The organism is Paenibacillus sp. LC231, from assembly GCF_001860525.1.
Lineage (GTDB): Bacteria > Bacillota > Bacilli > Paenibacillales > Paenibacillaceae > Paenibacillus_AQ.
This window is the reverse complement of sequence record NZ_JFOM01000037.1, coordinates 173,015-230,685: the sequence shown is the minus strand read 5'-3', so window position 1 is coordinate 230,685 and position 57,671 is coordinate 173,015. Positions and strand designations below refer to the sequence as shown.

General features: G+C 42.7%; 55 protein-coding genes and 1 pseudogene (2 of these 56 running past the window's edge). 47 read left to right on the top strand and 9 right to left on the bottom strand.

Annotated features, from left to right (window positions below; genetic code table 11):
- Positions 1-750: the 3' portion of a nucleobase:cation symporter-2 family protein gene (locus AK95_RS22205; protein ID WP_071222069.1), read on the top strand. It extends 615 nt beyond the left edge of the window; only the last 750 of its 1,365 coding nucleotides appear in the window; the start codon falls outside the window, past its left edge; it ends in the stop codon at positions 748-750.
- A 241-nt stretch (positions 751-991) separates the two neighbouring features.
- Here the strand turns inward: AK95_RS22205 and AK95_RS22200 are convergent, their stop codons facing one another.
- The 4 genes from AK95_RS22200 to AK95_RS22185 form a co-directional block, all read right to left on the bottom strand.
- Positions 992-1,330: a DUF4870 domain-containing protein gene (locus tag AK95_RS22200; protein WP_071222068.1), complete on the bottom strand. Its 339-nt coding sequence runs from the start codon at positions 1,328-1,330 to the stop codon at positions 992-994.
- A gap of 98 nt (positions 1,331-1,428) precedes the next feature.
- On the bottom strand, positions 1,429-3,387 hold the full coding sequence (locus AK95_RS22195) for an electron transport protein (protein ID WP_071222067.1): 1,959 nt from the start codon (positions 3,385-3,387) through the stop codon (positions 1,429-1,431).
- Between the two features lie 66 nt (positions 3,388-3,453).
- Entirely contained in the window at positions 3,454-3,732 is a 279-nt protein-coding gene (locus AK95_RS22190) for a transposase (RefSeq protein WP_071222066.1), read from the bottom strand.
- Positions 3,733-3,896: 164 nt separating this feature from the next.
- Positions 3,897-4,943 carry a serine hydrolase domain-containing protein gene (locus tag AK95_RS22185; RefSeq protein ID WP_071222065.1) on the bottom strand — a complete coding sequence of 349 codons (1,047 nt, stop codon included), beginning with the start codon at positions 4,941-4,943 and terminating at the stop codon, positions 3,897-3,899.
- Positions 4,944-5,327: 384 nt separating this feature from the next.
- Here AK95_RS22185 and AK95_RS22180 point away from each other — a divergent pair, with 384 nt between their 5' ends.
- From AK95_RS22180 to AK95_RS22100, 17 genes are all read left to right on the top strand, one after another.
- On the top strand, positions 5,328-5,516 hold the full coding sequence (locus AK95_RS22180; RefSeq protein ID WP_006208082.1) for a hypothetical protein: 189 nt from the start codon (positions 5,328-5,330) through the stop codon (positions 5,514-5,516).
- Positions 5,517-5,782: 266 nt separating this feature from the next.
- A complete protein-coding gene (gene map, locus AK95_RS22175; RefSeq protein ID WP_071222064.1) occupies positions 5,783-6,532 on the top strand; it encodes a type I methionyl aminopeptidase in 750 nt (249 codons plus the stop codon).
- Between the two features lie 435 nt (positions 6,533-6,967).
- The gene (gene coxB / locus AK95_RS22170; RefSeq protein ID WP_071222063.1) at positions 6,968-8,017 is read left to right on the top strand and encodes a cytochrome c oxidase subunit II; all 1,050 of its coding nucleotides are present in this window, start codon (positions 6,968-6,970) and stop codon (positions 8,015-8,017) included.
- A gap of 86 nt (positions 8,018-8,103) precedes the next feature.
- Positions 8,104-9,951, top strand: a complete 1,848-nt coding sequence (gene ctaD / locus AK95_RS22165; protein ID WP_481855862.1) for a cytochrome c oxidase subunit I — start codon at positions 8,104-8,106, stop codon at positions 9,949-9,951.
- Complete coding sequence (locus tag AK95_RS22160; protein ID WP_009590523.1) at positions 9,948-10,568, top strand: cytochrome (ubi)quinol oxidase subunit III; 621 nt, start codon at positions 9,948-9,950, stop codon at positions 10,566-10,568. Before ctaD ends, AK95_RS22160 begins: the two co-directional genes overlap by 4 nt.
- Positions 10,569-10,571: 3 nt before the next feature.
- Positions 10,572-10,895: a cytochrome C oxidase subunit IV family protein gene (locus AK95_RS22155; protein WP_071222061.1), complete on the top strand. Its 324-nt coding sequence runs from the start codon at positions 10,572-10,574 to the stop codon at positions 10,893-10,895.
- A gap of 99 nt (positions 10,896-10,994) precedes the next feature.
- The gene (gene ctaG, locus AK95_RS22150; protein ID WP_071222060.1) at positions 10,995-11,903 is read left to right on the top strand and encodes a cytochrome c oxidase assembly factor CtaG; all 909 of its coding nucleotides are present in this window, start codon (positions 10,995-10,997) and stop codon (positions 11,901-11,903) included.
- Positions 11,904-11,927: 24 nt separating this feature from the next.
- On the top strand, positions 11,928-12,392 hold the full coding sequence (locus AK95_RS22145) for a DUF420 domain-containing protein (protein WP_071222059.1): 465 nt from the start codon (positions 11,928-11,930) through the stop codon (positions 12,390-12,392).
- Between the two features lie 823 nt (positions 12,393-13,215).
- Positions 13,216-13,941 (top strand): hypothetical protein, encoded by a 726-nt coding sequence (locus AK95_RS22140; RefSeq protein ID WP_071222058.1) that lies wholly within the window; start codon positions 13,216-13,218, stop codon positions 13,939-13,941.
- A 75-nt stretch (positions 13,942-14,016) separates the two neighbouring features.
- Positions 14,017-14,418: a GntR family transcriptional regulator gene (locus AK95_RS22135; protein WP_071222057.1), complete on the top strand. Its 402-nt coding sequence runs from the start codon at positions 14,017-14,019 to the stop codon at positions 14,416-14,418.
- A gap of 6 nt (positions 14,419-14,424) precedes the next feature.
- Positions 14,425-15,327 carry an ABC transporter ATP-binding protein gene (locus AK95_RS22130; protein WP_071222056.1) on the top strand — a complete coding sequence of 301 codons (903 nt, stop codon included), beginning with the start codon at positions 14,425-14,427 and terminating at the stop codon, positions 15,325-15,327.
- Between the two features lie 22 nt (positions 15,328-15,349).
- Entirely contained in the window at positions 15,350-16,252 is a 903-nt protein-coding gene (locus AK95_RS22125) for an ABC transporter ATP-binding protein (protein ID WP_071222055.1), read from the top strand.
- Positions 16,245-17,549: an ABC transporter permease gene (locus tag AK95_RS22120; protein ID WP_071222054.1), complete on the top strand. Its 1,305-nt coding sequence runs from the start codon at positions 16,245-16,247 to the stop codon at positions 17,547-17,549. The genes AK95_RS22125 and AK95_RS22120 overlap by 8 nt, the downstream gene beginning before the upstream one ends.
- Before the next feature lie 286 nt (positions 17,550-17,835).
- A complete protein-coding gene (locus AK95_RS22115) occupies positions 17,836-18,591 on the top strand; it encodes a hypothetical protein (RefSeq protein WP_071222053.1) in 756 nt (251 codons plus the stop codon).
- A gap of 11 nt (positions 18,592-18,602) precedes the next feature.
- A complete protein-coding gene (locus AK95_RS22110) occupies positions 18,603-20,675 on the top strand; it encodes a Mu transposase C-terminal domain-containing protein (RefSeq protein ID WP_071222052.1) in 2,073 nt (690 codons plus the stop codon).
- Positions 20,675-21,616: a TniB family NTP-binding protein gene (locus AK95_RS22105; RefSeq protein ID WP_071222051.1), complete on the top strand. Its 942-nt coding sequence runs from the start codon at positions 20,675-20,677 to the stop codon at positions 21,614-21,616. The genes AK95_RS22110 and AK95_RS22105 overlap by 1 nt, the downstream gene beginning before the upstream one ends.
- Positions 21,606-23,684, top strand: coding sequence for a TniQ family protein (locus AK95_RS22100; protein WP_071222050.1), 2,079 nt, complete (start codon positions 21,606-21,608; stop codon positions 23,682-23,684). Before AK95_RS22105 ends, AK95_RS22100 begins: the two co-directional genes overlap by 11 nt.
- 187 nt (positions 23,685-23,871) lie before the next feature.
- Here AK95_RS22100 and AK95_RS22095 read toward each other — a convergent pair whose 3' ends face one another.
- Entirely contained in the window at positions 23,872-24,210 is a 339-nt protein-coding gene (locus AK95_RS22095; protein WP_071222049.1) for a helix-turn-helix domain-containing protein, read from the bottom strand.
- Between the two features lie 133 nt (positions 24,211-24,343).
- Between AK95_RS22095 and AK95_RS22090 the strand changes: the two genes are divergently transcribed.
- The 9 genes and pseudogenes from AK95_RS22090 (at position 24,344) to AK95_RS22055 (ending at position 34,261) form a co-directional block, all read left to right on the top strand.
- Positions 24,344-25,333, top strand: a complete 990-nt coding sequence (locus tag AK95_RS22090) for a DGQHR domain-containing protein (RefSeq protein WP_071222048.1) — start codon at positions 24,344-24,346, stop codon at positions 25,331-25,333.
- Positions 25,334-25,401: 68 nt separating this feature from the next.
- The gene (locus AK95_RS22085) at positions 25,402-27,165 is read left to right on the top strand and encodes a TniQ family protein (RefSeq protein ID WP_071222047.1); all 1,764 of its coding nucleotides are present in this window, start codon (positions 25,402-25,404) and stop codon (positions 27,163-27,165) included.
- 340 nt (positions 27,166-27,505) lie between these two features.
- A complete protein-coding gene (locus tag AK95_RS22080) occupies positions 27,506-27,802 on the top strand; it encodes a hypothetical protein (protein WP_071222046.1) in 297 nt (98 codons plus the stop codon).
- A gap of 39 nt (positions 27,803-27,841) precedes the next feature.
- The gene (locus AK95_RS33625; RefSeq protein ID WP_074961922.1) at positions 27,842-28,045 is read left to right on the top strand and encodes a DUF7695 domain-containing protein; all 204 of its coding nucleotides are present in this window, start codon (positions 27,842-27,844) and stop codon (positions 28,043-28,045) included.
- 784 nt (positions 28,046-28,829) lie between these two features.
- Positions 28,830-29,393, top strand: coding sequence for a DUF4367 domain-containing protein (locus AK95_RS22075; protein WP_162487628.1), 564 nt, complete (start codon positions 28,830-28,832; stop codon positions 29,391-29,393).
- A gap of 266 nt (positions 29,394-29,659) precedes the next feature.
- Positions 29,660-29,845, top strand: coding sequence for an NUDIX hydrolase (locus tag AK95_RS34960; protein ID WP_071222044.1), 186 nt, complete (start codon positions 29,660-29,662; stop codon positions 29,843-29,845).
- Between the two features lie 706 nt (positions 29,846-30,551).
- The gene (locus AK95_RS22065) at positions 30,552-31,313 is read left to right on the top strand and encodes a DUF2935 domain-containing protein (protein WP_071222315.1); all 762 of its coding nucleotides are present in this window, start codon (positions 30,552-30,554) and stop codon (positions 31,311-31,313) included.
- A gap of 20 nt (positions 31,314-31,333) precedes the next feature.
- Positions 31,334-31,726, top strand: a complete 393-nt coding sequence (locus AK95_RS33620) for a YmaF family protein (protein ID WP_074961918.1) — start codon at positions 31,334-31,336, stop codon at positions 31,724-31,726.
- Between the two features lie 1,633 nt (positions 31,727-33,359).
- Positions 33,360-34,261 (top strand): annotated as a pseudogene (locus AK95_RS22055) (cation diffusion facilitator family transporter).
- Positions 34,262-34,706: 445 nt separating this feature from the next.
- Here the strand turns inward: AK95_RS22055 and AK95_RS22050 are convergent.
- Together AK95_RS22050 and AK95_RS22045 are read right to left on the bottom strand one after the other, a co-directional pair.
- On the bottom strand, positions 34,707-35,201 hold the full coding sequence (locus AK95_RS22050) for an arsinothricin resistance N-acetyltransferase ArsN1 family A (protein ID WP_071222042.1): 495 nt from the start codon (positions 35,199-35,201) through the stop codon (positions 34,707-34,709).
- A 225-nt stretch (positions 35,202-35,426) separates the two neighbouring features.
- The gene (locus AK95_RS22045; protein WP_071222041.1) at positions 35,427-35,876 is read right to left on the bottom strand and encodes a MarR family winged helix-turn-helix transcriptional regulator; all 450 of its coding nucleotides are present in this window, start codon (positions 35,874-35,876) and stop codon (positions 35,427-35,429) included.
- Between the two features lie 431 nt (positions 35,877-36,307).
- Between AK95_RS22045 and AK95_RS22040 the strand changes: the two genes are divergently transcribed.
- From AK95_RS22040 to AK95_RS21985, 12 genes are all read left to right on the top strand, one after another.
- Complete coding sequence (locus AK95_RS22040) at positions 36,308-36,622, top strand: ArsR/SmtB family transcription factor (protein ID WP_162487640.1); 315 nt, start codon at positions 36,308-36,310, stop codon at positions 36,620-36,622.
- Between the two features lie 188 nt (positions 36,623-36,810).
- Positions 36,811-38,217: an NAD(P)-binding domain-containing protein gene (locus tag AK95_RS22035; protein WP_071222039.1), complete on the top strand. Its 1,407-nt coding sequence runs from the start codon at positions 36,811-36,813 to the stop codon at positions 38,215-38,217.
- Between the two features lie 68 nt (positions 38,218-38,285).
- Positions 38,286-39,248: a thioredoxin-disulfide reductase gene (gene trxB / locus AK95_RS22030; protein WP_071222038.1), complete on the top strand. Its 963-nt coding sequence runs from the start codon at positions 38,286-38,288 to the stop codon at positions 39,246-39,248.
- A gap of 163 nt (positions 39,249-39,411) precedes the next feature.
- Complete coding sequence (locus AK95_RS22025; RefSeq protein WP_071222037.1) at positions 39,412-40,755, top strand: MATE family efflux transporter; 1,344 nt, start codon at positions 39,412-39,414, stop codon at positions 40,753-40,755.
- A 28-nt stretch (positions 40,756-40,783) separates the two neighbouring features.
- A complete protein-coding gene (gshAB, locus tag AK95_RS22020) occupies positions 40,784-43,111 on the top strand; it encodes a bifunctional glutamate--cysteine ligase GshA/glutathione synthetase GshB (RefSeq protein ID WP_071222036.1) in 2,328 nt (775 codons plus the stop codon).
- A gap of 405 nt (positions 43,112-43,516) precedes the next feature.
- A complete protein-coding gene (locus AK95_RS22015; protein WP_071222035.1) occupies positions 43,517-43,840 on the top strand; it encodes an ArsR/SmtB family transcription factor in 324 nt (107 codons plus the stop codon).
- Between the two features lie 122 nt (positions 43,841-43,962).
- Positions 43,963-45,258: an arsenic transporter gene (locus AK95_RS22010; protein WP_071222034.1), complete on the top strand. Its 1,296-nt coding sequence runs from the start codon at positions 43,963-43,965 to the stop codon at positions 45,256-45,258.
- Positions 45,259-45,285: 27 nt separating this feature from the next.
- Positions 45,286-45,705 carry an arsenate reductase (thioredoxin) gene (gene arsC / locus AK95_RS22005; protein WP_071222314.1) on the top strand — a complete coding sequence of 140 codons (420 nt, stop codon included), beginning with the start codon at positions 45,286-45,288 and terminating at the stop codon, positions 45,703-45,705.
- A 63-nt stretch (positions 45,706-45,768) separates the two neighbouring features.
- The gene (arsD, locus tag AK95_RS22000; RefSeq protein ID WP_071222033.1) at positions 45,769-46,128 is read left to right on the top strand and encodes an arsenite efflux transporter metallochaperone ArsD; all 360 of its coding nucleotides are present in this window, start codon (positions 45,769-45,771) and stop codon (positions 46,126-46,128) included.
- A gap of 23 nt (positions 46,129-46,151) precedes the next feature.
- Entirely contained in the window at positions 46,152-47,915 is a 1,764-nt protein-coding gene (gene arsA, locus AK95_RS21995) for an arsenical pump-driving ATPase (RefSeq protein WP_071222313.1), read from the top strand.
- A gap of 42 nt (positions 47,916-47,957) precedes the next feature.
- A complete protein-coding gene (locus AK95_RS21990) occupies positions 47,958-48,230 on the top strand; it encodes a HesB/IscA family protein (protein ID WP_071222032.1) in 273 nt (90 codons plus the stop codon).
- 39 nt (positions 48,231-48,269) lie between these two features.
- Entirely contained in the window at positions 48,270-48,704 is a 435-nt protein-coding gene (locus AK95_RS21985; RefSeq protein ID WP_071222031.1) for a protein-tyrosine phosphatase family protein, read from the top strand.
- A 140-nt stretch (positions 48,705-48,844) separates the two neighbouring features.
- Here the strand turns inward: AK95_RS21985 and AK95_RS21980 are convergent, their stop codons facing one another.
- Complete coding sequence (locus AK95_RS21980) at positions 48,845-49,831, bottom strand: arsenic resistance protein (protein ID WP_071222030.1); 987 nt, start codon at positions 49,829-49,831, stop codon at positions 48,845-48,847.
- 150 nt (positions 49,832-49,981) lie between these two features.
- Positions 49,982-50,344, bottom strand: coding sequence for a hypothetical protein (locus AK95_RS21975; RefSeq protein WP_235613200.1), 363 nt, complete (start codon positions 50,342-50,344; stop codon positions 49,982-49,984).
- A 1,547-nt stretch (positions 50,345-51,891) separates the two neighbouring features.
- Here AK95_RS21975 and AK95_RS21965 point away from each other — a divergent pair.
- The 8 genes from AK95_RS21965 to AK95_RS21930 form a co-directional block, all read left to right on the top strand.
- The gene (locus AK95_RS21965; RefSeq protein WP_083397718.1) at positions 51,892-52,230 is read left to right on the top strand and encodes a metal-sensitive transcriptional regulator; all 339 of its coding nucleotides are present in this window, start codon (positions 51,892-51,894) and stop codon (positions 52,228-52,230) included.
- A 227-nt stretch (positions 52,231-52,457) separates the two neighbouring features.
- A complete protein-coding gene (locus tag AK95_RS21960) occupies positions 52,458-52,658 on the top strand; it encodes a copper ion binding protein (protein WP_071222310.1) in 201 nt (66 codons plus the stop codon).
- 33 nt (positions 52,659-52,691) lie between these two features.
- Positions 52,692-55,130: a heavy metal translocating P-type ATPase gene (locus tag AK95_RS21955; protein ID WP_071222028.1), complete on the top strand. Its 2,439-nt coding sequence runs from the start codon at positions 52,692-52,694 to the stop codon at positions 55,128-55,130.
- Positions 55,131-55,157: 27 nt separating this feature from the next.
- The gene (locus AK95_RS21950; RefSeq protein ID WP_071222027.1) at positions 55,158-55,775 is read left to right on the top strand and encodes a nitrite reductase; all 618 of its coding nucleotides are present in this window, start codon (positions 55,158-55,160) and stop codon (positions 55,773-55,775) included.
- A 26-nt stretch (positions 55,776-55,801) separates the two neighbouring features.
- Positions 55,802-56,005 carry a heavy-metal-associated domain-containing protein gene (locus AK95_RS21945; protein WP_071222026.1) on the top strand — a complete coding sequence of 68 codons (204 nt, stop codon included), beginning with the start codon at positions 55,802-55,804 and terminating at the stop codon, positions 56,003-56,005.
- 20 nt (positions 56,006-56,025) lie between these two features.
- Positions 56,026-56,265 carry a glutaredoxin family protein gene (locus tag AK95_RS21940; protein WP_071222025.1) on the top strand — a complete coding sequence of 80 codons (240 nt, stop codon included), beginning with the start codon at positions 56,026-56,028 and terminating at the stop codon, positions 56,263-56,265.
- A gap of 131 nt (positions 56,266-56,396) precedes the next feature.
- Positions 56,397-57,242, top strand: a complete 846-nt coding sequence (locus AK95_RS21935; RefSeq protein WP_071222024.1) for an N-acyl homoserine lactonase family protein — start codon at positions 56,397-56,399, stop codon at positions 57,240-57,242.
- 40 nt (positions 57,243-57,282) lie between these two features.
- Positions 57,283-57,671, top strand: the 5' portion of a protein-coding gene (locus tag AK95_RS21930) for a MarR family winged helix-turn-helix transcriptional regulator (protein ID WP_162487627.1). 79 nt of this gene lie beyond the right edge of the window; the window shows 389 of its 468 coding nt (coding positions 1-389); its start codon is at positions 57,283-57,285; the stop codon falls past the right edge of the window.

The window sequence follows — 57,671 nt, the reverse complement described above, 5'->3', positions numbered from 1 at the left end:
ATTCTAGGCACCGTGGTAGCCGCATTCTACGGTGGAGTGGATTTAACCCCGCTCCGCGAAGCCGGCTGGTTCCGTGCTCCGCAGCCATTCTTTTTTGGCACGCCGGAGTTTAAGATCGTTCCGATCATGACAATGATTCTGGTGGCGATTGTCAGCGTTGCCGAATCGACGGGCGTATTTATGGCGCTTGGCAAAATCGTGGATCGCGACATTACCTCCAAGGATCTGTCCCGCGGTTACCGTGCGGAAGGTCTTGCGATTGTTGTCGGCGGTATTTTCAACTCGTTCCCTTACACCACTTACTCTCAAAACGTTGGTTTGATTCAGATGAGCCGCGTAAAGACGCGCGACGTCGTCGTAGTCGCAGGCGGTTTGCTTGTATTGATCGGATTCGTTCCGAAGATTGCCGCCATGACGCAGCTTGTACCGACTTCGGTTCTCGGTGGGGCCATGGTAGCCCTGTTCGGCATGGTTGTATCTTCCGGTATTCGGATGTTAGGAGATCAAGTAGACCTTAACCGTCATGAGAACCTGTTCATTATTGCGTGTTCCGTCGGCATGGGCCTTGGTGTGACAACCGTACCGGGTCTGTTCGCAAGTCTGCCTGACAACCTGCGCATTCTTGCCGATAACGGCATCGTGGCTGGCAGCTTGACCGCGATTGTGCTGAACCTGATCTTTAACGGCTTGAAATATACGAAGCCCACTCATACAGAGCAAGGTGATACCGCAGAAGGGCATGCTGCATAACCAATGCCCACTGTAAGCAGCCGGATGACTTCCGGCTGTTTTTTTAGTTGATAAGAGAGCAACAATTTCAGAGGCTAACGCTCCTTATCTCGTAAGAAAAACTTCCTTAACTAGCGGTCTGGCTTCTGCAGACAGGACATCGATAGATGGTTTTCCTTTGATATTGGTCCCGCTCGGTCCAACCAAAAACGGCTTCCTCCATAGTAGAATGGAGGCAGCCGTTTTACTTGATGTATAAGCGTTAGACGCGCTGCATTTGTTTCTCTGCAATATTGCCGATCCAGGGCAGCTTGAACCATTTTCCCTGAATGGCGTTTGCCATAAGCACCAGCCACATCAAGACGCCGACCAGCGCCAGAAGGGCGGAGGCCAGAAGGCCGATGATGGGCACCGCGCTCGACAGCAGGTGAGCGACGGCCAGGATGCCGAAGGCCAGCAAGGACTGCAGCGCGTGGAATATGACGTAGCGGCTTCTCTTTTCTAATGAAAGAAACAGAATTCCTCCGACCATGGGAAAAAAATAGCACAGCGTAGCCGCCAGATTCTCGGGAAGTCCTGTGGACGATTTGAAAGGGGACATCTCATCAACTCCTTGTCTTAGACCGGTTCTGGGGTAGGGCAAGCTTTATACCTTACCTTATGAGCCGATGGGACAAAGTATGATGGTTAAATCCCGAACTATTTCATTTTCAATTGCAGCAGATATTTCACGAGAGCATCCTGCTGCTCCTGTGTGAACCCGCTGCTTTCGTCCACCCAAAACTCATGTCCCTGACCGGTGACATGGGTGTCTCTCAGTCTTGAATCCTTGCGATTCGCCTCGATGACCTGCAGTCTCAACTTACGGTCTATCAGGGCTTTCAGGCTGTTGTAAGGGTCAGGGTGAATCCCTTTCATAAGGGTCTGCGATACGCCGGTTTGCGTCAGCTTAGGCCCGACCGCTACGCCGCCGTCGTGCAAATACGGTGCGGACCAGCGAAGACCGATCAACCCTTTGACCTTATAACCGCCGCCCGATGTATGGCCGAAGCCCAACTTGATCTGCTCCGGGTCGATATTATCCAGCGGGATTTTGGTTATTTTGGCACCTGGAGGGATTGGGACAGGCGTGTCGGGCGGGTAGAACTCCGCATTGCCAAAAGCATTCTGCGTGCGCTGAAAAGCCTTTGCCCTTGCGGGCTCGGTACCGATTTCAGCCGCGCGCAAAACGCGGTTATTCGTATAGAAGTCACCAGCGTGGCAAGTGATGCATTGCGCTTTTTTGAATACTTCCGCTCCGAGGTTGATCGTCTTGGCGTCGGAAATATCCTTGGTATCCGTTTCCGGCGGACGGATCGTATTCTGATAGGCGGACATGGCGTTCACCTGCTCCCCGGCTTTGAAGCCCGGCGAGCTGATGTACAGCCCGTTCGGTGCGATGGCTGAAACCTTCGGGAAATTCGGAATCTTAACAACCTCATTCACGCCGGGAGTTCCGGGATTGGGATCCAGCCGGTTAAAAAATTCGGTGGGCTTCAGCCCGCTGCCCGGATCATAGCGAAACTTGCGATGGGCTGCATTTTGCAAAACGGTGCCCACATAAATCTCTTTGTCGATCCCCCACATCGGTTCACTAACCTCGGTTTGACTCAAGGTATCCGTGTTCTGGGCGTGAACATTGTTGCTGAAGGTGCTAAGTCCCTTGAAGGGACCCGCGGCAGCGAAGCCGCTCCAGCTGTATGGATGATCGCCCTTCGTAAACATATCGGGAATTTGGGTCAGGTCACTGACCAGATCCACGGTTGTATCAAACGTGCCGGGCATCCATTTGATCAGATTTTCGTCAACGGCTTTTTCCAGCAGGGCGGGATCCGGCAGCGCTTCGGTTTTTCCTTTGGAGTTTACAATCGTGCGCTGCTCGTTCTTTACATAATCCACCAGGCTGGTAATGTCCGTATGGGTAAAATATGCCGCGCTATTCGGGGCCAGTGCCAGCATCAAACCGAGGTTCAGATCGGAGTTGGGCGCGCCCTCGACGATCATTCCCGTTTCACGGTTGACGGTCGCATGGCAGGCCATGCAGCTAACGCCGATGCGAGCTTTGCCTTCGGCATATTTAAATGTGACGCCAACGGGGGCATAGGCGCCTTTGGCTACGTCAAAGCCGGTATCAATCTTATCCCCCTTGCGGTAGGTCCTGCCTCCGATCGTTACATCCTGATCGAGTTCTACGCGCAAATTGGTTGTTCCCCGTCCTTTTAACTCGGCGAGGGCTTCTGTAATTTTATTCAGTTTCATCGGCCCGCCGATGATTCCCACAATATCAGTTAAGAATACTTCATTGCCAAAAGACTCCTCATACAGTGTGCGACGCCCTAGGGCAAGCAGTTCTTTTGTCACCTCAACGGCGCCATGGGCGGCTGTTAAGCGGGGGTCCTGATCCTTCAGGGCGGTACCGGGAACCGTAAGCGTCTTGCCCCAGATATCATATTGGCGAATGAAACCCGTTTGCTGGGCTTGGATTTGCGTAGTATTCTCCAATTTATGTGCAGGCGGTATATAGGCATATTCCGGCTCCACAATATTAGCAGCAAGCCATAAGGCCCCTACGACGGTGATCGGGATCAGCCATAGCAGAAGCCGTTTCGATTTTCGCATGTCTTATCACCCTTTTTTATAAGCAGATCTGATGAATCATCTCTTCACTGCCGATATACAAAGGCTTTAGTCTACATGCACATCATGGCGCAGCGGTGATTCGGCATTAACTTGTTTATCAGGACCTTTCTCTTTTGGAACCAGGCGCTCGTCTGTCATGCCTCGATGGTGGTTTTCAAAATCATACTCCGCCAGCCGCCACTCTGTGGAGCCCTTCTGCGGATCGAACGGAAATTCCTCGCCGCGTTTTAAATATTCCTCCCGTCCCCATTCATTTGTGTATGTTCCGTCTACTTCAACCTCTTCTCGCGAAATAGGGTGGAGATCCTTGTCTTTTCCGGACATGTCGCATGCTCCTCTCAGGCTTGATTTTAGAAATGATTCATATCGCATAAAGTAACCAGAAAGAGGAGGTACTATCCGCTGAAATTTGTAAGTAAGTCAGATTACGGTTTCGGGAAAGAACCGAATGCTCCTAAGTGTAGTAGGGGCGGCCAAAGGATGATCTGTCAGCTGCCTGAAGGTGATGCAGCAGGTTTTGACTTTAAGTCATCAAGAATATAGCGCTCCAGCAGAGAGCGTGGGTTCTTCCAGCGGCTGACCTTGCTGTCGGCAGTAAATACGACAACCGTATCCAATTGGGGAAAAAGGTAGATTTGCTGTCCTCCATGGCCGTGTGCAAGCGCGAAGGGGGTCCCGTTCTGAATGCCGGTCCACCACTGGAAACCGTAATCCCCAAAGGCAGGATAACCCTTGACCTGCGGAGCGAGGGCTTGCTTAAGCCATGATTCCGGGATGAGTGTGGTGCCTTGCCATCGTCCCCCATTCAGGCAGCAAAGACCGAATTTGGCCATGTCGCGGGAGGTGAGATAGAGGCCGACGTGACCCATGCTGTGGCCCTCGGGACTTGGGGACCAGGCGGCATGGCGAATGCCGAGCGGCTCGAATAAATATTGTCTGGCATAGGCGTAAGCATCCATTCCCGTAGCCTCGCTAATGGCAACGGAGAGCAGATGGGAATCCGTGCTCCGATATTGAAAGAGGCCCATTTCCTGTTCGATGACAGGGAGGGATAGCGCGAAGCTCGTCCATTTCCGGTTGCGGTGGAATCGGTGAATGAGCGGCTCCCCTAGCTTTTTACCGGTTTGCCACGCAAAGCCTGAGGTCATTGTCAGCAGATGATGAAGGGAAACCTTGTGTAAGAGCGGATGGGCTCGTTCAGGAACATATCGATGGAAGATATCCATTACAGAGGAATTCAAATCAGGTAATTCGCCGTGTGAGTGGGCGATGCCGCATAACGCTGACGTAAAACTCTTGGTGGCGGACCTGAGATCGTTCAGCGAGGAAACGCCATGACCATTGTAATAGCGTTCGTAGATGAGTTTGCCGGCATGCAGCAGGAGAAAGCTGCGCATTTTCGGATATTGTTTCTGAATGATCAGGTCGACCTGATCAAGCGAATCGAGGTGCAGCCCTGCCTCATGGGGCTCAGCGGCAGGAATAGGTGATCCTAAATCGACAGGGGAATGCAGGATAGACTGTGAGTTCGGCATGAGCTTTAGGCCTCCTTGTATCTAGAATATGATATTCTGCGTATCCATTTGTGATATTCGCTGACTTCTGGAGTCGCGGGAGGTTCGTTTGAATGTATCTTAACCAATTCCGGGGATAAAGGATGACCTGGTGAAAAAACATAGTACCAAAAAACATTTTTTGGGAAAGATGAAACAAACAGAAGAATATGATATAATATATTAATGATTCAGTTGCATGCTGTTAGGGTATGTATAGTGTCAGGTGCATTGGTAAGTTGCTGAATATCAACCTAATGGTCACCGTAAGAACTGCAATATGGCTTCAACTTAATGAGGTAGATCTTTTCGGCATTCTCTTTAAACGGAGTAATTTTATTCCACACGTTTTGGGAGGGATCCATCATGGCAACGAAAGGTCACAATGAGGTTAAGGAAAGTCTGCGGGAAATGACACGAATTTTCCGGCCTAAAGATCCGAAAAAATTTGTAAAGGAGTATGTCCGGAAGTACCATATTATGGGGGGCTATGAAGAAGAGCTTACACTTGTTGTTGAGCATGAACTTGGCAAGCTGAATTCCTCCGTTTCGTAACCTGTAATAGCACCTGGTCTATAGAAATAACCAACACGCATCGCATCTTCACCTTGTTAATGACTAATGATATGAACCATTTAGAGTTTATGGTTAAACCGTTTTTGGGGCAAATGTCCCGAAAGCGGTTTTTTTGCGTTTGCCAGTCCCGGTTAAGTGAACAGACTCATCTCCTCGGAAAGTCTATTTCCTGGGGGAATTTTGCATCTGTCCCTACATATATTGTTAGCAATCGATCCGATAAGGATATAAGGGAGTGGACAGATGTGAGGACACAGCTCAGACGGAAGGAAGAAATCGGATATATCCGCGAGGCGGGACGTATATTGGCTGCGTGTCACCGTGAAATAGCGAAGGTCATCAAACCGGGAATCACAACGAGCGAGATCGATGCCAGGGTCGAGAGATTTTTGGAGAAGAATGGGGCTTTGCCCGAGCAAAAAGGATATAAAGGATTTCCATACGCCACTTGTGCTTCGGTCAATGAGGTGGTGTGCCATGGATTCCCTGATCAGCGGCCGCTGCAATCCGGGGATGTTGTGACCATTGATATGGTGGTAAATAAGAACGGGTGGCTGGCGGATTCTGGCTGGACCTATGCGGTAGAACAGGTTTCAAGGGAAGTAAACCAGCTGATGCAGCATACCCATGAAGCGCTGTTTAAAGGGATCGAGGCTGCTCGGCACGGCGCAACCTTGGGCGACGTAGGTTATGCCATTGAGCAGGTTGCCGAAAGGGAAGGCTACGGGATTGTCAAGTCGCTTGTCGGTCATGGCATCGGCCGCGCTATCCACGAGCCGCCTGATGTCCCGAACTATGGCATTCCAGGAAGGGGACTTAAACTCAAAGAGGGAATGGTCATTACCATCGAACCCGTTTTTACTCTGGGCCCCTCGGGTGCCGTGTTCTGGGGGGATGACGGCTGGACCATTTCCAGTGCGGACGGATCGGTGGGCGTCCAGTATGAGCATACGATTGCTATTACGCGTGGAGAAGCTGTTATCTTGACGGATTAAGATGCCGAAAAATATACCATAATAATAGGAGGTTTTCTTCGCGATGCATCAGGGCTTTTCGAAGGAGACCTCCTTATGTCATGTGTGTTCAGATAAATGGGGGGCGGCTGCATATAGATTCAAAAAGGCGGAAATGACTGTATATATAGCTATGAAAGCTGTCCCTGACAGGGTGTGAAGAATGTCGAATGATGGGTCGCGGGATGGTGAATACGGTTTGAAAGCGATTGCAAAATCAGTAATGGCGCGACTTTGACGACTTTTCGAACAATTTGTGAACTCCCTGTGAATGATTGACAAAAGCAACCCATGAACTTATATTTAATAAGTGATTGCTTTAATTGACAGGATTACTTCATCCGTGATTGTGCAGGTAGATTACCGCTGTTTGCGCCGGATGGTAGTCTACGAAAATCGGAAAAGTGGGGTAGATCAATGATGAAACGGTGGCAGGCTGTAAAGCGTCTTCTTCCTTTGATGGCCATGTTTGCTTTGGTGTTATCCGGCTGCGGCCGAGAGGATTTGTCGGTCTTAAGACCACAAGGTCCGGTAGCACAAGGTCAACTGGATTTAATTAAGCTCTCCATTTCGATTATGATCGTCGTAATGGTTGTGGTATTTGGAATCGCCGCATACGTGCTTGTTAAATTCCGTCGAAAGAAGGGACAAGATGAAATTCCTGAGCAAGTAGAAGGTAACCATAAGCTGGAGATTATTTGGACGGCGATTCCGCTGCTCTTGGTACTCGTGCTTGCAGTTCCTACTATTCAAAAGGTATTTGCTTACGGAGAGAACGACTGGAACAATCCAGATGCAGTTAAGGTGGAAGTTACTTCTCATCAGTTCTGGTGGGAGTTTAATTATCCAGACTACGGCGTAAGAACCGCTCAAGAGCTGGTTATTCCTGTAGGCAAGAAAATTGCTTTCCAATTAAAAACGAATGATGTGCTTCACTCCTTCTGGGTACCATCGCTCGGCGGCAAGATGGATACAAACACAGAAGGCAGCGTTAACTACATGACTCTGGTTGCTGACAAAGCAGATACATACATTGGTAAATGCGCAGAGTTGTGCGGTCCTTCTCACGGTTTCATGGAATTCCGGGTGAAAGCGGTTGACGATGCGACATTTGACAAATGGGTTGCGGCATTTAAAGAACCTGCTGTGCTTCCTGCCGATGCGGCACTCGCCGAGAAATTCAAGACCAACTGTCTTTCTTGCCACGCTGTGGGCGACCAAGGCGGAGCCATGGGGCCTAACCTGACCGGCATTGGATCACGTGAGACGATTGCGAGTATCTTGCTGAACGACATAAGCGGCAAACCAGGCACGAAGCCGACAAAAGACAACCTGGTGGAATGGCTGATGGAGCCTCAGGCTGTAAAACCTGGCAACACGATGCCTAATCCGAAGGATCTCGGCTTCAGTGACGAAGAAATCGAGCAGATCGCCGATTACTTGGCCAATTATAAGTTGGATTATTAATACAGCAGCAAGAACTTTAAAAGGGGGTACAAACCTTGGCTCACGCTCATGCTCAAAGCCATAGCGTCAAACGCTACACGGGGTTAATGGATTGGCTTACAACCGTTGACCACAAGAAAATCGGGATATTATACCTGATAGCGGGCGGCTTCTTCTTCGGGATTGGCGGTATTGAAGCGATTCTGATTCGCTTGCAGCTGATCAAGCCGATGAACGATCTGGTATCGGCTCAAGTATTTAACGAATTGATTACAATGCACGGAACGACAATGATTTTCCTTGGCGTTATGCCAGTTATCTTCGCCTTGATGAACGCGGTTATTCCGCTTCAGATCGGTGCGCGTGACGTCGCATTTCCATTTTTGAACTCGCTAGGATTTTGGACGTTTTTGTTCGGTGGACTTTTGCTCAATCTTAGCTGGATTATGGGCGGCGCGCCTGATGCGGGCTGGACATCCTATACACCGCTTTCCACAAATGACTACTCGTCCACGCACGGTGTAGACTTTTATACCATAGGTCTTCAGATTGCAGGTCTGGGTACGTTGATCGGTGGTATCAACTTCCTGGCTACCATCATAACGATGCGTGCACCTGGAATGTCCTTCATGAGAATGCCAATGTTTACATGGACGGCTTTCATTACATCGGCCATGATCCTGTTCGCATTCCCTGCAATTACGGTAGGTCTCGTATTGCTTAGCTTTGACCGTTTGCTCGGTGCCAATTTCTTTGATGTTGCGGCTGGCGGTAGCCCCGTATTGTGGCAGCATATTTTTTGGATCTTTGGTCACCCTGAAGTTTACATTCTGATTTTGCCGGCATTCGGTATTATTTCAGAAGTTATTCCGACATTCTCCCGTAAACGTTTGTTCGGATACAGCTCCATGGTATTTGCAACCATCCTGATCGCCTTCTTGGGCTTCATGGTTTGGGCTCACCATATGTTTACGACAGGTCTTGGTCCTGTAGCGAATGCGCTCTTCTCCATAGCAACGATGTTGATTGCCGTTCCTACCGGTATCAAAATCTTTAACTGGCTCTTTACGATGTGGGGCGGTCAAATCCGCTTTACCAGTGCAAACCTGTTCGCGATCGGTTTCGTACCGACCTTCGTTATGGGTGGGGTTACCGGCGTCATGCTGGCATCTGCTCCGGCAGACTTCCAGTTCCATGATACGTATTTCGTTGTAGCTCACTTCCACTACGTTATCGTTGGTGGTCTGGTATTCGGTTTGTTTGCCGGACTCCACTACTGGTGGCCAAAAATGTTCGGCCGGGTATTGAACGAAACGCTTGGCAAATGGACGTTCTGGTTGTTCGCAATCGGCTTCCATTTGACATTCTTCGTTCAGCATTTCCTTGGATTGCTGGGTATGCAGCGGCGGATTGTCTCTTATCTGCCGAACCAGAATTTTGACGAGCTTAACTTTATCAGTACCATCGGCGCAATCTTGATGGGGATCGGCGTTCTTGCCTTCTTGGCAAACGTTGTTATCACTTCGAGAAAACCGGTTGGTGCTCCGGCCGATCCATGGGAAGATGGCCGTACGCTCGAGTGGAGTATTCCTTCTCCACCGCCAGAGTACAACTTTAAGCAAATTCCGCTTGTTCGCGGCATTGACGCTTATTGGAAAGAGAAGATGGCAGGCAATAAAGAGATGACACCATCCGAACCGGTTGGTCCGATCCACATGCCTTCGCCAAGTATCCTTCCGTTTGTGATGTCACTGGGTCTGTTTATCGCGGGTCTTGGTTTCATGTTTAGCACGGAGGACTTCTCAAATTCGTTCATGAGCTTAATCTTCAATAAATATATCGTTCTGATTGTTGGTCTTCTGATTACGTTCGCGGCAATGATCGCTCGTTCCCTGTACGATGATCATGGATATCACATCGAAGTTGAAGAACTGGAAGGGGAGGGTAAAGCATGAGTCACGCTGAACATGTAAACGGCGAACTTCCTCACGAGCCGGAGAAGGCAACACTCGAAGGCCGTAATAAGGTTCTTGGTTTCTGGCTTTTCCTCGGTGGAGAGGCCGTGCTCTTCGGTACGTTGTTTGCAACGTTCCTGGCGCTTCGCGGACAGAACAACGAAGGCCCAACCGCAGCAGAGCTGTTCTCGCTGCCGATTACGGCAGCGGCAACGTTGATATTGCTTGTCAGTTCCTTGACCAGTGTGTTCGCTATTCAAGCGCTCCACCGTCACAATATCGAGAAGCTGAAGTTGTGGCTGATCGTAACCGTTGTTCTAGGTCTTGGGTTCCTTGGCCTTGAAATTTATGAGTTCTATGAATATGTTGTGCATGAATCGTTTAACATGAAGACGAGTGCATTCTCGTCTGCATTCTATACGCTGGTTGGCTTCCACGGTGCCCACGTCGCTTTCGGGGTTGTGTGGATCAGCCTGTTGATCGCCCAGCTGTACAGAAAAGGGTTAACCGTAGTTACAGCACCTAAGGTATATGTTTCTGCCATGTACTGGCACTTTATCGACGTTGTATGGGTGTTCATCTTCTCGGTCGTATACCTTCTTGGAAAGGTGGGCTAAGGAATGACTGCGAATCAACAATCTAATGAGGGGCCTACAGTAAAACACCGCCATCGTGTGGAAGGCCCTGAGAAACACATTGTTGTCTTTATTTTCTCGATCGTTCTGACTGCGATTGCTTTTGCGGCTGTCGCAGCCGGTGGCATCAACACAGCATTTACAATCATCATTTTGCTGGTTATGGCTGTGTTGCAGGTGTTCGTGCAAATGGGTTACTGGATGCACTTGAAGGACAAAGGGCATCTAATGCCAATCCTGTTTATGATTGGCGGCTTCTTCGTAGCTAGTACCTGTATTGTCATGGCACTGTTCTGGGTTTGGTGGTAAAATGAAAAAGAGGTGGGCTCTTCAGCCCCCTCTTTTTTTAAATCGTAGGAAGGTGTCACAATTTCGACAGAATTTAACCCGTTAAGGGGAGGTTTTTGCATGCTGGGCTTAGAATATTTTAGTTTTGCAGATAAATGGAGTCCCTTGTTCCTGGCATTTATGCTGCTCGTAACAGCAGGCTACTTCCTGTTGACCGGGCCGCTGAGCAGTAGATTCGAAGGGAGTGCTCCAGTTTCCGCAGGAAGGAAAACACTGTTTGTAGGCGGTATGCTTACGTTCTATCTTGCGCAGGGTGGACCTATTGAACTGCTGGGGCATACGATGTTCTCGTTTCATATGGTCAGTATGGCCATGTCCTATTTAATGGCGATGCCGCTCTTGATTCTGGGTATTCCTGTCTGGATGTGGCGTGCCTTCGATAAGGTCAACCCGTTTAAGAAGCTCGGTTTTCTTGCGCGTCCGATCGTTGCAGCGGTTCTGTTTAATGGCTTGTTTTCTTTTTATCACATCCCGGTTATCCATGACTTTGTCATGTTGAACTTCTGGGTGCACCGTTTGTACTATTTGATCCTGTTCATCGCCTCACTGTTGATGTGGTGGGCTATCATTAACCCGATTCCGGAGAAGGACAAGTCCTCAGGTCTTTTGAAAATGGGATACATCTTTCTCAACATGGTATTGTTAACTCCGGCGTGTGCGCTCATTATATTCTCGAGCGAGCCGATGTACGCAACGTACAGCGATCCGGTGGTATGGGCGAAGGCAATGGGATACTGCGTAGCTGGCGATACCTCGGCATTGCTTAGCCAATTTGGCGGACCTGAGTTCTTCGGTTATCTGGAGCCTGCGATTGACCAGCGGGTCGGTGGGATCATCATGAAGTTTTTCCAAGAGATTATTTTTGCCTCGATGCTAGCTTATGTGTTCTTTCATTGGTACAAACGAGAAAATCAGGAAGACGATCCTTTGCCTGGCGAGATTCCTCCCGGCAAGCTCAATCAGGCGTAAGGGGATTATTGAAGGGGGATCCATATGGATTGGTTTTTTATATTTCCCACGGTCAGTACAACGTTTATTGTCATCAGCGCCGTGTTGGTAGCGATTGGCTGGGGTCTAATCATTAAGGGGAAGCGCGAAGCCCACAAGAAAGTGATGATCTGGGCGGCCGTCGCAGCCGTCATCTTCTTTATCATCTATTCCTCGCGCACCGTATTCATCGGGAATACGTCATGGGGTGGTCCTGATGATCTGCAACCGTACTATCAGGTATTCCTGATCTTCCACATTGTGCTGGCTACCGTAGCAGCGGTGTTCGGGATTACGACATTGACCCTCGGCTTCAAGGAGAAGTATTCCAAGCACCGCAAATGGGGCAGAGTCACGTCAATCATCTGGTTCTTTACCGCCATTACCGGCGTAGCCGTGTATACCTTGCTGTACCTGTTATATCCGGGCGGGCATACCCAGCCTGTATGGAAAGTGATATTTGGAATGTAAGCGTGGAGAACACCCGTCAGAGGAATCTGGCGGGTGTTTTTTTATTGGACAGGGCGGCTCATTTGTGAGGGCAGAGGTGGGGGAGTGTATCCGCTCCGGTCGCTGTTGAAACCAGGAAACTGGGATTAGACGAGGTGGATGTTTCCCGGTTTCAAAGGCGAACGCCAGGTCTCCTCCGCGGTTACACTCCCCTGGTACAGGGAAGCTCTTGCATGAGCCGCCATGGGGTAGTGAACATCCGATAGGCATCTCTGCCGGTTGTTTTGTGTGGGGGATGTGGGTGGGGAGTGTATCCGCTCCGGTCGCTGTTGAAACCAGGAAACTGGGATTAGACGAGGTGGATGTTTCCCGGTTTCAAAGGCGAACGCCAGGTCTCCTCTGCGGCTACACTCCCCTTGTGCAGGGAAGCTTTTGAATGAGCCGCCATGGGGTAATGAACATCCGACAGACATCTCTGCCGGGTGTTTTGTGTGAGGGCAGAGGTGGGGGAGTGTATCCGCTCCGGTCGCTGTTGAAACCAGGAAACTGGGATTAGACGAGGTGGATGTTTCCCGGTTTCAAAGGCGAACGCCAGGTCTCCTCCGCGGTTAAACTCCCCTTGTGCAGGGAAGCTTTTGAATGAGCCGCAGCAGGGGAACGTGACACCCGGCAGGAAACCTCTGACGGGTGTTTTTTTAAAACTACTATTGACACTGTTTATATACACACTATATACTGTGTATAAAGATATACACAGTGAGCACAGTAATCACACTAAGCACAGTGAAACTTAACTGCGATGATATTGAAATGAATACATGAAGAAATGAAAGGGTGAGCTGCATTGCAACAAGTTCTCCATAATGCGCTGAAGATCGTAAAGAAAGACTTCGCAAGCGACAAGCTGCAAATTTTATGGACTATGCTGTTCATGGTGTATATGGGATTTGCCACCAGCGTTATCATAGACAATCAGTTTGAACATTTGGATGAGTACATCAATCCATTTACTGATTTTATGTTGGTGTTCTACGCTCCGTTGCTGGGGTTCCTCTTCAGCAGAAGATCTTTCCGTTATCTGAACGAGGATTCGTACACCCGAATGCTGTATTTTTACCGGAGTATACCGGTTCCGGCCTCGGCCATCTTCGTAAGCCGGCTTATGAACTCGCTGATCGCTTTTACCATAAACGGGATCGTGTTATTTGGAATCGTGTATGCAATAGGTAACCATATTAGGGACGCAATTGACATCCCGAGCTACATCGCATTTGTATTGACTTGGATCGGAATCGGATTTTTAATAACGGGACCCTATATTTACTGGGAAAATATGTGCAGCGGCAAGGCATACTTCAGAAACTCCCTTCTGGTGATGGTGCTTACCGCCGGATCGGCCGTTCTGCTCAGTTTGCTGGGTTACAGCATATTCGAATTCGTAGCGAAAGCCGCCATGAAATGGGGCCTGTTATCTCCGGTGATGTGGGGATCGCTGATTGTGGGATTGGGGGCTATGCTGCTTATGAGCAAATTCACCTACGCCCGGCAGCAGACCAGGGATTTATCATGAAGGGTATGATGATGAATCCGTATGGCATTGCAATGAAACGGGTTGATGTACAAGAGAAAAGCGAGGTGGTAAAAGGTGCGAATTCCGATTCAGATTAATGAAAATAGCGCAGAGCCTTTATATCACCAGATTGAATCACAGCTGCGCTCGCTAATCATTAGCGGTCAGATTGAGGAGGGAACGCTATTGCCGTCCATTAGGGAATTTGCCGGGAATCTGAACTGCAGTGTCATTACGGTACGCAGGGTGTATCAGGATCTTGAGAATGAAGGATTGCTGCGAACGAGACAAGGTACGGGAACCTTCGTTGCCGGTGTCGGCGACCAGGCCCGTGAACAGTATAGACGCGATGCGGTCATTGAGGCATTAAAGATTGCCGTCGATAAAGGACTTGCCGTTCAAATAAACGAAGATGAGTTGAAAGAACTGTTCATCGAAGTTGTCCGGGAAAAATATGACGCAAAAGGAGGTCGCTAACACGCCATGGAACCACATATCATTGAATTTCGTAATGTCATTAAACGACGGAGAACAAAAACCATCGGTCCGATACAATTCTCGATCCCTCAAGGATATATTGTTGCCCTGGTGGGACCTAATGGCTCGGGAAAAAGCACGCTGCTGAACATGATGATGCAGACCGTGTTTCCGGACGAAGGGGAAATCATCTGGTTCGGTGAATCTTACCCCAGAGAGCTTCCGATCTCCATTCGAAAACAAATGGGATTCGTACCCGAACAGCTGAGCGTAGAGGAACAGCATATGACGGTGGATGAAGCGGCAAGCTTTCGCGCATCCTGGTATGACAGTTGGGACGGTTACTTTTTCGATGAGCTGCTATCCCGGTTCGATGTCCCGCGGGGCGTAAAACTTCGCAAGATGTCCAAAGGGGAACGACGCAAGTTCGAGATCGCCGCTGCACTTGCGCCAAGGCCCAAGTTTTTGCTGCTGGATGAGCCTTCCTCTGGCCTGGATCCATTCGCTTGGAAGCTGATGATCGATCAGCTGCACAAAGTGATGAAGTCCATGGACACAACGATCGTGCTCTCAACCCATGTGGTGGATGAAATCCGGCGTCTGGCGGACTACGTCATTCTCATCCATCATGGGAAGCTCCTGGGCATGGTGGAGAAGGACTCGCTGCTGGATAACTGGAAGGAGTGCTGGATCCAAGGGGATGCCTCCATTGTCGAGGAGCTGCCGGGTATTCTGAGTTACAAACAAGAGACAACGACTACGATTTCTTTTATAACGACGGAATGCTTGGAAGTGGAGAAGATCCTGCAGTCTGCAGGCATACCGTTTATTCAGACCCGTTCCCTGGAGCTGGATGAAGTGCTTCGATTATGGATTGACGGCAACATTCCTGCCAACGTGCAGAACTAGGATAGAGAGGGGATTTTACGATATGCAACGCTTGCAATTAGACAATGTAGTTAAGATTTATGCGGACAAAACGGCAGTAAACCGGATTTCGCTTCAGGTTGAGGAAGGTGAAATCTACGGGCTGCTTGGCGCGAACGGCGCCGGCAAAACAACCACCATGCGGATGGTGCTTGGGTTGATCTACCCGGATGACGGGACGATTCTGTATAACGGAAAGCCGTATAACAAGGAACTGCGACATATTATGGGTTACTTGCCGGAGGAGCGCGGGTTATACCCGAAAGTGAAAGTCAGCGAGCAGATTTCCTACTTGGCACAGCTGCGGGGCATGTCCGCGAAAGACGCGGATAAGAGTCTGAAATATTGGCTGGAACGGTTTGAAGTACCTGACTATTATGATAAGAAGATTGAAGAACTGTCCAAAGGTAACCAGCAAAAAATGGGATTTATCGCAGCGGTTGTCCACGACCCGCAAATTCTGATTCTGGATGAAGCCTTCAGCGGTCTGGATCCGGTGAACGTCGAACTTCTGAAATCAACGGTAAAAGAACTTCGCGACAAGGGCACGAGCATTCTGTTCTCCACCCACCGGATGGAACATGTCGAGGAGTTGTGTAAGAACATTACCATTCTGCATCGCTCCAATACGGTAGTGAAGGGCAATCTGAAGGATATCAAATCCAAGTATCCTCGTGAAGAAGTGGTGCTTGGTACGTCCGGTGAAGTTAGGGGTCTTGAAGCTCTGGCCGGCGTAACAGCTGTGGAGCGGACAGAAGACGGCTACTCCATCCGGATCAGCCAGGTTGATGCAGCCCAAAACATTTTGAATACGGCCATGTCGCAAAGCACGATCCATCGGTTTGAAGTGAAGGAGCCGACACTCAATCAAATCTTCATAAAGGCGGTAGGTGAATCCAATGAATAATATGTGGACCGTTATCCGATTTACGTTCATGAATAAAGTAAGAACGAAGTCCTTTCTTGTTTCAACCTTGATTTTTGCACTCATTATTACGATTGGGATCAATCTTCCTTTTCTGATTCAAATGTTTACGGGAGATAAGGCGGGGTCCGAAGAAACCACCCGCATCGGTCTGGTTTATGGACAGGAGCAGACGCTCGCCGAACAACTGGAGACTACCTGGAGTAACCTGCCGTCGACCTCCTATGAATTCGTCAAATACGAAACGGCAGATGAAGCAGCTCTGAACAAGGACATTGAAGCTGGCGTAATCGAAGGTTATTTGAAGTTTGAAGCGCAAGAAGGGAATACGTTCCCGACCGTGGTTTACACCTCTGAAGACGAAGCCATGAGCCCGGAACTGCAATCCAATCTGCAAGCAGCCCTGCAAGTGGCGAAGACTCGCAGCATCGTAAGCGGATTGGATTTGTCCGAGACGCAGATCAATGAGCTGAATACGCCGGTTCAAATCGACGCTCGGGGTATCGACCCTACAGAAACAGGTAACGCAGGCGGAGCTTCCGGAGAGAAGGAAGGGGCCTCCGAGGTTATTAACTACATTGTCGTGTATGCACTGATTATTCTGTTCTTCTTCACTTTGATGGGTACGGGGAATATGATCGCATCTGAAGTCACGACAGAGAAGAGCTCCCGCATTATGGAGATTTTGATTACAAGCGTATCTCCGCTGAGCCAAATGTTTGGTAAGGTTATCGGCATGTTCCTGCTGGGACTGTCACAGATCGCGGCATTTGGAGTTGTGGCTGCCGTGAACTTGATGCTCCCGCACAATATGGATACATTGAAGGATATGAATCTCGACCTGACGGCGATCGATCCGATGCTTCTGGTGTTTGGTTTGATCTTCTACATCCTTGGCTATTTCTTGTATGCGATGCTCTACGCGGCCATTGGTTCGATTGTCAGTCGTACCGAGGATTTGGGTCAAGCCGTTATGCCGATTACGATGCTGTCGCTGGTGGCGTTCTATATCGCGATCTTTAGCCTGAGTGCGCCGAACTCGATGCTGATGAAGGTGTCTACCTACATCCCGTTCATCTCGCCGACCACGATTCTGGTTCGCATCGGACTTGGTGATATCCCAGTATGGGAAATTCTTCTCTCGCTGGCGATCTTGGTCGTAGCCATTCTCATTTTCGGCTGGCTGGCAGCGAAAATCTATCGTACCGGCGTCCTGATGTACGGCAAGCGCCCTACATTTAAGGAGCTTAGAAAAGCGATGAAGGCTTATAAGATGTAAGCACGAACTGTACAAGTAATTTTTGTGAGTAACAGTTACAAGTGAGACCAGTTCTAATAACGAATGAGACTTATAATATCTATGATTAAGACTAAAATGATAAGGGTTGTAGGTTGTGTATTGGGATTTCTGAAAGCGAAAGTAATTGAGTAACAGGCATAAATGTTATTTTTAGTGTGTGAGGCTGGGCATCCGATTGAGGATGTACCGGCTTTTTTTGTATTGAAATGGAGTTTAAATAGGCTCAAATGCGGAGAAAATTACAATTAAAAGATAATACCAACGAATGAAACTTTATGCTGAAAGGGTGAAAACTTTGGATTGGGTAGCTAAAACAACATGGGAAGTGGAGGATCACGCATACGAACCTAAAAGGAAAGTGCATAACAAAGGCAGTAGAAATTATCCACATCTTATTGGAAGCTTTTACAGTACAAAAAACCTAAGACCTGTGGAGTACGAATCCCTTAATGAAAGAATGTTTTATTACTTTCTTGAAGTGGATAGAGGAGTGATAAGGTATTATGTGCAACCAATCAGAGTTCCTATGAAGACAGATGACGACGAGTGGTACCATGTCCCAGATGTATTGGTTTTTCGTCAAGGGTACTGTCCATTACTTTATCAAATCAAAGAAAGTGAACAGGACAATCTAGAACCTAAAACAGTTCTATGTAATACAGAATGCGAAGCAATTGCGATTGCTTACGGTTGGAACTATAACGTGGTATTCCCAAAATCACTACCTAGCCCTTTACCTCGAAACGTCAATTTAATGGCTGGCTACTTAAGAACGAGAAAATACTATAGTGAATGGCAAGATCAGGTTATAAATCGATTACGGAATATCGGTCCCTGTACTGTGGATCAACTCTCATCTAGCTTTATTGATTCGGTGGACCCTCTACACATTAAGCCTCTTGTATTTTATCTTATGGCAAAAGGCAATTTTCTAGTTGATGTGACGCAAACAATTAATTCTAACTCCGTCATAAACATTAATCCGGAAATGAAATCGGTATTTTCAATTATTGAGAGTTGAGAGGGATACATATGAGTATCAGTCGATTGATATTAAATTCAGAGTGTGAGTTGTATGGTACACAATATAAAGTGGTTACGATTAAACCTCCTCATGTTTGGTTGAAAAGGCCAGATGGCGAAGCCATTCAAATGGAATATATGACACTAATCACCGAACCTTCTTTTAAGCCACTTAAATCAATGAAGGGATCCAGGAGGGATACCGTTCCCTATGAGGGTAAGCTAGCAAAACTTACTGAAAAGAAAAGGAATGAGGTAAGTGAACGGTTAGAAATCATACGTCCTATTGTGGTCCTTGAAAAAATTAAGGAGGGGGACATACAATCGGTTATTTTTTTTAGAAGCAATTTTGGTCACTTGATAGAAAACGACACAGAGTATTTAGAGCGTTTGACGCAAAATGATTTGATTGAACGTATTAGAAAAAAACATAGTATTGCTCGGGCGACCATTATGCGACATCTAAAAGCATATCGTGCTAATGGTGAAGAGGGATTAGTTTCTAAAAAAGGGGAGGGGACAAATAGCAGGAGGGATAATCGACTTTTGACAATTTGCGAACCAGGTAAACCAGACGTAATCTTGGATACGATCACAGTACGTTTATCAGAGGATCAGGTAGCAGTTTTAAAGGATGTTATTGAGAATGATTTCCTCACACGACTTCGTATTTCAAAGGCAGCTCTTTCTCGTAAAGTGAATATCCAATGCAATTTACGACAAGTGCCTGAAATACAGTATGTGACTATTTGTGGAATTATTGATCGTATTGACGATAAAGTTAAATTAACACATCGAAATCCAAGTAAGGCCAAACAAATCTACGATGAAGTAGCAAGAGGATACGCAGATAGAGAGGCTCTTGGACGACTAGATGTTATCCAAATTGATCACACCAAACTTGATATCCCTGCCATAGATGATGTTACAGGACAAGTTATTAGTCGCCCTTGGTTGACACTCGGTATTTGTGTATATTCCAGAGAGCCTTGGTGCCTAATCTTATCCGCAGAAGGACCAAGTGAGAATATTGTAAGAAAGGCAATTCAACACGGGGTCTTCCCTAAAAATACAGTAAGTGAATATGGAACGCAAAAGGAATGGGCTTCATCCGGGATCCCAAACACTATCTATGTTGACAATGGTATGGACTTTAAAGGCAATGATATCAAACGACTCGTTAATGAAACGCTTAAAAGTGATCTTCGACACCGACCAGTTAAACTTCCTCATTATGGTGCCATTATTGAGCGTTTATTTGGGACTATTAACCGGGAGTTGATTCATAACATTTGGGGGACAACCAAAAGCAATATTGTTGAGAAAGGGGATTTGGAGCCAGAAAAGGAGGCTTTCTTAACATTAAACGGGCTAAGGAAGATACTTATTCATTACCTGGTAGATATTTATCCTTACAAACCACATAGAGGGTTACCGCATAATCAAGCTCCTCGGGTTCGGTTTATCGAAAGCCTTAAGGAAATGGGGTATCCACATATTATATTTGAGGACGAAAGAGAACATTATGAAATTGATTTTCTTTACACCGATAAGAAGCCATACACGAGAGATGGAGTTCGGTGGGATAACCGAATATACAAATCAGACGAATGTCAGGATATCATCGGCACTGGGAAGAAAAAGTATACGGTAAAATATGATATTGATGATATTGGTTCGATCTATCTGCTGCACCCTAAAAGTGACAAGTTCATTAAGTTATATTGTGAGAATCCTCCTTACGAGTCGGTAGCTGGCGTTAACCGATACTCTTATAAACTATTGGAAAAGAAATTGCGTGGACAGGGAGAGACTGAGTTAAAAGAAATTCTAGATGCGGATCAGATCAAAAAAGGCTGGGCAGCTATTGCTAAGGAAGTGCAGGAGGGGTACACACGAAGTAAATCTACACGACAACAGGTAGCAAGGATGGGTAAAAGCGTTGAGATTAGTGTCAATACTCCTTTTTCCGAACAAAAGGCAATGAAGGATAAGAAGGCTAAAGAAGAATTAGATATAGAAGAACAACTACTAAATGAAGCCCTTGAAGCTGAACAAAATAGTAAAAGGATGGGAAGTTAATGAATGAAGAGGTGTCATCTTTTATTGAACGGATAAACGAGCTTTTTATCGAGCACGATGAAGTGCTGAGAATATGGAAGAAATTTGATTCTCTACGACTTTGTAATGCAGGATCTAAAGATGATACAGGAAACAGAATGCATAAGGGAGATCCTCGACATCTGTTTCTCATGGGGTTGTCAGGGGTTGGTAAGACCCAAATCGGGGAGCGCTATGCTGAACGAAACCCCAGTTACTGGCTTGAAACTGAGGAAGAGAAAATAAAAATAATGCCGGTTATTTACGTTGAATTACCATTTCCATTTACCCAACTTTCGTTCTACACGGAGATTTTAAGAGCACTTGGCACCGAAAATATAAGGAGGGACGCAAGGATTAATCATATCAAAGAGCGCGTTCTGATGTTACTGAAGAAACAGCGAGTGGAGATGATCATTTTTGACGAAATGAATTTTATCATGAGGACTAAACGATTCGATGATCAAGAAGCGATGGAGATGCTAAAGGATCTGACTAATAAATGCCAGCTTAGTATCGTATGTATGGGAACTCCAAAGATTGAACCGCTTCGTAAAATGGAGGACGAATATATAAGACGATTCGGTATAGATACCATCAAGAAATTCGAAGAATGCGATGACTCATTTTACAAGTTGGTTACGGATATTGAAAACCATATTGGACCAAAACATAAAATTAAATTGGGGGATCCTGCCACACGATTACCACAGTTATTACATCGCTGGTCACAAGGGCGAATTGGCTATGTACACATTATACTCAAGGAGGCATATCGATTACTTGGAGTGTTCGAGGAGGGTTTTTATGAACTAGAAACGACTGTTCTTACTGTGAAAGTTCTACATGAAGCAAAGATAAATTTATTTGGTAAGAATGATCATTTAGTTCAACCAAAGGAGGAAACTAACGTTGCCCAATAATGAATGTAAAAGGGAAGAACTATCCCTGACGGTGCAGCCAAAGCCGAAACCAAATGAGTCACTCAGCAGCTTCATTGTACGAGTTGCAACGGAAAACGGAATAAGTATGTTCACTATTAGGAGATACATTACTATAGGAGCGCAAAGTCGCTATAAACAACTTCCTATTTTTCATCAAGTTGATTGGGTACATGAGAACATTGATATGGAGAAGTTATCTACCGAGCTGGGAGTAAAAGTAAGTGATTTGGAAAAGTATACCTTCACGCCTTTACAAATGTATTTTAACGAAAATGGTGTTGTTGATATCCCGCAATACAAAGTCTCACTTAGTAAGGAGATTATTACAAATAAAAGAAGATATTGTCCCTTATGTCTTGTGTCAAATGGTATTTATAAACTTTTGTGGCAAGTTTTCAGTATTAGTTATTGTGATGAACATCATATTGCACTCCAGAATAAATGTAATTCATGTGGGAAATCGCTTCCTTACGTTTTTGAAACAATGGCCATTCATTTGTGTGTACATTGCGGCGACTCATTAAAATTAAAACGATACATAAGTGAAAGGAATGAGTTTGATTTAGGGGAGCAACAAAGGAAATATGATGATTGGAATTACTTGTTGAGTGGAGCTTTTAAACAGATTAAACCCAATATAAACACTATCGAGAGCTTAGCTTATTTAATTTTGTATGTATCCAGTGTCGATAGCCATAAAAATTCTTTTAATAGAAGAAGAGTGCGCTATTTTAGTCTTAAACGAATAAAAGGTTTAGCTACGTACATTAGAAACAACCGTAATGTGGCATCTTTTAAAGTTAATTTGCAAGATATTTTCACTGTGAGCAGAAAAGAGGAGATCAGTGTAGAAGAGCTGTTTAATACAACAGTGCCAGATACATTTATTAATTCTTTTTTTATCAACAAAAAAGATTCTCAAATTGGTGTATGCCTTGCTCCGTGGTGCAAATATTATAAATCGGTTGAGGGTATGAGGGAAATCGCCTTAACAGCCGACAATAAAAAGACAATCAACAGAAACAGAGTAACTTATAGAAAGTTATTTGCTTGTACTGGGTGTTACATGCGCTATGGAGTAAATAATGCAGGTATTTGGCAGGAAACTGATAATCGAATTCATGTAATTTGGTCTAAAGTGAGACCACTGTTTAGTCAAGGGTATACTCGACATGCAATAAGTAATATGCTAAAAATCACTTCTAACAAGACTCACGAGCATCTTGGCTACATGCTGCAATACAATATCTTACCGGAGGAAATTAGTATTAAATATCTTCCCCATAGTGTTCCTAGTAATTTGATTGAGAAATTTATTGATATTAAATGGTCCTCTTTTCCGAAATATCATACCCTCTATAAAGTGGCCAGGGTGAAATACGGATGGTCGCAGATAGAGTTTTATTACTATGCATTCGAAAAAGACGTACTGGAATACCAGTTATCTGAGCAACACGGTTCACTGCGTGATAGATCTAAAGCTACAGAGCCAATGAAACAAAAAATATATCAGACTATTAAAGAACTTTATGAAAAACAGGTAACTTTATCAATTGAAAAAGTAGCAGAGGAGGTAGGTTGTAATAATAAAACAATCGGATATAATGGATTTTCGAATTTAATAAAACAGTATAGAGAGATACAGTTACAAGAACAGAAGAACAGTGAGGAAGCTGTGTTATCCAGGTTGTATGAAACCTATAAGAAGGAGGTAGAACAAGAGAAAGGGGTTCTTCTAATTAAAAACATATCCAGACATCTTAACCGGAATCAGCAGTACCTCACTATAAAGTTTCCTGAATTATCAAAAAAAATAGTCAATGATGTAAAAGAGAGCAAAAGTAAAGCGATCCAATTATATACCGAAGAAATGATTACTAAAACAAAAAATGCAATCAAGTTGTTAACGAATAAGTATGAGCCTATTACTATAAATGCGATTAAGAAACTAATCGGATTAACCAATAATCAAAGTAAAAGTAAAATAGGTAAGCACCTAGTAGGTTTAATTCGAAAAGAAATTCAAATGGCCAAGGAGTTGATATAAAGTGAACGTTTCGTTTCAATATATGGGGTTATTGAACAAACCGATGATGAGAGTTGCAAGAATTTTTTCTATATACACCTATATATTCCATTATTGCGATATGGCTTAGAAAGATTATGTATAAGAAAAAAGCAGCTGAAAGATGAAACCTAAATGGGTTTCACCTTCCAGCTGCTTTTTTCTTCAATTAAGAACGTTTTAAAGATAATACCTCTTTGAGTAAACGGTGAATAACTTGTAGATCCGATGTATCTAATGAATGAAGAAGAGCATCGATCTTATCCAAAGCATCAGATCTCACTTTTGAGCGTTCATTTCTAATTTCGAATAGCTGAGAGGGACTAATCTTGAGGGCATCAGCTATTTTAAAAAGTGTTTCAAGGGTTACGTTAATTTCCCCTCTTTCAATTCTGCCTAAGTATGATTGATCGATTTTCAAGATCTCCCCAAGTTCCTCCTGGGTATAATTGTTTGCTTTTCTATATAGCCTAATTTTCTTCCCTACATCAGTATAAATAGTGGACATTTTGTCACCTCTTAAATAAAGAGTAGGCAACAAAAGTGGGTAAATGAAGAGTATTAAACTACATAATACCAATTGAAAATAGTTCATATATATCCTAAAATGGATTTAGAAATAGCAAGAGGAGAAGTGAAAAATGACATCTTTGGCTCGTCATCATGTGATTGAAAATGTGTTGCAGTATAAGATGCGTGGAAAAGTAGCCTATCTGGGTAACGTTTCTGCCATGTCAGCTTTACAGATTACTTATGTGAAACCATACGATCATCCATCAGGAAAAGGATATCAGCGGCCGGTAGATAGTAAACGTTGCAACGATTTTGCAATGTATCTCTCGAAAGGAGATGACGCATTATTTACTCCTATTTTGCTAAATGCAGAGTCCAATTGGGAATTTAGTGCATATGACAAATCAAGATCATCGTTTGGGAGATTAATTTGTAAAGACAAGGCATCTTTAATGGATGGACAACATCGTTTAGGTGGAATAAAGCGTTACACACAAGATACTAATTCCGAAATTATTGTTCCATTTTTGGCGTTTCATTACCTAGATGAAGACGAAGAAATAATGCTGTTTGATACGATTAATACAAAGGCAAAAGGAATTGGAATATCTCTAAGTAAGTATCTTCATCGAAATTCTGATGATAACAGTTGGGTAGCGACACAATTGATTACGCGAAGTGATAGCCCTTTTCATTTCAATAGTACTTTAACAGGCAAAAGAAGTGTTGGGAGACATGTTACACTTCAGAACCTGTATAAAATGTTAGAACTATTGACGAAGTCCGAACATGTCGCAAGTCTTGATAAAGAAGAAAAGCTCATGTTATGCCTTGTTTATTTTAATTCAATTAAAGAGCAATTTAATAAGGAATGGCTGAATTATAAGGAATACCGATTAACTCATATAGTATGTTTAAATGCCTTAGCTATAGCCGGAAACGAAGTCTTCTCAATTTGTGTTGGAGAAGAAAAGAGAACAATTGATTATAACCAGGTTACTAAATGTGTGAAAAAGTTGAAGAATGTAGAATGGTCGGCAATTGGACCACTAAGATATATAAAAGGATTAAGTGGATCTAGGACGTTAGCAAATGAGTTAATCACTCAAATGGTCTAAAAACCAACCTAGAGTCCTCATAAATATGGGGGCTCATATTTGGTTAAAAAGGTGGTGTGAAGCCTTCTATGCTTACAGTATGGATAAAGCCTTATAAAGGAGAAGCTTTGAGTAGCTTTATAATGCGTCTTGCAATGAGCAATGGTGTCGACATGCTTACTTTATGGAATCATATAAAAACGACTCACTTTGGTATGGCTCAAAAATCAGATATTCATTTAATTGACTTCACTCCTCATACTGTGATTAACCTGGGTTTATTTTCAAAATTAACTGAGTTGACCATTGAGGAGTTACTTAACATGACGTTCTATAATACACTCTATAAATTTAATCACAATGATAAAATGTATGCCTCACGTATTCTGAGGGGGATGATCAGAGAGAAACTACATTATTGTCCCGAATGTTTAACGGAGAAGAGATACCTTCGGTTAATTTGGAAAATTGAAGGTGTGAAAATTTGCTCTAAGCATTTGTGTTATTTATGTACTCATTGTAAATCTTGTAATAAAGAATTTTCGTTATCGGGAATATACAGCACTGGTATTAAGTTCTGTCCTGAATGTTCCCATGAGTTAAGTGATAAAATCAAAATGGGGATAGCTGATAAACAAGTATTAAAACAACAAAATTGGTTGCATCTTTCCTGGGAAGGGCTGGTTCAAAGGAGTAAGCTTACGTTGACTCCTTCAGAGGTAGCACAAAGATTATTATTTATAATCAACGAGAAGAGTCCTGAGTACAACTATTCATTGCTAGTAGAATACTGTAAGAAAATAGACATTAATTATCAATCATTGTTACAATGCGCAAGAAACTCCCAAAAGCAGATAAGAGCAATACATATAGCGCAGCTTCTTGAGATTTGCTATTTGAAAGATACACTTCCTATTGAGTTATTGAACCTTACAATACCGGAGAGCTTCCTTAAACAACTTTTATATACTTCTAATCTTAATGATAATGAACCATTGTGTATAGCTCCTTGGTGTAAGAGTTACTTAAAAGGTAATTCACTTGTGAGAATGGGGACTCATTATAAAAAGTTGAAAAGTGGTAGAGTGCTTAAAAATCAACTTATATGTACAGAGTGTGGGTGTCAGTATGTTTGGAACGAAAATGGGGAGCAGTTAGAAAAGGATCATTTTATCAATGGATTTAAACTTTTAACTAATAATCCGGATATTTCGTACAATGAATTAGCTCGGAGGCTTGTAATATCAACTAGTAAGTGCCAAAAAATTGTTGCCTACTTTAATGCCAGAAAAAGTAATATAGAATGGGATAAAGAACTTCTTACGAAAATAAAAATAGGGATTAAAGGAAATGTGGGGGTAGAGGAAATAAAACATTGGACTTGTTGGTCCAATAGAATGCATTTTTTAACGTATTATTACCATATTGATGTTATTAGAGAAAGAATTTTTAAGAAAAGAACTATGCAGCCAAAGGTTTCATGGGACAAAAAAATAAATGAATTAGAATCAATCTGTAATGAAATGCTTCAAAAGGATAAGGATATCACTATTTCTTCTATATCAGTAGCTTTAGTTGTGTCAGAAAAAACAATTCAAAAATATCAGCAGGCCCATTCACGTATCATGGAATATAAATTATTACAAAAAGAGCAACGTAAGAAAAAATGGGCTGATGAGCTTTATATAAAGATAAATGAATTTGTAGAAAATTTCACAGTAGAATGCTTCCTTTCGAAAGAACTATTTAACTATATTGGTGTACGGCAATCATATTTAATAAAAGCAGCACCAGAGGTCAATGATTATATTATCAATATTAGGAGAGCGTATAACTGTAAGAGTAGGAATTAGTTTGGTTTGGTCTCTCTGGGATTAGTTAAGTAGTAAGGAATTGAATCGCTTAACAAGAATGCTAATGCGGGATACTAAACCCATGGCTTCTTGCTAAAGAATACTTAGATAAAATGGACAAAGATAATCAATCAGTAAGTGTAAAGGACACAAGTGATTACTTAGGGATTAAATCATGTGATATGTATAATTCATATCCCTTTTTGGTGGTATGAATACTTAAGTATGAGTCAAGGTTACGTGTTTAAAATAGCACCAGAAATAATTAACTATATTAATGAGCAAAAGAACAGGTTTAAATCTAAGTCGTATTGATCAATGGACTGAGAGGGGGGAAAGAATGTACCGATATCTTTTGAATTCAAACAAAACACATCAAATTTATTTTACTGATGGTGTTTATGAAAAGTCCATTATTGAATTCGAAAATGAGGAATGGGCTATAACAATGACTCAATTGCTTAATGATGCATATAAAAGTGGATTAATGGATGGCGGGCCTTTGTATTTAAAAACAAATTATCCTCACATCTATTTCGATGAAACACTAAAAAAAATTCGATCTACAAGACAAAGTGTGTCCGTGGATTCCTCATCTGGAAATGAAGAAAATGTAATAGACGATACCTGCTCATAAAATATTCTAATTAATAATGCATATTATTAAGGTGATCATATGTTGGACTCTAAAAAAATTATTCAAAATGCTATTCGCTGTAAGTATTGTCTTAATATTATTGAATCTATTGTTCTTTATGATTATAAAGAATGTGCTTGCGGAAAGGTTGGATTAGATGGTGGGCATGATTATTTAGGTCGCACTGGATCACCTGATGATTATGAAGAGTTGTCAGAATGGATTGTCATTGTGAATAAATAATTGGGACAATAATGAAAAATTACTACTAGCTTGAGTGAGTATGTAAAGTTTTTCGTCCAAAATTGTTTTGCCGTTGGTTCTCGGTAGATCGTCTAAGATTAAAAGCGAATTTCTATCAAGTGAAGCACATACGGCCATATACCATTATGACCAACTTTCGGAAGAATCTACTTCAGTAATGGAGGTCAGTGCTTCGTCGATTCGTAAGCTGGATAATCTTGGAGAAAGATCACGTAATCGGCCCCCCAGCCTTTATAGACATTCTGTTGCTGTGCAATCAGTGCCGCAAGCTGTATTTTTCCTCTTCCCATATCGCTTGAAGAGCAATCCAAGTTACAGAATGCAGTTGGTCAATGATAGAGGTATGGTAGAGATCGAATTGATTTGGAGACTAACTGTAGCACCGCCTCGTGACTGTGAGTGAGTCCATGGGTTGGGGTATTATGCTTCATAAACGATGACAATAGGAGCGTTTTACCTAATCAAACTGTTCCTTATTTTTATTGAATTGCTTGGATCAAGAGAAACCAGGATACAAAATTGATTTTGAAAATTTTTATTGGTGTGATGTACACATACGATAGATATTGCACACCGCTAGAAAAAGGACAGAAAATTATTCTTGATTTATTGTTGCCTGAATCAAAGATGAGTAGTAAAGAAGACTGAACTAACGGAACGGTGGCTGCCGACATAGTACGGCAGCCACGTTGGACTAACGGGCAGGATAGTTGAATTAAACAAGGGTATAATATCACCAAAAAAACTGGAAGGAATGATTGCCTTGTTTAAATGGTTTGTTTATTTGATTTTAATTTGCACTATGTTTCTTGTTATTAACAAAGAACCAATCATTGCTACAGCTAATCCTAAGCTTTTTTCTTTGAATGTAGACCTGGACAAATTACAAAATGCTGCCGATTTCAAACTACTTGCACCATCTCATTCGGACCAAAGGTATAAGATGGAAATCAAAGAGACCTATCCATTTGTACCTAGTCAACCCGTTTCAAAAGTTAGACTTCATTATTTTGATAAATCTGGACAGACATATTTGTTTGCAATTGAAGAACACAAGGCGGTTGGCTATAAAATAGAACGAGATGTCACTAGCATTGATATTCGAAATCGAACAAGTACAACAAGAACTTTTGTTGAGGATTTTAAATTTAGTGAACGTGGAGAGAAAATTAACATAAACGGAAGTGAAGGGCGATTTGAACCATGGGCTAACCACATACGAGGAGGATACCTACGCTGGGTCCAGGATGGTACTTTTATTGAAATCGACAGCAAAGTTTTTACTAAAGAGGAAATGATCGATTTGGCAAAAACAATGTTCAACTAACGAGAAACGGTAGTTCAATAAAAGCAAGAAGCAGCCGATTAACGGGATTGGCTGTTTTTGTTCAACTAACGGGCTGAATTGTTTAATTTGCCATCCTTCGTTAAATTAGATTTGTATTCGGTCAGGCCAGGACTGTGCACATTAGCAATCCATGAGAAACAGGACATGCTGTTGGATGATAAAATGTAGACATAAAGAAGGCTGCATATGGAACGTGTAATCTTGATGATGAATGTGCGAGAAAACCAGGGAGGAGAGTCAGTCCCATGGCAAAGATCGTTTTCGCATTGAACCAGTCTCTGGACGGATTCGTCGACCACGACCACACGGCATTTCAGCCCCACGTGGAAGCTGATGAATATATCAATCCAGAAATCTCATGTTTACGCGAAATTTCAGAGGAGACAGGCATAACAGTAGGACAAGTAGATAACCTAAATCGTGGCAAATAATTGTCGGGGGATAAGAACATAGTCCCATTAGAAGTCGCTATTTTAGCGGCTTTTCGTATTATCAGGTTAGCCAGAATCTTCTGGTTGGCCTTTTTTTGTGGTCGTTTTACGATGGGGGGAGCCGGGAACGTGGCGGCTTTAGGGGCAATGAACCCGTAATAAAAACTGTTCTCTCACGACCTCAGGAACTTAATATGGAAGTATCGTTGCGGAGTCAGTCCCCCCTTTACTAGATAAACTGTGCTCCTTTTTTTAACAGTTTCAATGATACAATGAGAAAAACTGGTGGGTCTAGAGAAACAGTTTTGCCACGATCTTTAAAAATAGAGCATTGAAAAGATCGTGTAGTCTGAGAAAACAAGTTGCCTCAGTGAAATTTGTGTTCCGTAAACTGAACACAAATTGACTCTAGCGTGACTATGTTGAAAACCACATGGCTGGTTTACCGTGATACTTCTTACAATTATTACACTTGATAATTTTCCAGCCTCAATAGGCAATTTGCTGGAGAGGCTTTATAAATTAACCTTAATTGATCGTGATTTTTTATTCTCCGATAGCATACTGAAACATGCCATCCTCATATCCTCTGATATCAAGCATATTTAAATGGTCGTCTTATTTAGTGTGCCGAAAGGTGGGATATGATTTGTCGGATCCTTTTGTAATCAGATCATTAGACGAAGTACGTTTTTGGTCACGCATTATGAAAGAACATTCCTTATTTCTTCGACTTGGATTTAGATGTGAAGACACGCAGTTAATTAATGAGGCTAATCAATTTCAAGCAATCTTTGAGGAGATTGAAAGAAGATCACATTCTTATCAAGCAGATACGGATCCCCAAACAATTAGACAGTTTAATTCAGAAGTTCACAATGCTGCTTCACACATTTGGGCATTTAAGAGAAAGGTACTTGGGCTTATACTAAGGTGCCAACTTCCTGGGGGAACCAATTTCCCTTTGCTTGTAGATCATGTTAGCCGAGAAGCAAATTACTTTAGAAATCGGTTAGAGGAACTCAATAGCGGGAGACTTGAACCATTACCTGATGCGATTATCGATGAAAATGTCTTTTTCCTAAAAATCATGGCTGACCATGCAAAATTTATAGGTCATCTGCTGGATCCATCCGAGCGAAAATTAGTGGAACAAGCAAAGGAGTTTAGCCAAGATTTTGATACATTGATGTTTCAAGCCATTGACTTAAGTTCCATGCGTCCACAATCGCAAACTCATCCATTACTAAGTCAATTTGTTGATGAAAACCGCGTTTCAGTCAAATCATTGCGAGATTTTAAGAAGACGGCGCGCGACTTAATTGAGGAGTGTCGAATCAAAAGTATCATTCACCCTTTATTAGCAGATCACGTTTTTCGTGAAGCCGAACGATTTTTATTTATTCTTGACATGTTCGATCGGTCATTGTGTGGCATGAAGGTAAACAAGAAAGAAATATTGTTGTAATGTAAGGGAGGCACTATTTGATGGAAATACAAATAACTGGTTTTGTTGTTCATTCCAATGACTTCGATTCCGGACATTCACATAAACTCTTTCTTACATCTTGGGATGGAAGACCAGTTAACGTTCATGATCATCCCTTTGAAGGAGATACATCCTTTGATGTTGGACACTTCCATCATTATGTGGGTGTAACTGAACCAGCTCCAAGCGGCGTTCCACACGTCCATCATTATCATGCCCAAACATCATTTAATGACCAACACAAGCACATGATTAGAGGAACAACCGGCCCCGCCATTCCCTTGGCAGGCGGTGGGCACTATCATTATTTTGAAGGTTATACTACAGTAGATGGCAGAATTCCACATGCTCATCGATATAATGGAAAGACTGGTAATGAACAAGGAGGATAAAATAACATCAAACGTAGTCAGGAACTGTAATCTTGTCTTGTTAGGTGAGTGTTCTCGCATTGTAATGATATCTGTTAGATAAGCGGGATATGACCTTAAAATGACAGTAACCTGACTCAATATTGAACACCACCTGAAGGTTTTACCATGATAATATGTAAGCATAGAAAAAGGCGAGAATGACACGCACGGCTGCAGGAATGCAGCATATGACCGGGGCGTAAATCTTCTCATCTTTTTTGTTTTCATTGGATACAGGAACTAAATATTGTAAAACCGGTGTATCTATTGTTGCACTCTAATAAAGTGCTGATACAAAAAAGAGTGTGACAACTGCAGCGATAATGCTAGCCAATACTGATACAAATAAGAGTGTGATTACGATACTAATAATGTTTGCTAATGTATTCGATTTATCCAACTATAACTCTCCTATCAAATGACTTTCCCATTTCCAGAATAATACAAACAGGGAACAATATCAAAATAGTGAGGGAATAGGAGAAATTAGGACCACAGTTGAGTAAAAGGCAAAATTCAGAATTTGTTTATTTTGACGCCATTTTCGGCAGCTCGTTAAAATGGTCTTATTCTTCCTCTTTAGTTACTAAGTACAGATGCTTTTAAACCAAAGAGCGTAGCGTTTTTGCTGCGCCGGTACGGTCGCAATGATCTTTTCTCGAATTTAATATAAATCCGAAGTCGTTCCTAATATGGAGCGGCTTTTTATCGTGTCTAAGGAGCGTGAGGGTTATATGAAATGGAGTGGTTGGGTAGACTCACATCGGGCAAATCGTCACGAAAACGAGAGGAACAACGACATGGCCGGAAAACGTAATAAGCTTCAGCGAATGGGGTATAAACCGAAACAGCCGGATAAGTGTAAGAGGTGTATTTGGGGTGAATGGACAGAGACGAAGCAGTTCTGTAGCAGACAGCAGTGTGTAAGAACCCCTCTAAATCCTATCCATGGTACATTGGCACATTCTGATCATTATTGCCGAAATGTCCAGTCTAAGGCCGTCTATGTACATAAACTGTACCATTCCACAATGCAAGGAGGTAAATATCAGTGAGTTACGATAAATCTTGTTACGGTCACGGTAATTCAGTAGGTATTGTACTGGTATTATTTATTCTCTTGGTTATTATCTTAGGAACTTTTTGGATTTAATCACACAACGGCACGTAAAGAACATTCATTAAATTAAACAGAATTAATTCACCTGTTGTGGTGCTATGCCATACTCATGTATCATTCCCTTCGATTGGGGGCGGTAAATTACCGTCCCCATGTACACTTTCCAAGGCGATGGCAAGCTTATTCTGAATGTCCTATACATAAGTGAATAGGTTAGAGACGAGGGGCTGGAAAACAGCAGAAAAGGGGCATCGCGTTGGCGTGTGTCCCTATCATATACAGAAACCAACTCAACTCAATTAATCGATAAAACAAAACGAAAGCTGTTGATTGTTGAGTTAAGGAAATTTTTTTTAATTTCAGCCATTGTTTTTAGCACCCGAAATATACTAGGCTCATAGAAAAAACGTTTCTCTAGACCCACTTGATCCCTGATTGGTAACATTATCTTCATGATTAATGTTATTCAAATGATTAAGGAGGAATCTCGAGGTGGATCAATTGAAATATGATAATTTAAAATTGGGTGAAAAAGGCGCGATTATCAGCATCGTAGCATATATTTATCATCCCTAAAGTTGTTCATCGGCTATACTGCAGGCTCAGAAGCATTGAAGGCCGACGGATTGAACAACGCGACAGATATTGTTGCGTCTATTGCTGTATTAATTGGACTCCGGCTTTCTCAACGTCCTGCGGACCGGGATCATACCTATGGTCACTGGAAGGCTGAGAGTGTTGCTTCGTTAGTTGCATCTTTTATAATGATGGCGGTGGGTTTTCAAGTACTCTATGAAGCTGTAGGCTCTATTTTTGAGGGAAGGAAAGACTCCCCTGATTTAGTAGCAGCTTATACGGGAGTTTTTTGTGCGGTTGTTATGTATTTTGTCTATCGCTACAACATAAAACTTGCCGAAAAGATTCGTAGTCAGGCGCTTATGGCTGCAGCGAAAGATAACATCTCAGATGCTTGGGTAAGCATTGGTACAGTAATTGGAATCATCGGTTCTCAGTTTGGTTTACCTTGGCTGGATCCTTTAACAGCTGTAATCGTGGGGTTGTTGATTTGTAAAACCGCCTGGGATATTTTTCGTGATGCAACTCATCATTTAACAGACGGCTATGATGAGAAAAAAATTGATTTATATAGGGAAACTGTTTTGACTGTTAGAGGTGTGGAGGGTGTTAAAGACATTAGAGCCAGATCTTATGGAAGCAATACTAGTGTAGATATTATTCTCTTTGTCGAAGCAGGTTTAGATTTGTTAGAGGCACATGATATCTCAACTCGTGTAGAAAACGAATTGAAATTGGTACATGATATTTCATATGTACATGTCCATGTTGAACCTTCATTTGAAAATGAGGATATGCAGAATAATAGGGAACTATAGTTTGATATTATTGCACAAGTAAGATTAAGTACCAATATTGAAGTTTTTGGGACTAATATTAGTGAAAAAGGATGAGCTGATACAGTTCGTCCTTTTCTTGTTGCCAAAATCTGCGGAGGTAGTGAAATTAAAAGGACGATTTCGGATTCTTTGACAACAGATTATATTATTCAACAAACAACAGGAGGAGATATTATATTTGTCTAATGATACAAAAGTGACTACAGGAGATCAGCCAGTTCTGGGTTAAAAATATCCTGAAAATGTATGGATAACAAATTGGTTGGCACATCTAATATATAGACTTTGCGACCTCGTGCAGGCAAGGAATGGGATTATGTCGGAGGAAAATTCCGATTATAATGAGACTTCCAGAAGCTACTGCTTGGAAAAAGACCAGAATCAGCCCGAAGATCTGAATCAGGGGATCTAAATAACTTAATATTTACAACAATTTTTCCATGATTTTAACATCCACATATTTCCCATCCAAGACCCCTTGCTTTTCAAATACCCCCACATCACGGTAACCAAGTTTATGATATAAGCCTTGACCATTTTGATTAAACGGAAATGTAAATAACACAATTTTATAAAAGTCTTTTTCCTTGGCAATCTCCTCAAGACGATGTAGAAGAATGCTTCCAACTCCCTTGCCCCTAAAAGCTCGATCGATGTATATGGATAGGTCGGCAACACCGTCATAAGCACATCGTTGTGAGTATGGGTTGAGGGAAGCCCAGCCGATTACTTCATTATCATACTCAGCTACAATGACAGCGTAGCGATCCTGATGTTGCTGGAACCAATCATTCATATATATAATATCTTTTTGATCAACTTCTAGTGTAGCTATACGATCCTCAATTCCTTGATTATAAATGTGCAATATACGTTCCACGTCGCCAGTATCTGCTGCTCTAATCAAAGTGGTTTTCATTGTTAGTTCCTCCTATGTAGGAAATATAAGCTTAGCAGCAGGTGACACAGCAAGTATTTATGCGTGGTTGTCTTGAAAACGAGAAGGGTATACGTGTTTGTTTTCTATTGAGTTCTTTATTGGTTATCTCTCGGCTTTTTTGAATGTGAAGGTCACTTTTCATTAAATACTCTGCAACGTAAGAATGGAGCAACATCGTAATTCATCTCCTATATATCAAATTTATTATTCAGATAATGGGCCGCAGCATTTATTAGATTTCGCCATCGCATCGTTAAAAATTTTAACGGAGTGAAGCACGGTTTCTTTTTCGAACTCAGTCATATACGAAAATACTTCGTTAAGATAGTCGTTCATTTGTCGATCAATGGTTGTTGCTATAAACTTTCCTTCCGTCGTAAGTGCCAGTGTATAAACTCTTCGGTCCTGAGGATCTTGAGTTTTTTTCACTAAATTCATTTTGATTAAAGATTGGACCTGTCTGCTAAACGTTGTAATATCAGTTCCCAAAGTTTCGGCGATTTGTTGCATCGAAGGATTGTGCTGCCGGTCAATCTCATATAAGATGTGGCTTTGTACTAACGAGACATCATTTCCTCCGACACTGCAACAGGTTTTATTTAGAAGACCAAATCTTCGGGTCATGATCTGAAACAACTCACGAGCATTTTCCATTTTGAATCACCTCTTGTCATAGTTATACAACAAATATTTGCAACATGCAAATATAACGTGGGATCCCATATAAGATCTTGGATTTTAATTCATATGAGCTGGCTGAACGATTATTAATCAAAATATTTTGATTTATTTCTTGAATATACAATTATTTCATGATATGCTTCATTCATCAAATTTTATTGATGAATGGTGGGACGTCTAATGATGAATCACTACATGATGGAAAAATTGATTGAATATCAACAAAATGAAATTGAGCTGAAGGCACGACAGATGTGGAAGTGGTTGAATTCACAACACTTGAGACAGACGATGAACATCTCGGCACCTATCACTGTTCAACCAACCGCTGCTTGTTGCCCTTGCTGCTAAATGGAGGTAAAAAGTTTATGATCAAAGAACTGAACGTTATCCAGCCATCCAGCGTGAATGTTAATTTTGCCCAATACGAAACTAAATTCAAAGCATTGGCTGATCAGAAAAGACTGAAGATCATGCATGAGCTTAGTCAAAAAGGTAGTGTTTGTGTCTGTGACCTGATGGAAATCATGGAAATGCCTCAGTCAAAGCTATCGTATCACCTAAGAATTCTACTCGATGCCCAGATGATCACTCTCGAGACGAGGGGGACTTGGAGCTATTATGAGTTAAATCATGCTGTAGTTAATCGGCTGCTTTCACCTGAGTTGTGTTGCATTTTTCGTTCGATAGACGACAAGCAGAGTGGATGCTGCTCATAAAGTCCAATGGTCTAACTTCATTATTGTACTTCTTATCAAACTTATACTTGTAATATGCAAATAAAGAGATTAGAATTCCATTTATAGCACGATCTGAATTCGAAGTGTGACTTATCTAAACCGCTGTACGTACATTGGCTCATAAATCAAAAAAAATTGATGTATATCAAAACTAGGAGGGCTTACGAATGAAAAATATCGAATTTAAGGTAGCCTCATCTTCTTGTTGTACTCCCCAAGTACCGTCAAACACTAAAGAAGCTGTAAAGGAGGAGCATGCGTCCTATAACCCTAACCTGCCCGTCGCGATTATCGGTGCCGGCCCGATTGGTTTGGCTGCAGCAGCTCACTTGGTGGAGAGAGGGCAAAAATTTATCCTTTTTGAAGCCGGATCCAGCATTGGTCAGAACATTCTACAATGGGGACATGTACGTCTTTTTTCACCATGGCAATATAACATGGATAAAGCCGCTGAGCGTCTTTTACGTATGCATGGATGGCAGCCACCCGTCCTAACGGAATTACCTTTCGGTCAAGAGATCGTTCATCAATATTTGAGACCTTTGGCGAAGGTGCCTGAACTGGAGCCCTATATCCTGTTGAATTCCAGAGTGGTTTCCATCTCGAAAAAAAACACAGATAAAATGAAATCGGCTAAGCGTGAAGCTGCGCCATTCGTACTTTATGTTGAAACAAATAACTCCACGGAACGCTTTGAAACCAGGGCAGTCATTGATGCGTCCGGAACCTGGGGACAGTCGAATCCGCTGCATGCAGACGGGATTTGGACACGTGAAGAGCGTGATTTGAAAGATCACATTTATTATGGAATTCCGGATTTATCGGCAGAACAAAGGCAGAAGTACACAGGGAAACGTGTAGTAGTTGTAGGAGGTGGGCATTCGGCGATCAACACATTGCTGGATCTAGCCAAGCTCAAAGAATCGGATCCGAATACGGAAATTATTTGGGTGATGAGAAAGAAATCGGTTGAAGAAGCTTACGGTGGAGAAGAGAATGACCAGTTAGAGGCTCGAGGAGCACTTGGAAGCCACATTCATCAGTTGATTGATGCCGGCCAAGTCCAGGTGGTTACTCCATTCATGATCGAGAAGGTTTCTAAACACGATGGAAGGATTCACATCAAAGGGACTGCAAATGGTGAAAGTAAGGCGATACAAGAAATCGATGAGATTATCGTAAATACAGGAAGCCGGCCGGATTTCTCATTCTTGAGTGAGATTAGACTTAGTATTGATCCTGCTACGGAGAGTGTTGAAGCACTAGCGCCCCTTATCGATCCCAATGTACACAGCTGCGGAACGGTAAGACCTCATGGTGAAAAAGAGCTGCGCCATGTAGACAAGAACTTTTATCTCGTTGGCATGAAGAGTTATGGCCGGGCACCAACCTTTCTTATGGCAACGGGCTACGAACAGGTCAGATCCATTGCAGCATACCTGGATGGCGATATGGAAGCTGCATCGAAGGTTGAATTAGAGCTGCCAGAGACCGGCGTATGTGGTATTAGCAGTGGGCCGAATGCCAACGATTGTTGCATGCCGGTTTCATCTGATAAAACGAGCTGCAATTAATAATTAGAGAAGGGGAGAATCGAAAGACAGGATTCTCCCTGTACAAACAAACGAAGGAGTGAAGAGTGATGTACAAATCAATCATTATAGGAACGGGTCCAGCAGGTTTAACAGCAGCCATTTATTTAGCTAGAGCTAATTTGAATCCGCTTGTTATTGAAGGACCTCAACCAGGAGGCCAATTGACATTAACTACAGAAGTTGAGAATTTCCCTGGATTTGTTGATGGAATCATGGGACCCGAGCTCATGGATAATATGAGAAAACAAGCGATTCGATTCGGTGCTGAGTTTAGGAATGGTTTGGTGCATGAAGTGGATTTCTCTTCACGTCCGTTTCGATTGTCCGTTGAGGGGCTGGGTCAATTGGAAGCTGAAACGATCATTCTCTCCACGGGAGCATCCGCGAATTTACTTGGCGGTATACCAGGCGAGAAGGAGAATATCGGCCGTGGCGTAAGCACATGCGCGACATGTGATGGTTTCTTTTTTCGAAATAAAGAAGTGCTGGTCGTGGGCGGGGGAGATTCTGCCATGGAAGAAGCCAATTTCCTTACGAGGTTCGCTTCTAAGGTAACGATTGTCCATCGTCGTGATGAACTGCGTGCTTCGAAGATTATGCAGGAACGTGCAAGACAAAATCCTAAAATAAGCTGGGCTCTTAGCAAAGAATCCACTGAAATTATCGCAGATGATCGCGGAGTTACCGGACTGCGAGTCAAGGATATAAAAACAGGAAATGAAGAAATCATCGAGACCAACGGAATTTTTATTGCGACGGGTCATACGCCCAATACGGCATTTTTGAAGGGACAGATTGATACCGATCCAGTTGGGTATATTCGTGTGAAACCTGGAACAACTGAAACGAACATTCCTGGGGTTTTTGCTTGCGGTGACGTACAGGATCCGAAGTACCGTCAGGCGATAACAGCAGCAGGTACAGGATGTATGGCGGCGCTAGATAGCGAACGATTTTTAGAAGCAGAATCCGTATTTATAAAATCAGTCACAGATCTGGCTAATGTATAAGCGTATGCTTATGTGTGAATTGAACTTCACTTAAAAAAGATAACAAAATTAATTCAAACAGAAATCGATAAGGCACAACTTGACTCAGTCACAAGCGTTTTCTGCCCCGACCCTTGTGGTCGGGTTTTACCTTAACATGAGAGCAAGAAGGAGCAACTAGATCATGAAGGGCACGAATGATTTAACCCAAGGTCCTATTATGTCTACTTTAATGAAATTGACGATTCCCATCATTGCAACCAATTTTATATCTACAACCTACGGTCTTGTGGATATGATTTGGGTTGGAGGACTAGGAAGTGGTCCGGTTGCTGCAATTGGCACAGCAAGCTTCTTCATTAATTTAGCGATTGCGTTATCGACCATGAAAACGATTGGTACTGGCATCAAGGTCTCACATTGTATGGGGGCCGGTCAGAGAGAACAAGCTAAGTCTTATGTGAAAAACGGATTTATCATGTCTATTGTATTAGGGCTGCTCTACATGGTTTTTGTCATAATGACCCAGGACCAGCTGATCGGTTTCTTCGATCTGGGAAGTGAAAAAGTTGAGCAGATGGCGAAGCAATTTCTATTGATTTCGATAGTAGGTACCCTATTTTCAATTCTGAACACCTTATATGCAACCATTTTGAATGCGATGGGAAACAGTAAACAACCATTTTATATTTTTTCAATGGGTCTCATTTTAAATATTATTCTTGATCCATTTTTAATATATGGAGTCGGCGGTTTTGAAGGTTGGGGAGTTGCAGGGGCCGCTATTGCTACACTAACAGCCAATGTACTAGTGACTTTGCTGTTTATCATGAAAACGAAAAACTTAGAAATGATCTCTAAGCAATCGGTCTGGAACAGGCGTCTCATGAAAGAAGTTATCCGATTGGGAGTTCCGATCACGATTCAACGGGTCACTTTTACGTTCATTTCGATCATTATTGCTAAGATTATCGTAAGATGGGGGGCTGATGCCATTGCGGTTCAAAAAGTTGGCATTCAAATTGAATCGATCTCCTATATGACGATCGGTGGTCTACAAGGGGCTATCGCGGCCTTTTTTGGACAAAATTACGGAGCACGTCGATTGGATCGAATTCAGCAGGGTTATCGAAAAGCGTTGCTCTTGACCTCCATATTTGGCACTTTCATTTCGCTCGTATTCATTTTATTTCCTCAGCAACTCTTTTCGCTGTTTCTATCTGATGATACGAGCATGAAGCTCGGGGAAGATTACATGCGAATTATCGGCTTCTCCCAATTATTCATGTGCATGGAACTGATGACCGTAGGTGCGTTTAACGGTATTGGTAAAACACATATTCCGCCGATCTTCAGCATTTTATTTACAGCGCTAAGAATCCCCTTGGCTTTGCTCTTATCTGAATCGTTTGGTTTAAATGGGGTGTGGATGTCGATTGCGCTAAGTAGTGTTTTTAAGGGGATCATTTTGGTCATCTGGTTTAGAAAATCTTTACGCAGTATTCATAAATCGCTTGCCATTTCTTAATGAACAAGGATAAAGGACGGTCATAAACATGAAATTGTTGAATCGTGAACTTATAGAGGTTGTAATAGACCATGCACTTCAAAATGATCTGCTTCGAGGTCATTTCGGTTTAGAAAAAGAAAATGTACGGGTCGATCAAGATGGAAAGCTTGCACTGACACCTCACCCAAAGGCTTTTGGAAGCAAGACGGAAAACCCTTATATTCAAACAGATTTCTCGGAAAGTCAAATTGAGATGATAACTCCGGCCTTCGAGTCGATTGAAGAGACTTATCGTTTCATGGAAGCCTTGCAAGACATCGTTTCTGTGGAATTGGAAGGAGAGTATTTGTGGCCAAGCAGCAATCCTCCCATGCTTCCCGAAGAGAAAGAAATACCTATTGCCAGGATGAGCGATCCCGTTGCGGACGACTATCGAAGTGAATTAGCGGATAAGTATGGTCGTAAAAGACAATTGTTAAGTGGAATTCATTATAATTTCTCGTTTGATGAGAAATTTCTTACAAAACTATATGATACCCAGGGGCGTCACAAAGACTATAAGGAGTTCAAAGATGCAATTTATTTTAAAGTAGCCCGTAACTTGATGAGGTATCGATGGCTGCTCATCTATCTAACAGGAGCAAGTCCTGTTTTTGATAATACCTATATTGAGCAATGTGTTAACTTGGCGGATTCCCATGATAATAAAAGTTATTATTTTCCGATTATGAACTCACTTCGGAACAGTATGTGCGGCTATCGGAACGAAAAATCGTATTATGTTTCTTTTAATTCGGCCAAAGAGTATGTTCATGACTTAAACAGGCTGATTCAACAGAATGAGTTACTGAGCGTAAAGGAATTTTACAGCCCCGTTCGCTTAAAAACCGCTAAGGGGATCAATCCCTGCCAAGAGCTTGTGGAAGATGGAGTAGCATACTTAGAGCTTCGATTCATGGATATTAATCCACTTCATAAGATTGGAATAAGTAAAGAAATGATGCATTTTATACATTTGTTTATTCTCTTTATGCTGCTTAAAGTAGATGAATCCTTCCAAGAGGATGATCAAAGGATAGCTGATGTAAACCAAGATCAGGTGATTATGAAAGGAATTAAGGGCTATTTAAACGAGCCTGAACATAGTCAGTTCACGATGGAGGAAATAGCACTTGCTATTATCGATGAGATGAAGGATATGGTGCAGCTTTTGTTTCATAAGAATGAGGATTTTCAGCACATTCTGGACGATGAAAAGCAAAAGATTCTCCATACTGAGTTGAATGTTGCATCTATGGTGAAGTCCGACATTCAAAAATCATCTTATCTGACATACCATTTGGAAAAAGCAAAAACATACGCTCAGGACAGTATTCAAAATGGATACCGTTTTGCAGGGTATGAGGATCTCGAATTATCAACCCTACTTCTCTTAAAGGCAGCGGTGAAACGAGGCATACGCTTTAAGTGGATGGATCGGGATGAGAATTTTGTATTACTATCAAAAGGTACTCATAAAGAGTATGTGAAGCAAGCAACGAAAACTTCCTTGGATTCCTATAGTACGGTGTTAATTATGGAAAATAAAGTGGTTACGAAAGAAGTTCTCAAACAACATGGAATTCGTGTACCGTCAGGGGAAGCGTTTCAGAGCTTGGATGAAGCAATGTCCACCTATGAAACATATCGCGGTACTCCCATTGTGATAAAGCCCAAATCAACCAATTTTGGATTGGGCATTACGATCTTCAATCAAGATTATTCGAGAGAGGATATGAAAAAGGCGTTTGAAATCGCCTTTACTCACGATCAAACGGTTCTTCTTGAGGAATTTATGACAGGAAAGGAATATCGCTTTCTGGTCATGGGGGATCAGGTTGTAGGGGTCCTGCATCGTGTCCCTGCAAATGTCACCGGTGACGGTGTCCACACGATCGAACAGCTAGTTCATGAGAAGAATAAAGATCCACTTCGAGGTAAAGGGTATAAGACTCCCCTTGAGGAAATTCAGTTAGGAGAAGCTGAAGCGATGTTTTTGAAAAATCATTCTATGAGCTGGAACGATATACCCCAACAAGGGGAAGTTATCTATCTAAGAGAAAATTCGAACATTAGTACGGGAGGAGACAGTATCGATTTTACGGATGAAATGCCAAACAGCTATAAGGAACTTGCTATTCAATCAGCTAAAGCTGCAGGAGCCACTATATGTGGTGTGGATATGATGATTGTTTCTTTGGAGGAAGAAGCAACCGATACGAATTACAGCATTATAGAAATTAACTTTAATCCAGCGATCCATATCCACTGCTACCCTTATATCGGAAAGAATAGAAAGGCAGATGAAAAGATTCTGGATTTATTGTTTGGTTAGTTCGATTACGGCTATGTAAGTTGATTCCATCGGGGAATGTGTCGCATGAAACCAGGATGTCTAGACAAATGAATGAACGAATTGTGATTGACACAAAGTAATAATGAAAGAAGGGCGGGGAGACCTGCCCCCCAAGAGGGGGCGGGATTTCGGATATATAATTTGCTGATATAAGCGATAATACATAAAGATTTTATTATCGCATTCGTGGAAGACCTACTTGAGGTAAGAGCCGAAGTATCGTTCACACCATCATAATTGCAGGAAGGGTGTACGCTGGTGTTGTTCAATGAGAAATTATTGGAAGTAGAGTCTACACACTTGAAATCAAGCACTCTTTCGATTAATATATAAGCATTAAATTATATGGTTATGATTTAACTTACAAGAATGGGGTGAATCATATTGGAGCAGATGAACGAAATTGCCGAAAAGCTAAAACTGCTTGGAGATAAAACAAGACTTACGATGTTAACGCTTCTTAAACAAAAAGAATGGTGTGTTTGCGAATTTGTAGATATTTTCGACATGTCCCAGCCAGCGATTAGCCAGCACTTAAGAAAGCTTAAGTCTCAGGGGATTGTAAATGAAGCCCGCCGTGGCCAATGGGTGTATTATTCCTTGAATGTTGATGACAAGCCATATATCCAAGCCGTGTTAAATGAGATGCCCAGTGCTCAAGAAGTACTGTCATCCATGAATAAGGAAGTTAACTGTGCTTGTGATTAACAGGAATATTTAGCATATGGTTGAGTGATGCTAAATATGATCTCTATTTTTATATAAGGATATAGTTATATATTGATTATTATTGCCGTATTTAAGTCATCGCATAATTGGAGGTTTGAACATTGGTTTCTGTTGTCCTGGCTAGCATCATTTTTCTTATTACATTAGTTTTTGTCATTTGGCAGCCTAAAAATCTATCCATTGGATGGTCTGCCTGCGGTGGTGCTGTACTGGCACTGCTCGTTGGAGTCGTTGACTTTCAGGATGTATGGGATGTCACCCAAATCGTATGGAATGCAACGCTCGCCTTTGTCGCGATCATTATCATTTCTTTGATCTTGGATAAAATCGGGTTGTTCGAGTGGGCCGCCTTACATATGGCGAATGCTGCTCGAGGAAATGGTATTCGGATGTTTGTGTATGTATCCGTTCTTGGAGCTGTTGTCGCTGCTTTTTTCGCAAACGATGGTGCGGCTCTAATCTTAACTCCCATTGTGCTTGCCATGGTACGAGCGCTGAATCTTGACGAGAAGAAGGTATTCCCTTTTATCATCGCAAGTGGTTTTATTGCGGACACAACTTCGCTACCACTTGTAGTCAGCAACCTGGTGAATATCGTATCGGCCGATTTCTTCGGCATTACGTTTATCGAATACGCCAGCCGTATGTTGGTTCCCAATCTGTTCTCTTTAGTAGCCAGTATCCTTGTGCTTTATTTGTTTTTCCGCAAGAGCATCCCGCGTAAGTTCGATGGGACGCAGCTTAAACAACCCTCAACGGCAATTCAAGATCCTAAGATGTTCCGTTTATCATGGATCGTATTAAGCGTTCTGCTGATCGGTTACTTTGTGTGTGAATTTGTGGGTATCCCCGTATCGATCGTAGCTGGTGTCATCGCGATATTCTTCCTGCTGATGGCGAGAAAAAGTCCGGCTGTACAAACCAAAGAAGTCCTTCAAGGGGCTCCGTGGGCTATCGTATTTTTCTCGATTGGTATGTATGTTGTGGTCTATGGCTTACGTAACGCTGGTCTTACAGATCTTCTGGCCAGTGTCATACAGAGCGTAGCGGATCAAGGTCTGTTTGCTGCAACCATGGGGATGGGCTTCATTGCTGCGATTATTTCTTCCATCATGAACAATATGCCGACCGTCATGATTGATGCACTTGCCATCGATGCGACAAACACGTCGGTTGCCATTAAAGAGGCCTTAATTTATGCGAATGTGATTGGTTCCGATTTAGGTCCCAAAATTACACCGATTGGTTCACTAGCCACCTTGCTTTGGCTGCATGTTCTTTCGACCAAAGGCGTGAAGATCAGCTGGGGAACTTACTTTAAGACAGGGATTATATTGACCATCCCAACGCTATTTATAACCCTTTTAGGATTATATATCTGGCTAACCATACTTTAATTCAAGTGATAAGGGAGAGAAACGATGATGGAAAAAAAGACATTGTACTTCTTGTGCACAGGCAACTCTTGCCGCAGCCAAATGGCTGAAGGATGGGCCAAAAAACATCTGGGTGATGATTGGAATGTCTACAGCGCCGGCATCGAAGCTCATGGCCTAAACCCGAATGCGGTCAAAGCAATGAACGAGGTGGGGATCGATATTTCGAACCAAACTTCGGATATCATTGATCCGGAGTTGTTAAATCAATCCGATTTGGTGGTCACCCTGTGCGGCGATGCAGCCGATCGTTGTCCGATGACACCTCCTCATGTTCGCCGTGAGCACTGGGGATTTGACGATCCTGCCAAGGCTCAGGGTACCGACGAAGAAAAATGGGCTGTTTTTCAGCGCGTTCGCGATCAAATCGGCGAGCGTATTCAAAAGTTCGCTGTAACCGGCGAGTAATCAAATAGAACGTAGGAGCCGGGAACTTTTCTCGGCTTCCTTTATTACAGGAGGGAAACGACCATGATATCCATTGAAATTTATGATCCGGCCATGTGTTGTTCTACAGGAGTATGCGGGCCAAGTGTGGACCCTGAATTGATTCGTGTATCAACCGTTGTCCACAATCTAAAAAGTAAGAACATCGATGTTGCTCGTTATAACCTGGCAAGTGAGCCAGATGCGTTTGTTTCGAACCCTGTTGTCAATCAGCTGCTTACTGAACAAGGTCCGGAAGTTTTGCCGGTAGTTTTGTTAAACGGTCAGGTGACAAAAATCCAAGACTATCCCTCCATGGAGGAATGGTGTGCTTGGACTGGATTGGCAGAGACGGACTTGGTGAAAAAACCGAAAATGCGTATTGAGCTCAATACGAAGCAATGACAGAAGGAAGTAGGTGCACAATGATGAGTAGATCATTTCATCCAAATGATATTCCACTAACGCCATATCTCTTTTTTACGGGCAAAGGCGGAGTTGGAAAGACCTCTACCGCGAGCGCGACAGCCATATCACTTGCAGATGCGGGTAAGCGAGTTTTGCTAGTCAGCACAGACCCGGCGTCGAATCTGCAAGATGTTTTCGGTATGACGTTATCCAATCATCCTGTTCAGATTCAAGGAGCGCCTAACCTGTATGTCGCCAATTTAGATCCGGAGACGGCAGCAAGTGAATATAAAGCACAGGTCGTTGATCCGTACCGCGGCAAACTTCCGGATACCGTGATTGCTACGATGGAGGAACAACTTTCAGGCGCTTGTACGGTTGAAATTGCCGCCTTCAATGAGTTCTCCACCCTTTTGACCAATCAAGAGCTGAAAGCCGGCTTTGACCATATTCTTTTTGACACAGCGCCAACAGGGCATACGCTTCGGTTGTTGCAACTTCCTACCGCTTGGAGCGGATTTTTAGATGAAAGTACACACGGTGCTTCATGCTTAGGTCCATTAGCAGGATTGGAGTCGAAGAAGGAACTATATAGCAACGCATTGGCAACGCTGAATGACGAACAACAAACAATACTCGTATTGGTGACACGTCCAGATCGTTCGCCGCTGTTGGAAGCTGCCCGTGCTTCATTCGAATTAAGAGAGACGGGAATGAATAATCAGATTCTTGTTATGAACGGCACTTTTGTTCTTCATTCAAACCCGGATCCCATTTCAGAAGCATTCTATAAACGCCAACAGATCGCGTTAGATGCGATGCCGGAGAACCTAAAGACCATTCCCCATTATGAAATACCTTTAGTTCCATATAACCTAACGGGACTAACCCATTTGCGTCAACTATTTTCACTCATAGAACAATCATTAAGCTCTGAAAACGTGGAACAGATTTCAGCACCACCATTAAGCACTCTAATTCGTGATATAGCATCATCCGGAGTACGTGTTGTATTTACGATGGGAAAAGGCGGTGTCGGAAAGACAACCGTCGCATCAGCTATTGCGGTTGGCTTAGCTGAACAGGGGCATCGAGTACATCTGAGTACAACCGATCCTGCCGCACATCTTAACCACATTTTAGATGAGGAAGGATACAAACATTTCTCGGTGAGTCGAGTCGACCCAAGAGTCGAACTGGAAAAGTACCGTAATGAAGTACTGAGCCAAAATGCCGATTCCTTAGATGAAGATGGTCTTGCTTATTTGGAAGAAGACCTACGATCTCCTTGTACAGAGGAGATTGCTGTCTTCAGAGCTTTTGCAGACTTGGTTGAGCGTTCACAGGATGAGATTGTAGTGATTGATACGGCTCCAACCGGACATACGCTGCTGCTTTTGGACGCAACGCAAGAGTACCATAAGGAAATTGAACGTTCTTCTGGAGAGATTCCTAATTCGGTGAAGCATCTTCTGCCGCGCCTGCGAAATCCTGAGGAGACCAGCGTAGTTATTGTTACTCTGGCAGAGGCCACGCCTTTTTACGAGGCTTCCCGATTGAACGAGGACTTGAAGCGAGCAAATATCCCTACAAAATGGTGGGCGATCAATCAGAGCTTCGCTGCAACACAGACAACGGATCCGGTATTACGGGGTCGTGCGAGTTCGGAGGCACAATGGATCTCAGAGATTAAAGAAGCATCGGCAAACCACAGCGTGATTATTCCGTGGGAACCGGAGGAGATTAAGGGATACGATCGGCTCAAAAAACTGGCGGAGAAGTAATGACGGGTAAAATTCTACTTATATGAGTGAGGAGTGATCATCATGATCATTACGGATGGGGCTAAAGCATACATCGAAGAGATGATGAAAGAAGCTGGGACCACAACGTTAAGATTCTTTAATGCAGGTGCTGGGTGTTGCGGACCAAGTTATCAGCTGACGCTGGATAAAGCTCAGGAAAATGACATTGTCGAGCGTATAAATCATATAGAAGTGGCTCTCGATCCAACCATTGCTGACCTCGTACGGAATGTTACATTGGATATTGACCAAGATGGAGAAGGTTCCTGCATTAATCGTCAGTGGCGGCAGTAGCAGCTGCTGCTAATTCGAAAATAGGAGGCAACGAAGAACATGGAGAAGAAATACCATGCACTACATGAAGATAAGATCTATATGGGCGGAGCCGCTGATGTCGAAGAAATGGTAAAACAAGAAGGTGTCCAAGTTGTGGTGGACCTTCGAGAAGAAGCCACGGAGTGCGCATCCACAGATGCCAACGTGAAATGGGTTAAGATCCCCTTGGGCGACAATGCAACGGAGAGCGAGGAGGTTTTATTTAAAAAGGCGATCGATGAAGTAGTTAGTGCCTATCACAATGGCCAAAAAGTAGCTTTTCATTGTGGGGGAGGTAAAGGAAGAACAGGAACCGTTGCCATTGGAACCTTGCTAGCCCTAGGAGAGGCCCAAACCATTGCCGAAGCTGAGGAAAAGGCCAAGAGCATTCGCAATATTATTCAAATAAAGCCGACCCAAAGGGAATCCCTCGAAAAGATATTTGAAGAATAAGTTTTGTTTAACAATGATTTAAGGCGTAATGAGCTGTATGCTCTTACCCTTTTACGGTCCTGTATTGTTCGTTAAACCAGCAAACCATTTTAACAGCACTCCCCTTACGTGAGTTGATTGAGCGCAAGGGGAGAACACAGCTAGTTTTCAGGCTTCTTTTCATCGCTTTCTCGTAAAAGGACCTTTGGAACAAGACGAATATAAATCAATTCCCCGATAAGTTCTACTATTGTTTGTGTTACGATTACTGCAGCCACTAAGCCGTTCAGAGGCTCAGGTAGAGCCAAAGCAAAAGGAAGAACAACTAGTGAGTTACGAGTCCCCGCGCTAAAGATAAGTGCCCGTCCTGCTCCGGTATCCAATCGGAATATACGAGAAACTAAACGAGCCATAATTGGAGTAATGATCATATATACTACATAGACTGGAATCACTTGACTAATAAAGTCAAATGAAGTGTATAGTTTACTGATTTGCGATGCAACAACAACAAATAGAGTCAGTGCCATAAAAGGCACAGGGAGCCATGCTGTAGCATCAAGAAAACGTTCTCCCGTTTGCTGTTTTCTTGCCCACCATTGTGTAAGTAGTGCAAGTAATAACGGAACAACAATAAGACCGAGGAATGCTTCCAGAAACGGTCCAACACTTACAATTTCGGCTGCCTGTGTGCCCATAAAAAGCCATAGATAAATAGGTAATAAAAGCATTTGGGTAACAAAGAGTATCGGGGTTGAAACTAAAACAAGCTTCTCGTTCCCACGACCAAGGTGTGTGAAGACAATAACATAGTCAATACACGGAGTAAGCAACACAAGAAATACGCCCAATAACAGAGAGGGATCAGCAGGAAGAAACCGTGTTAATCCCCAGACTAGGATAGGTACAACTATGTAATTCATCATAAGTAGTGCGTAAATGAACTGTCGATTTGATAGTGCTTCTTTTAAGCGGAAAAAAGGGATTTGCGTAAACATTCCGTACATTAATATGGCAAGTACAATTGAAATAACACGATCAAAACTTGCGCTTGTTTCAGGCCATAATAAACCTATGCCAGTAGCAAGAATTAAAACCAGAGCATAAAGCCATACTTGATTCTTTTCTAACTGTTCTCTTGAGACCATTTCAATCCTCATTTCACTTGTGCTTGATTATCGCAAAATAAAAGCGTTAAACTTCACAACTGTTTTTGATGTCTATACTAAAGGCGAAAATATCATGTCTACTATGGCTAGTCAAGAATTAAAAGCTAACAAAGGCCATCTAAAATAGGGTTAACAGGTGCTATTCGTTTCTTTGCTCAACGTAGTAAGTACTTTTATATTTTCGTCAATTTCATTTTGTAAACATGCTTTTACTTCCTCGTTCCCAGTTAATTGAAGCCTGATCGCTTTATCTTCATTGTTTGCAATCATCGTAAAAGTTAAAAATGGACAGCATCTTCTCTCCATGCCAATCCATTCATTCAAAAGCCGTAGGGTTTCTGAATCATCAGGGAATAGGTATTGGTATCCTTTTTCAATCTCCGTAATACTGATCCTTCTTAATTCTAATTCTCTCCAAATATTTTTGTATTCAAATCGTTCTTCCTTTGTAAAGACTGTGTGGCAACATGAAGTAGGTATTTCTTTAGTCATTTTTTTGCCCCTTTCCAATTAGCATAAGAATTACGAACTGATTTAGTTACCCTTCTGGCGGCGTAGATGAAATAACTGCAGGATCCCTTTAGGGATCAATCTGTTATCGTTGTTGGCAGGGGAAACTCAGCTGTACAAATCGCGATGGAGTTAGCAGATAAAGCCCATACCACGTTAGCTGTTCGCGAGCCGGTCTCGCTTGTGCCGCAGCGTTTTTAGAAAAGGATATTCATTTTTGGTTTATTATCAACGGTATCGATTCCCACTGGCGGATTGGGAAGTCATTAGCCAACGCATCTTCAGTCATGGACCTGGATGGGTACAAACGAAGATTGAAGGATGGCAACCCCAAGCAAAAGATCATGTTTACATCGTTTTATGAAGATGGGGGGATTTGGCCAGATGGTTCAAAAGAGAAGGTGGAAAGCATTATTTTTGCAACTGGCTTTCGTTTCAATCTTTCCTTTATCAGGGATCTAGGAGGGCTTGATGCTAAGGGAGATCCATTACAAGACCGAGGCGTAAGTAGGGTTATACCTGGTCGTGGGCCTACCCGGACAGCGATCCTTTGCTTCAGCAACACTTCGTGGGGTTGGTCCTGATGCAAAGTATATCGTGAAACATATTCAGAAAAATGCTAAGTGAGACAGACAGCATATTATACGGAGTACTGGCTAGTAAGCATGCATCATGAGGAAAGAAGGGGATTCAAATGAAAATTCTTGTGCTTTTTGCACTTCCCTATATTCAGCATTCAAAAATAACAAACGTTGAAAGGAAGAACTCGAGGGGAAGGGTCATATAACGGTTCATGATCTTTATGAGCAATATACGGATGAAGATATTTATGTAAGGAGAGAGCAAAAGTTCTTGCGGTCGTATCGTGTTTTAGTGAATGAAGATAGTCACTTTTCAAGATTTTGAGTGAAGGCCAAGTGAAAGAATAAACGCTTCAACATTTTAGAATCCTAACTTGGGAGGTGATTACAAGGATGGATGGCATGACTATCATCTTATACTGATTGTTGGATTAACCGTTTACGTTGTTGCTCGATTACTGATGATGAAGAGTGGTGTTGTGGATCGTCCCTAAATTATGCTGAAAGAACGGTACTTCAGAGGCGAAATAAATGATGATGAGTATTTACGAATGAGAAAAGTCATCAATTACGTGAAATGAGGCCTTGGCCCGACGATTCGGAAACAAACCTAAACCTGCCTGATGCAGAACTGGATCATGATTTTACGTAAAACAATAAAGGAACACTTATTAGTTTGTAAATAAAATATACCATGCCCCCTTACGCTTTATTTTATGAATATGGCTTGGATTATTTTTTATGTGTAGAAAATGGTGTGCAGGTTTTACTTGACAATATAGGGTGGGGGGCTATATATTCGGAGTGTAAGGTAAATACTGTATCATGATAATTTTCATTGTAGGCCAACAATCTAGTGTCAAGTTCTATACAGTTAACACGGTTTATTTTTGTATAGGGTGGGAGAGTATATTAACATGAAGGAGGAGAAATTAAATGAGCATTAACATGGAACTGGTAGATCAATCAAGTGTACAAACCTCTAGTCACTGTTCAACTGAGGATTGTGGGCGTAAGAGCCATCACTCAGATAAAGTGAAAAACAGTATAGTTTCTCGTTTGAACCGGATCGAGGGGCAAGTAAGAGGCATTAAAGGTTTAATTGATAAAGACACTTATTGTGACGATGTATTAAATCAGATTGCCTCGGTCCAATCAGCTCTAAACGGCGTCGGGAAGCTTTTGCTCGAACATCACATGAGAAGTTGTGTTATCGATCGAATACAAGAAGGCGATACAGAAGTATTAACGGAGCTGTTAACGACCATGAACAAATTAATGAAATAACAATTCTTAGAAGCAGCAGAAATGCTGCTTTTTTCTTATCAATCTTTAATTGGCTGGAGTATATAAAAAATAAAATTAAAAAGGTGTTGACTAAATATAGGGTACGGGGGTATACTAAGTTCAGGAAATGACATTGGCAATTAATGTTAGATCACGATGTAACATGTAGTAATAAAAAGATAATTTAAACCATTAAAAACAACCAATGAAGGGATGTAATGATGAAAATGAAAAACATGACATTAGAAGTAGAAGGAATGAGCTGCCAGCATTGCGTCAATACGATTGAAGGGGCACTCAAGGAAATTGGTGTGAAGGGAAAAGTTGATCTCAAAAACAATACGGTAGATGTGTCGTTCGACGAAAGTCATGTCAAGATTGAACGAATTAAAGAAACCATTGAAGAACAGGGATACGACGTAAAATAAATCCAATGTGTAAAGTAAAGGTGGGAACCATTTATGGAAGCAGTAGCAACGAACCAAAAAAAACAATCAACTTTGCAAATCACTGGGATGACTTGTGCGGCGTGTGCCAATCGAATTGAGAAGGGATTAAATAAATTGGAGGGCGTAGATACGGCTAACGTAAATTTCGCTCTCGAAAAAGCTAGTATATCGTATGATCCAACAAGAGTTGATACTGACATTCTAGAAGAGACAATTAAGAAATTGGGCTACGGTACGGCTAAGGAAGTTGCTCAATTTAAACTGGAAGGTATGACCTGTGCAGCATGTGCGAATCGAATCGAGAAAAGCTTAAGCAAGCTGCCAGGCGTTACGAATGCTACGGTCAACTTTGCAATGGAAACAGCACGGGTAGAATACTCACCTGGAGAAGTATCCATCACCGAGATGCAAAACAAGGTTAAACAAATTGGATATAAAGCAATCTCGAAAGAAGATCATGCGAACACAGGTGATCATCGTGAAAAAGAATTACGCCAGCAGAAACAGAAATTACTAATCTCAGCCTTACTTTCATTACCACTTTTATGGACGATGGTTGCTCATTTTTCTTTCACTTCATGGATTTATACACCGGAGATTTTCATGAATCCATGGTTTCAACTGATCTTGGCAACCCCAGTTCAATTCTATATCGGTAAACCCTTTTATGTAGGTGCTTATAAAGCACTACGTAATCGCAGCGCAAATATGGACGTATTGATATCGCTCGGAACTTCAGCTGCATATTTTTACAGTTTGTATCTTACGATCGAATGGTTCATAAGCGGCGCGGGTATGCACCATGGACCATCACTGTATTTCGAAACAAGTGCAGTTCTGATCACATTGGTGATCACAGGGAAATTATTTGAATCACTAGCAAAAGGCAGAACTTCTGAAGCCATTAAATCATTGATGGGACTGCAAGCCAAGACGGCATTAGTTGTTCGTGACGGTCAGGAGCTTTCGATTCCGGTAGATGAGGTAATTGTAGGGGATGTGGTGCTTGTACGTCCTGGTGATAAGGTGCCGGTGGATGGTCAGGTACTGGAAGGTTTATCGTCCGTCGATGAATCTATGTTAACTGGTGAGAGTCTCCCAGTTGAGAAAAGAGAAGGCGACATGGTCATCGGAGCAACGATTAACAAAAATGGCATCCTGCGAATCAAAGCGACAAAAGTCGGTAAGGAAACAGCACTTGCACAGATCATTAAAGTTGTAGAAGAAGCACAGGGCTCGAAAGCTCCGATTCAACGGGTGGCGGATGTGATCTCGGGAATTTTTGTCCCAATTGTTGTTGGCATAGCAGTTGTGGCCTTCTTGATTTGGTACTTCCTCGTGACCCCAGGCGATTTTGCAGAAGCGTTAGAAAAAGCGATTGCAATTCTTGTCATTGCTTGCCCATGTGCACTCGGTTTAGCTACGCCGACTTCGATTATGGCTGGATCCGGACGCGCTGCAGAACTAGGCATTTTGTTTAAAGGTGGCGAGCATCTGGAACAAACCCATAAGATCGACGCCATCATACTTGACAAGACCGGTACGGTTACGAAAGGTAAGCCAGAGCTCACGGATGTTTTATCCGAAGGAGATGAGACAACATTTTTACGGTTGGTCGGTGCAGCAGAGAAAAATTCTGAGCACCCTCTAGCAGAAGCAATTGTTGCAGGAATACAGGATCAAAATATTGAGTTGCCTGGTACAGATTCTTTTGAAGCCATCCCGGGATTTGGAATCAAGGCCGTCGTAGAAGGTCATCAACTTCTTATCGGTACTCGCAGGTTGATGGACAAATATGAGGTGGATGCTAAGCATGCATATGATACGATGGCTCGCCTGGAGGAAGCCGGAAAAACAGCCATGCTTGTTGCGATCAATAACCAATATGCAGGTATGGTTGCTGTAGCGGATACGATTAAAGAAACATCAAAAGCAGCTGTTCACCGTTTGAAAGAAATGGGTATCCAAGTCATTATGATCACGGGTGACAACGAGCGGACGGCAAATGCTATTGCAGCGCAGGTCGGTATTGATCATGTTCGAGCAGAAGTTCTGCCAGAAGGAAAAGCAGAAGAAGTGAAGAAATTGCAAGCCCAAGGCAAAACAGTAGCTATGGTAGGTGATGGAATCAATGATGCGCCTGCTTTGGCGACAGCTGACATCGGGATGGCAATTGGAACGGGTACGGATGTAGCGATGGAAGCTGCAGATGTAACGCTCATGCGGGGAGATCTCTCCAGCATTCCGGATGCAATCTATATGAGTCGCAAAACGATGAGTAATATTAAACAAAACTTATTCTGGGCTCTTGGTTACAACACACTTGGAATTCCAATCGCAGCGATCGGTTTATTGGCCCCTTGGGTAGCAGGAGCTGCAATGGCACTGAGCTCCGTATCCGTTGTTCTCAACGCGCTCCGGCTGCAACGTGTAAAAGTGCGTAATCAATAATAAATACCTTTTTTAATGGAGGTTGTCATGGGAGAAAGAGTGAGGATTGCGATAAGCCCTAGCATCCAAATAGGAGGAAATATCTTTACTCCAGAACAGTTTTCCAAAATAGGGAGCATTGGGGGGAATGACGCTAAAATTGAAATGACGCCGTTCCGGCAGCTTTATATGGATATTCCCATTGACCAGAAAGATCGTATTGAAGAGGAACTAAGGGGAATTGGCCTTGAAGTGTATCCTGCAGGCTCTGTTACCAAAAGTTTGATTGTCTGCAATTTTTGTAAAGGGGCAGAAACAGCGGGGTTAGAAACGGCTCGTGTTCTAAATGAAGTTATATCGGGGATAAATACACCAACACCTTTGAAGATTGGTTATGCGGGTTGCGCCCTAGGTACGAGTGAACCTTTGCTCAAAGATATTGGCATCGTTAAAATGCGGGATAAGTTCGATATTTATGTTGGTGGTGAACCCAAGGGCCTTAAAACTAGGATTGCCAAACTTTTAATATCCGGACTCACAGAAGAGCGCCTAGCACCCGTTATAACAGCGATTATTGATTATTATAAAGCAAATGCAAAGGCTAAAGAAAAATTCAGCAGATTCATTGATCGTGTCACGATTGAACAACTGCAAAAACTCGCATAGTAAAAACATGAAAGGAGGTGAAAACAATGCAAGAAGCGAAAATGAAAGTTGATGGAATGACATGTCGTTCCTGTGTCAAATCTATAGAAGGCTCCCTTGATCAGATCGGTGTTGAAGGCAAAGTTGATTTTGATGAAGGTACTGTCCACGTTCAATATGATGAGTCGAAATTACAGTTGAATGATATTCAGGAAGTTATCCGGAGTAAGGGTTATGAAGTAACGAATTAAGGAAACAAGGAGTGAGAACGATGACGGAACCGATCAAAGTCTATACGATACCGACATGTAGCGACTGCAATTATGCGAAACGATACTTCACTGAACAAAATGTGCCTTATACAGAATACAATTGTGCAGAGAATGCAAAGTATGCCGAGGAAGTTAAAGACTTAACGGGGAAACAAATCGTTCCAACGATTGTCATAGATAATAAGGTCTTTATCGGGTTTGCGGAAAATTTAAAGGAAATAAGTGAAGTCATAAAATAATCGTCCATAAAGCCGGTCTAATGACCGGCTTTATTTTTATATGTTTATCACAGTATTGATTTTAAATGACATGTCATCTATCATATAAAAGGTGACGTGTCATTTAATTTGAAATGAGAGGATGTATAATATTGGAGACCCCAACAATTCGAGTACATCGAATACAAACCGGAGCAGTTCGTGTTCACCCTCAGCAGGTGGAAGGAAGCAAATTCAATCGCTCGATTTGGATTCTTACATCCAGGAAGTGGACTGAATGGCTTCCCATTAATACATATTTAATAGAACACCCGAAAGGTCTGGTGCTCTTTGATACCGGGGAAGATCCGTCAGTTAATGAACCGGATTTTTACCCATGGTGGGCTCCTCAATATCGGAAGATGTGTCAATTTAATATTCGTGAATCAGAATCGGTAACTGAGGGGATCCTGCGCCTCGGATTTTCTCCTAATGATGTCATATATGTGATACTAAGCCACTTGCATTCAGATCATGTTGGAGGGATTGCTCGATTAACTAAATCGGAGTTTGTCATTAGTGAGCGTGAATGGGCAGATGGTCAACGTTTTGGAGCAACGTTCATGCATGGATATCAAAAACATAGATTTTATAATCCTGATTATAAATATCAAATTATTCATCATGAAAAGATGAATCAAGCAGGTGCATTTATAAATGGATATGACTTGATCGGGGATGGTTCCCTTGTGATTGTTCCGACTCCAGGGCATACATTTGGTCATCAATCGTTGTTGGTAAATGGAAGACTCCCGGTTTGCTTAGCCGGGGATGCAATCTACACACAAACACAATTCAAGCGAGAGGTTGCTGATGGTATTGCAGATGATAAAAAGGCAGCTTTAACAACAATGAACCAACTTAGGGAGTGGTCAAATAGAAATGGTGGTGCACCTATACTATCAACCCATGATCCGGACGCTGGAGTTTTGCTTTCGAGGCGTAATGGTATGATATAATTTCTACGTATCAAGTATGCTACGGAGAATGGTGATTAACTTGGAACAAAATATAGAACTTGCTGAACAATTACGTTTTCTGATTCTTGCTGCCGAAAGACAGGGTGGACGTATGTTACAGTCTGCATTGAGTAAAGAAAGTATTACCGGATCGCAGGCGGAGGTGTTACGGGTTCTTGAAGAGAGAGGACCACTCTCATTGAAGGAGCTCGGCTTTCTGTTAATATGTGAAGGTGGCAGTCCATCAAGGCTCGTTAACAAGCTTGTTCAGGATGGTTACATTATTCGTGATACGGACCCTAAAGATTCCAGAGCGGTTATATTACGTTTATCCGATAAAGGTGTGGAAAAATCAAGAAGAGTAACATTGGTAGAACAGGAACTATACACGATGATATCTCGAAAAATCGATAACGATAAGTTAGAATC

Excerpts from the sequence above, each read along its gene's own strand:
- AK95_RS22200 (WP_071222068.1), bottom strand. The coding sequence starts at position 1,330 with ATGTCCCCTTTCAAATCGTCCACAGGACTTCCCGAGAATCTGGCGGCT.
- AK95_RS22195 (WP_071222067.1), bottom strand. The coding sequence starts at position 3,387 with ATGCGAAAATCGAAACGGCTTCTGCTATGGCTGATCCCGATCACCGTC.
- AK95_RS22190 (WP_071222066.1), bottom strand. The coding sequence starts at position 3,732 with ATGTCCGGAAAAGACAAGGATCTCCACCCTATTTCGCGAGAAGAGGTT.
- AK95_RS22185 (WP_071222065.1), bottom strand. The coding sequence starts at position 4,943 with ATGCCGAACTCACAGTCTATCCTGCATTCCCCTGTCGATTTAGGATCA.
- AK95_RS22180 (WP_006208082.1), top strand. The coding sequence starts at position 5,328 with ATGGCAACGAAAGGTCACAATGAGGTTAAGGAAAGTCTGCGGGAAATG.
- coxB (WP_071222063.1), top strand. The coding sequence starts at position 6,968 with ATGATGAAACGGTGGCAGGCTGTAAAGCGTCTTCTTCCTTTGATGGCC.
- ctaD (WP_481855862.1), top strand. The coding sequence starts at position 8,104 with ATGGATTGGCTTACAACCGTTGACCACAAGAAAATCGGGATATTATAC.
- AK95_RS22160 (WP_009590523.1), top strand. The coding sequence starts at position 9,948 with ATGAGTCACGCTGAACATGTAAACGGCGAACTTCCTCACGAGCCGGAG.
- AK95_RS22155 (WP_071222061.1), top strand. The coding sequence starts at position 10,572 with ATGACTGCGAATCAACAATCTAATGAGGGGCCTACAGTAAAACACCGC.
- ctaG (WP_071222060.1), top strand. The coding sequence starts at position 10,995 with ATGCTGGGCTTAGAATATTTTAGTTTTGCAGATAAATGGAGTCCCTTG.
- AK95_RS22145 (WP_071222059.1), top strand. The coding sequence starts at position 11,928 with ATGGATTGGTTTTTTATATTTCCCACGGTCAGTACAACGTTTATTGTC.
- AK95_RS22130 (WP_071222056.1), top strand. The coding sequence starts at position 14,425 with ATGGAACCACATATCATTGAATTTCGTAATGTCATTAAACGACGGAGA.
- AK95_RS22125 (WP_071222055.1), top strand. The coding sequence starts at position 15,350 with ATGCAACGCTTGCAATTAGACAATGTAGTTAAGATTTATGCGGACAAA.
- AK95_RS22120 (WP_071222054.1), top strand. The coding sequence starts at position 16,245 with ATGAATAATATGTGGACCGTTATCCGATTTACGTTCATGAATAAAGTA.
- AK95_RS22115 (WP_071222053.1), top strand. The coding sequence starts at position 17,836 with ATGAAACTTTATGCTGAAAGGGTGAAAACTTTGGATTGGGTAGCTAAA.
- AK95_RS22110 (WP_071222052.1), top strand. The coding sequence starts at position 18,603 with ATGAGTATCAGTCGATTGATATTAAATTCAGAGTGTGAGTTGTATGGT.
- AK95_RS22105 (WP_071222051.1), top strand. The coding sequence starts at position 20,675 with ATGAATGAAGAGGTGTCATCTTTTATTGAACGGATAAACGAGCTTTTT.
- AK95_RS22095 (WP_071222049.1), bottom strand. The coding sequence starts at position 24,210 with ATGTCCACTATTTATACTGATGTAGGGAAGAAAATTAGGCTATATAGA.
- AK95_RS22090 (WP_071222048.1), top strand. The coding sequence starts at position 24,344 with ATGACATCTTTGGCTCGTCATCATGTGATTGAAAATGTGTTGCAGTAT.
- AK95_RS22085 (WP_071222047.1), top strand. The coding sequence starts at position 25,402 with ATGCTTACAGTATGGATAAAGCCTTATAAAGGAGAAGCTTTGAGTAGC.
- AK95_RS22080 (WP_071222046.1), top strand. The coding sequence starts at position 27,506 with ATGTACCGATATCTTTTGAATTCAAACAAAACACATCAAATTTATTTT.
- AK95_RS33625 (WP_074961922.1), top strand. The coding sequence starts at position 27,842 with ATGTTGGACTCTAAAAAAATTATTCAAAATGCTATTCGCTGTAAGTAT.
- AK95_RS34960 (WP_071222044.1), top strand. The coding sequence starts at position 29,660 with ATGGCAAAGATCGTTTTCGCATTGAACCAGTCTCTGGACGGATTCGTC.
- AK95_RS22065 (WP_071222315.1), top strand. The coding sequence starts at position 30,552 with ATGAAAGAACATTCCTTATTTCTTCGACTTGGATTTAGATGTGAAGAC.
- AK95_RS33620 (WP_074961918.1), top strand. The coding sequence starts at position 31,334 with ATGGAAATACAAATAACTGGTTTTGTTGTTCATTCCAATGACTTCGAT.
- AK95_RS22050 (WP_071222042.1), bottom strand. The coding sequence starts at position 35,201 with ATGAAAACCACTTTGATTAGAGCAGCAGATACTGGCGACGTGGAACGT.
- AK95_RS22045 (WP_071222041.1), bottom strand. The coding sequence starts at position 35,876 with ATGGAAAATGCTCGTGAGTTGTTTCAGATCATGACCCGAAGATTTGGT.
- AK95_RS22035 (WP_071222039.1), top strand. The coding sequence starts at position 36,811 with ATGAAAAATATCGAATTTAAGGTAGCCTCATCTTCTTGTTGTACTCCC.
- trxB (WP_071222038.1), top strand. The coding sequence starts at position 38,286 with ATGTACAAATCAATCATTATAGGAACGGGTCCAGCAGGTTTAACAGCA.
- AK95_RS22025 (WP_071222037.1), top strand. The coding sequence starts at position 39,412 with ATGAAGGGCACGAATGATTTAACCCAAGGTCCTATTATGTCTACTTTA.
- gshAB (WP_071222036.1), top strand. The coding sequence starts at position 40,784 with ATGAAATTGTTGAATCGTGAACTTATAGAGGTTGTAATAGACCATGCA.
- arsC (WP_071222314.1), top strand. The coding sequence starts at position 45,286 with ATGGAAAAAAAGACATTGTACTTCTTGTGCACAGGCAACTCTTGCCGC.
- arsD (WP_071222033.1), top strand. The coding sequence starts at position 45,769 with ATGATATCCATTGAAATTTATGATCCGGCCATGTGTTGTTCTACAGGA.
- arsA (WP_071222313.1), top strand. The coding sequence starts at position 46,152 with ATGAGTAGATCATTTCATCCAAATGATATTCCACTAACGCCATATCTC.
- AK95_RS21990 (WP_071222032.1), top strand. The coding sequence starts at position 47,958 with ATGATCATTACGGATGGGGCTAAAGCATACATCGAAGAGATGATGAAA.
- AK95_RS21985 (WP_071222031.1), top strand. The coding sequence starts at position 48,270 with ATGGAGAAGAAATACCATGCACTACATGAAGATAAGATCTATATGGGC.
- AK95_RS21980 (WP_071222030.1), bottom strand. The coding sequence starts at position 49,831 with ATGGTCTCAAGAGAACAGTTAGAAAAGAATCAAGTATGGCTTTATGCT.
- AK95_RS21975 (WP_235613200.1), bottom strand. The coding sequence starts at position 50,344 with ATGACTAAAGAAATACCTACTTCATGTTGCCACACAGTCTTTACAAAG.
- AK95_RS21965 (WP_083397718.1), top strand. The coding sequence starts at position 51,892 with ATGGAACTGGTAGATCAATCAAGTGTACAAACCTCTAGTCACTGTTCA.
- AK95_RS21960 (WP_071222310.1), top strand. The coding sequence starts at position 52,458 with ATGAAAAACATGACATTAGAAGTAGAAGGAATGAGCTGCCAGCATTGC.
- AK95_RS21955 (WP_071222028.1), top strand. The coding sequence starts at position 52,692 with ATGGAAGCAGTAGCAACGAACCAAAAAAAACAATCAACTTTGCAAATC.
- AK95_RS21950 (WP_071222027.1), top strand. The coding sequence starts at position 55,158 with ATGGGAGAAAGAGTGAGGATTGCGATAAGCCCTAGCATCCAAATAGGA.
- AK95_RS21945 (WP_071222026.1), top strand. The coding sequence starts at position 55,802 with ATGCAAGAAGCGAAAATGAAAGTTGATGGAATGACATGTCGTTCCTGT.
- AK95_RS21940 (WP_071222025.1), top strand. The coding sequence starts at position 56,026 with ATGACGGAACCGATCAAAGTCTATACGATACCGACATGTAGCGACTGC.